The 57671-nt window shown below is 59.8% G+C and carries 47 protein-coding genes and 1 tRNA gene (2 of these 48 cut by a window edge); 21 read left to right on the plus strand and 27 right to left on the minus strand.

Annotated elements, in window-relative coordinates:
- From pqqB to ACIQY3_RS26585, 6 genes are all read right to left on the minus strand, one after another.
- On the minus strand, positions 1-317 hold the 5' portion of the coding sequence (gene pqqB, locus ACIQY3_RS26560) for a pyrroloquinoline quinone biosynthesis protein PqqB (RefSeq protein ID WP_403025771.1). It extends 595 nt beyond the left edge of the window; 317 of the gene's 912 nt are visible here — the first part of the coding sequence; the start codon lies at positions 315-317; the stop codon falls past the left edge of the window.
- A 73-nt stretch (positions 318-390) separates the two neighbouring features.
- Entirely contained in the window at positions 391-465 is a 75-nt protein-coding gene (gene pqqA / locus ACIQY3_RS26565; protein WP_009045898.1) for a pyrroloquinoline quinone precursor peptide PqqA, read from the minus strand.
- Positions 466-622: 157 nt separating this feature from the next.
- On the minus strand, positions 623-3055 hold the full coding sequence (pqqF, locus tag ACIQY3_RS26570) for a pyrroloquinoline quinone biosynthesis protein PqqF (RefSeq protein WP_403025773.1): 2433 nt from the start codon (positions 3053-3055) through the stop codon (positions 623-625).
- Between the two features lie 48 nt (positions 3056-3103).
- Positions 3104-3898, minus strand: coding sequence for a carbon-nitrogen hydrolase family protein (locus ACIQY3_RS26575; protein WP_403025775.1), 795 nt, complete (start codon positions 3896-3898; stop codon positions 3104-3106).
- A 12-nt stretch (positions 3899-3910) separates the two neighbouring features.
- Positions 3911-5593 (minus strand): flavin monoamine oxidase family protein, encoded by a 1683-nt coding sequence (locus ACIQY3_RS26580; protein WP_403025777.1) that lies wholly within the window; start codon positions 5591-5593, stop codon positions 3911-3913.
- Positions 5594-5852: 259 nt separating this feature from the next.
- On the minus strand, positions 5853-6314 hold the full coding sequence (locus ACIQY3_RS26585) for an Lrp/AsnC family transcriptional regulator (protein WP_403025779.1): 462 nt from the start codon (positions 6312-6314) through the stop codon (positions 5853-5855).
- 182 nt (positions 6315-6496) lie between these two features.
- Between ACIQY3_RS26585 and ACIQY3_RS26590 the strand changes: the two genes are divergently transcribed.
- Positions 6497-8848: a glucose/quinate/shikimate family membrane-bound PQQ-dependent dehydrogenase gene (locus tag ACIQY3_RS26590; RefSeq protein ID WP_403025781.1), complete on the plus strand. Its 2352-nt coding sequence runs from the start codon at positions 6497-6499 to the stop codon at positions 8846-8848.
- Between the two features lie 64 nt (positions 8849-8912).
- Here the strand turns inward: ACIQY3_RS26590 and ACIQY3_RS26595 are convergent, their stop codons facing one another.
- The 7 genes from ACIQY3_RS26595 to rpsU all read right to left on the minus strand — a co-directional run bounded on the left by ACIQY3_RS26595 (position 8913) and on the right by rpsU (position 18441).
- A complete protein-coding gene (locus tag ACIQY3_RS26595; RefSeq protein WP_054617223.1) occupies positions 8913-9344 on the minus strand; it encodes a DNA-binding transcriptional regulator in 432 nt (143 codons plus the stop codon).
- 5 nt (positions 9345-9349) lie between these two features.
- A complete protein-coding gene (locus tag ACIQY3_RS26600; protein WP_403025783.1) occupies positions 9350-9673 on the minus strand; it encodes a DUF4258 domain-containing protein in 324 nt (107 codons plus the stop codon).
- Positions 9674-9882: 209 nt separating this feature from the next.
- Positions 9883-9959: transfer RNA gene (locus tag ACIQY3_RS26605), tRNA-Ile, on the minus strand.
- 15 nt (positions 9960-9974) lie between these two features.
- On the minus strand, positions 9975-13721 hold the full coding sequence (locus ACIQY3_RS26610; protein ID WP_403025785.1) for a bifunctional diguanylate cyclase/phosphodiesterase: 3747 nt from the start codon (positions 13719-13721) through the stop codon (positions 9975-9977).
- Between the two features lie 123 nt (positions 13722-13844).
- Positions 13845-15695, minus strand: coding sequence for an RNA polymerase sigma factor RpoD (gene rpoD / locus ACIQY3_RS26615; RefSeq protein WP_123410550.1), 1851 nt, complete (start codon positions 15693-15695; stop codon positions 13845-13847).
- Positions 15696-15762: 67 nt separating this feature from the next.
- The gene (dnaG, locus tag ACIQY3_RS26620) at positions 15763-17742 is read right to left on the minus strand and encodes a DNA primase (protein WP_403025787.1); all 1980 of its coding nucleotides are present in this window, start codon (positions 17740-17742) and stop codon (positions 15763-15765) included.
- Positions 17743-18225: 483 nt separating this feature from the next.
- Positions 18226-18441: a 30S ribosomal protein S21 gene (gene rpsU / locus ACIQY3_RS26625; protein ID WP_002551877.1), complete on the minus strand. Its 216-nt coding sequence runs from the start codon at positions 18439-18441 to the stop codon at positions 18226-18228.
- Between the two features lie 199 nt (positions 18442-18640).
- Here rpsU and tsaD point away from each other — a divergent pair, with 199 nt between their 5' ends.
- Positions 18641-19666 (plus strand): tRNA (adenosine(37)-N6)-threonylcarbamoyltransferase complex transferase subunit TsaD, encoded by a 1026-nt coding sequence (tsaD, locus tag ACIQY3_RS26630; RefSeq protein WP_054044149.1) that lies wholly within the window; start codon positions 18641-18643, stop codon positions 19664-19666.
- A gap of 35 nt (positions 19667-19701) precedes the next feature.
- Here the strand turns inward: tsaD and plsY are convergent, their stop codons facing one another.
- Positions 19702-20271, minus strand: a complete 570-nt coding sequence (gene plsY, locus ACIQY3_RS26635; protein ID WP_403025790.1) for a glycerol-3-phosphate 1-O-acyltransferase PlsY — start codon at positions 20269-20271, stop codon at positions 19702-19704.
- 74 nt (positions 20272-20345) lie between these two features.
- Here plsY and folB point away from each other — a divergent pair, with 74 nt between their 5' ends.
- Both folB and folK read left to right on the plus strand, forming a co-directional pair.
- The gene (folB, locus tag ACIQY3_RS26640; protein ID WP_403025792.1) at positions 20346-20702 is read left to right on the plus strand and encodes a dihydroneopterin aldolase; all 357 of its coding nucleotides are present in this window, start codon (positions 20346-20348) and stop codon (positions 20700-20702) included.
- On the plus strand, positions 20693-21220 hold the full coding sequence (gene folK / locus ACIQY3_RS26645; protein WP_403025794.1) for a 2-amino-4-hydroxy-6-hydroxymethyldihydropteridine diphosphokinase: 528 nt from the start codon (positions 20693-20695) through the stop codon (positions 21218-21220). The genes folB and folK overlap by 10 nt, the downstream gene beginning before the upstream one ends.
- A gap of 73 nt (positions 21221-21293) precedes the next feature.
- Here folK and ACIQY3_RS26650 read toward each other — a convergent pair whose 3' ends face one another.
- The 11 genes from ACIQY3_RS26650 to ACIQY3_RS26700 form a co-directional block, all read right to left on the minus strand.
- Positions 21294-22523 carry a multifunctional CCA addition/repair protein gene (locus ACIQY3_RS26650; RefSeq protein WP_403025796.1) on the minus strand — a complete coding sequence of 410 codons (1230 nt, stop codon included), beginning with the start codon at positions 22521-22523 and terminating at the stop codon, positions 21294-21296.
- 63 nt (positions 22524-22586) lie between these two features.
- The gene (locus ACIQY3_RS26655) at positions 22587-24149 is read right to left on the minus strand and encodes a SpoVR family protein (RefSeq protein ID WP_054044145.1); all 1563 of its coding nucleotides are present in this window, start codon (positions 24147-24149) and stop codon (positions 22587-22589) included.
- The gene (locus ACIQY3_RS26660) at positions 24146-25417 is read right to left on the minus strand and encodes a YeaH/YhbH family protein (RefSeq protein WP_054616829.1); all 1272 of its coding nucleotides are present in this window, start codon (positions 25415-25417) and stop codon (positions 24146-24148) included. Before ACIQY3_RS26660 ends, ACIQY3_RS26655 begins: the two co-directional genes overlap by 4 nt.
- Positions 25418-25621: 204 nt before the next feature.
- Positions 25622-27544 (minus strand): PrkA family serine protein kinase, encoded by a 1923-nt coding sequence (locus tag ACIQY3_RS26665; RefSeq protein WP_054044143.1) that lies wholly within the window; start codon positions 27542-27544, stop codon positions 25622-25624.
- A 296-nt stretch (positions 27545-27840) separates the two neighbouring features.
- Positions 27841-28170: a thiosulfate sulfurtransferase GlpE gene (glpE, locus tag ACIQY3_RS26670; RefSeq protein ID WP_054044142.1), complete on the minus strand. Its 330-nt coding sequence runs from the start codon at positions 28168-28170 to the stop codon at positions 27841-27843.
- Between the two features lie 33 nt (positions 28171-28203).
- Complete coding sequence (locus ACIQY3_RS26675) at positions 28204-29085, minus strand: symmetrical bis(5'-nucleosyl)-tetraphosphatase (protein ID WP_403025799.1); 882 nt, start codon at positions 29083-29085, stop codon at positions 28204-28206.
- Positions 29085-29465: a Co2+/Mg2+ efflux protein ApaG gene (apaG, locus tag ACIQY3_RS26680; protein WP_054044140.1), complete on the minus strand. Its 381-nt coding sequence runs from the start codon at positions 29463-29465 to the stop codon at positions 29085-29087. The genes ACIQY3_RS26675 and apaG overlap by 1 nt, the downstream gene beginning before the upstream one ends.
- Before the next feature lie 123 nt (positions 29466-29588).
- Positions 29589-30407 (minus strand): 16S rRNA (adenine(1518)-N(6)/adenine(1519)-N(6))-dimethyltransferase RsmA, encoded by an 819-nt coding sequence (gene rsmA, locus ACIQY3_RS26685; RefSeq protein WP_123513043.1) that lies wholly within the window; start codon positions 30405-30407, stop codon positions 29589-29591.
- On the minus strand, positions 30404-31393 hold the full coding sequence (pdxA, locus tag ACIQY3_RS26690) for a 4-hydroxythreonine-4-phosphate dehydrogenase PdxA (protein WP_403025803.1): 990 nt from the start codon (positions 31391-31393) through the stop codon (positions 30404-30406). The genes rsmA and pdxA overlap by 4 nt, the downstream gene beginning before the upstream one ends.
- A complete protein-coding gene (gene surA, locus ACIQY3_RS26695) occupies positions 31390-32712 on the minus strand; it encodes a peptidylprolyl isomerase SurA (protein ID WP_403025804.1) in 1323 nt (440 codons plus the stop codon). Before surA ends, pdxA begins: the two co-directional genes overlap by 4 nt.
- Positions 32687-35488, minus strand: a complete 2802-nt coding sequence (locus ACIQY3_RS26700; RefSeq protein ID WP_403025807.1) for an LPS-assembly protein LptD — start codon at positions 35486-35488, stop codon at positions 32687-32689. The genes surA and ACIQY3_RS26700 overlap by 26 nt, the downstream gene beginning before the upstream one ends.
- 130 nt (positions 35489-35618) lie before the next feature.
- Between ACIQY3_RS26700 and ACIQY3_RS26705 the strand changes: the two genes are divergently transcribed.
- From ACIQY3_RS26705 to ACIQY3_RS26715, 3 genes are read left to right on the plus strand one after another with little or no spacing between them, the layout of a single operon-like run.
- Complete coding sequence (locus ACIQY3_RS26705; protein ID WP_403025809.1) at positions 35619-36638, plus strand: aminoglycoside phosphotransferase family protein; 1020 nt, start codon at positions 35619-35621, stop codon at positions 36636-36638.
- On the plus strand, positions 36635-37306 hold the full coding sequence (gene murU / locus ACIQY3_RS26710) for an N-acetylmuramate alpha-1-phosphate uridylyltransferase MurU (RefSeq protein WP_403025810.1): 672 nt from the start codon (positions 36635-36637) through the stop codon (positions 37304-37306). Before ACIQY3_RS26705 ends, murU begins: the two co-directional genes overlap by 4 nt.
- Before the next feature lies 1 nt (position 37307).
- On the plus strand, positions 37308-38075 hold the full coding sequence (locus ACIQY3_RS26715) for a TerB family tellurite resistance protein (RefSeq protein ID WP_403025812.1): 768 nt from the start codon (positions 37308-37310) through the stop codon (positions 38073-38075).
- Between the two features lie 143 nt (positions 38076-38218).
- Here ACIQY3_RS26715 and ACIQY3_RS26720 read toward each other — a convergent pair whose 3' ends face one another.
- Entirely contained in the window at positions 38219-39211 is a 993-nt protein-coding gene (locus ACIQY3_RS26720) for an alpha/beta hydrolase family protein (protein WP_403025814.1), read from the minus strand.
- 73 nt (positions 39212-39284) lie between these two features.
- Between ACIQY3_RS26720 and ACIQY3_RS26725 the strand changes: the two genes are divergently transcribed.
- The 10 genes from ACIQY3_RS26725 to trpE all read left to right on the plus strand — a co-directional run bounded on the left by ACIQY3_RS26725 (position 39285) and on the right by trpE (position 51920).
- Positions 39285-41681 carry a PAS domain S-box protein gene (locus tag ACIQY3_RS26725; protein ID WP_403025816.1) on the plus strand — a complete coding sequence of 799 codons (2397 nt, stop codon included), beginning with the start codon at positions 39285-39287 and terminating at the stop codon, positions 41679-41681.
- A gap of 127 nt (positions 41682-41808) precedes the next feature.
- On the plus strand, positions 41809-42450 hold the full coding sequence (locus tag ACIQY3_RS26730; RefSeq protein ID WP_174160275.1) for a response regulator transcription factor: 642 nt from the start codon (positions 41809-41811) through the stop codon (positions 42448-42450).
- Positions 42451-42806: 356 nt separating this feature from the next.
- Positions 42807-43931 carry an ABC transporter ATP-binding protein gene (locus ACIQY3_RS26735; protein ID WP_403025819.1) on the plus strand — a complete coding sequence of 375 codons (1125 nt, stop codon included), beginning with the start codon at positions 42807-42809 and terminating at the stop codon, positions 43929-43931.
- Between the two features lie 48 nt (positions 43932-43979).
- Entirely contained in the window at positions 43980-45023 is a 1044-nt protein-coding gene (locus ACIQY3_RS26740; RefSeq protein ID WP_403025821.1) for an ABC transporter substrate-binding protein, read from the plus strand.
- A 172-nt stretch (positions 45024-45195) separates the two neighbouring features.
- Positions 45196-46443 (plus strand): ABC transporter permease, encoded by a 1248-nt coding sequence (locus ACIQY3_RS26745; protein ID WP_403025823.1) that lies wholly within the window; start codon positions 45196-45198, stop codon positions 46441-46443.
- Between the two features lie 12 nt (positions 46444-46455).
- Entirely contained in the window at positions 46456-47280 is an 825-nt protein-coding gene (locus ACIQY3_RS26750) for an ABC transporter permease (RefSeq protein ID WP_133835769.1), read from the plus strand.
- Positions 47281-47612: 332 nt separating this feature from the next.
- On the plus strand, positions 47613-48761 hold the full coding sequence (locus ACIQY3_RS26755; RefSeq protein WP_403025825.1) for an iron-containing alcohol dehydrogenase: 1149 nt from the start codon (positions 47613-47615) through the stop codon (positions 48759-48761).
- A gap of 116 nt (positions 48762-48877) precedes the next feature.
- Positions 48878-49552, plus strand: coding sequence for a ribulose-phosphate 3-epimerase (gene rpe, locus ACIQY3_RS26760; protein ID WP_054044125.1), 675 nt, complete (start codon positions 48878-48880; stop codon positions 49550-49552).
- Entirely contained in the window at positions 49549-50367 is an 819-nt protein-coding gene (locus ACIQY3_RS26765; protein ID WP_054044124.1) for a phosphoglycolate phosphatase, read from the plus strand. Before rpe ends, ACIQY3_RS26765 begins: the two co-directional genes overlap by 4 nt.
- Positions 50368-50438: 71 nt before the next feature.
- Positions 50439-51920: an anthranilate synthase component I gene (gene trpE, locus ACIQY3_RS26770; RefSeq protein ID WP_403025828.1), complete on the plus strand. Its 1482-nt coding sequence runs from the start codon at positions 50439-50441 to the stop codon at positions 51918-51920.
- A gap of 174 nt (positions 51921-52094) precedes the next feature.
- On the opposite strand, the gene estP is transcribed toward trpE, so the two are convergent.
- The gene (gene estP / locus ACIQY3_RS26775; protein ID WP_403025830.1) at positions 52095-54005 is read right to left on the minus strand and encodes an esterase EstP; all 1911 of its coding nucleotides are present in this window, start codon (positions 54003-54005) and stop codon (positions 52095-52097) included.
- Positions 54006-54411: 406 nt separating this feature from the next.
- Here estP and ACIQY3_RS26780 point away from each other — a divergent pair, with 406 nt between their 5' ends.
- The 4 genes from ACIQY3_RS26780 to ACIQY3_RS26795 all read left to right on the plus strand — a co-directional run.
- A complete protein-coding gene (locus tag ACIQY3_RS26780) occupies positions 54412-55005 on the plus strand; it encodes an aminodeoxychorismate/anthranilate synthase component II (RefSeq protein ID WP_007906885.1) in 594 nt (197 codons plus the stop codon).
- 9 nt (positions 55006-55014) lie between these two features.
- Entirely contained in the window at positions 55015-56064 is a 1050-nt protein-coding gene (gene trpD / locus ACIQY3_RS26785) for an anthranilate phosphoribosyltransferase (RefSeq protein WP_403025833.1), read from the plus strand.
- A complete protein-coding gene (trpC, locus tag ACIQY3_RS26790; protein ID WP_403025835.1) occupies positions 56061-56897 on the plus strand; it encodes an indole-3-glycerol phosphate synthase TrpC in 837 nt (278 codons plus the stop codon). Before trpD ends, trpC begins: the two co-directional genes overlap by 4 nt.
- 139 nt (positions 56898-57036) lie before the next feature.
- Positions 57037-57671 carry the 5' portion of a biotin/lipoate A/B protein ligase family protein gene (locus ACIQY3_RS26795; RefSeq protein WP_403025837.1) on the plus strand. 67 nt of this gene lie beyond the right edge of the window, so the window shows 635 of its 702 coding nt (coding positions 1-635); the start codon lies at positions 57037-57039; its stop codon lies off the right edge, out of view.

Below are 57671 nucleotides of genomic sequence, written 5' to 3' on the forward strand. Positions count from 1 at the left end.
TGCGGGCAACCTTCACGCAGGCTGAGCAGACCGGTGGTGTGGTCGATCTGGCTGTCCATCAGGATGATCGCACTGATCCCGGTGTCGCGCAGGGCGCGGCCCGGTTGCATCGGGGTAAAGCTCTGGAGTTGTGCGCGGATGTCCGGCGAAGCGTTGCACAGCACCCAGTTCACGCCGTCATCGGAAATCGCGATGGACGACTGGGTACGCGCCTTGGCATTCAGGCTGCCGTCGCGAAAGCCCGCGCAGTTCACGCAGTTGCAATTCCACTGCGGGAAACCACCGCCGGCGGCGGAACCTAGAATCTGGACAAACATGGCCGCTCCATCATTGTGAACACTGAAAATAAAAACGCCCCGGCAGACCGAGGCGCTGTGCTGCAAGACAAACTTAGCGGCTTGCGAAGTACATGGTGACTTCAAAGCCGATACGCAGGTCGGTGTAAGCAGGTTTGGACCAGGACATAAGAGTGCTCCTTTCAGGTGGATGGGACAGTTGAGACCTATACATATAGTCCACCTCCAGCCGGAGATGTTCAGATAGTTAGGTGGCTATGTTACTCAAAATTACAGCGCCCTTGCCCGTGAAACTTTGAGAAAGCTAATTGCAGCCTCGGTAATGATCATTTTGCCGCTTGCCAAGGCGCCCCCGGGCAAGCCTCGCTGGCCAGACAGCGCCAGCCACCTTCGGCAGTGTTCAGCCGTTGCACGGCGGCGAGTAGAGCTTGTCGGTCGATCTTTAAAATTGCTTCAGGAAGTTGCGTCAAGTAATCCGACGAGTGGCCGGCGAGTTTGGCCTGCCAAAGCAATTCAGCGGCTTGGACGTTAGGCAGGGCTTTGTTGTCGAATTGATCGGCGAGGGCTTGGCGTTGCGCGAGGTAAGTAGCGTCGTCGATGCTTTGAATCAGATCGCCCTGTTCTTTCAGGAAGTGCTGGATGTGTTCCAGCAAATCCGCAGCGGCAACGCTCGGTGACTGCACGCCAAACAGCAAACCGGTCTGGCCGTTTATCTGGCGTAGTCCGCTGAATACCGCATAACCCAGTTGCAGCTCGACCCGCATGCGTTGGTAGAACGATGTCTGGAGCAGATGTGCGAGCAAGCGCCAGTCAGCCTCGTCGGAGATGTCCTGGGTGGCGGTCGGACAGAACAGCAGCAGCGCGTGTTCATTGGAATTGGTGTCGACTGTGTTCCACACATGCTGTGAGTTTATTGAGGGCGGCGGTGTCAGTTGATTGTCCGCAACACCGGGGATACGACTCAGTGCAACCCCCATGGCCGCTTGGGTCTGGGCGGACAGACCGACGGCCAGACCATCCCATCGGGCACTCGACCAGAGTTGTGGCAGGTCGGCTGAGGTGGCGGTGTGTCCAAGGCAATGCTCGGGCAGCGCTTTGAGCAACTGCCGAATCGGCATCAACGCAGGACTTGTCTGTTCTGTTTGTGGGAAATCCGCATCGGGTTTTGTCAGAGCGGTCAGCGCGTGTTCGAGGACGGTTGGCATTGGCTCTTGCAGACCGGTCATCTTCAGCAGCCATTCATTGCCCGCTGCGCTGAAGGAAAAATCCACGCCGGCCTGACGAGCATCTTCGCGCAATGGCTGGAGGTGGTTTTCCAGGCTCGATTGCAGCCGGCTATCCGGCGTCGAATCCAGGCGCCAACGCAGGTAAATCGCGCCTTCATCGGTGTTGCCCGGCAACGCGCTGCTGAATTGCATTGACGAGCGTTCACGACGACCCCGCGAGCGATCCTGGGCAAACGTGCGCAGGCCACGGTGGGCGCTGGTCTGGCCGCGGATCAGCCCGGCATTGGCGATGGGGGCTTCGGAGCGCAAAAACGGGTTGGGCGCAGGGAGTTGCCATTGGCCGCTGAAGTTATCCACAGCGCCGATTTTTTTCAGGATGTCCTTGAGGGCTGCGACACCTTGTTCGGATAACCCGGTTTCAAGTTGTTCAGTGTCTCGCTGGGCCAATTGCAAAGCGTTGCTGACTTGCTGCTGACGTTGCAGCAGGGCGGCGTACTCGTCGCGTAATGCGCCCCAGTTTTGTTGGGCGGCAAAGAACCCCAACCAATCCATCAGTTGTTCACGAATGGCTGCGGGCGCTGCGTGGGTGAGCAGTTTGAATTCGATGTGCAACAGGGCTTGGCCAGAGAACTGATACAGGGGCGCGGCTTTAAGACCGTCTGCCAATCCGCGTTTTTGCAGCTCATCCAACAAACCACCGGGTTTCGCGGCGTTCAACCAATGGCACAAGAATGCCAACGCTTCGGGAGAGGACTCTGGGAGTGCTTCGAACGTGAACAGCAGATCCAGGCGCGATTCGCTGACCTGTTGATAACTCTTGTCGGAAGAATCCATTAACGCTGTGGGCATTGCCTGAGGGGCTTTTTCGGCGATGGCGATGGCGGCGGAAAACGCCTCAGCCATCGCCCTGAGTTCATCAATCGTCTGCGGCCCCGCCAGGCTCAAGGTCATTTGCCCGATCTGATAAAACCGCTGATAGAAGTCTTTCAACGCCTGCTGAAACTCAGGCTGCGGCACCGGCAGACTGTCGCGATTGCCGGCGTGAAACGCTCGTAACGGATGCGCCGCCGCTAATCCATTGAACAGCGCCAGTTGCTGTTGCGCTGCCGCATCCTGGGACCAGGCCACAAATTCGGCCTGCAAAACCTCCCGTTCCCGCAATTGATCGTCCAGATTCATACGCGGGTGAGCGAGCATGTCTGACAGACGCTCCAACCCACCGGCCAATGTCTGCGGCGGCAACTCAAAAAAGAAATCTGTGGTGCGCTCGCTGGTGCGTGCATTCACCTGACCACCGTGTCCTTGGACATAGGCCATCAGCCCTTGGCCGGTAGGAAAACGTTCAGTACCTAAAAAAAACAGATGCTCAAGAAAATGCGCCAATCCGGGCCACGCCAGAGGCACGTCATGACTGCCGGCAGCCACCCGTAACGCCGCAGCACTGCGCTTTAAATCGGGGGCATGACGCAGCGTCACCCGCAGGCCGTTGGCCAGGGTTTCAGTGTGAGGGCGGGGATGATTCAACGCAGGCATGAGCACTTCCAGAGCAGGGAAGCGCTAATGCTAGCGGATAACAGGTGCTCAGCGCTTGTTCAGCGCTCCATACAACTCGGGGCGACGATCAATCAGGTAGCGATTGGCCGCACGGGAATCGACCATCAACTGCCGATCCAGCTCACCGACAATCAGCGCTTCATCCAGACCCGCCTGGGCGATGCGGCTGCCATCCGGCGCTGCGATGCTGCTTTGGCCGCAATACTGGATATCTCCTTCGTGGCCGCAATAGTTGGCGTAAGCCACATAACACTGGTTTTCGAAAGCCCGGGCGCGGACGGTGACATCGGCGACGAAGTCGAAGGGAATCATGTTCGCGGTCGGCACCAGGATCAGCTCGGCGCCGGCCATGGCCAGGCGACGGGCGTTCTCCGGGAATTCCATGTCGTAGCAGATCAGGAAACCAAGCTTCCAGCCATTGAGCTCAACCAGCGGGAAATCGTCCCCGCCGGCGCTGAACATTGAGTGATCAAGATCGCCGAACAGGTGCGTCTTGCGGTAGTTGCACAGGCGTTCGCCATGCGCGTCGATTAACTGCACCGAGTTGTAGATCTGACCGTCTTCGGTGCGCTCAGGGTAGCCATACAGAATGGCGATCCCGGCCGACTTCGCGATGCGCGCAATCTGTTGCGCCGATTCACCGTTGTGCACCTCGGCGAGGACACTGACTGCATCGACGCCGATGTTGTAGCCGGTCAGGAACATCTCCGGCACCACCAGCAAGTCGGCGCCTTTGGCCTCCAGCGCCAGTTGATGCAGGCGTTGCAGATTGCCGGCGACGTCAAGGGGCAGCGGTGGACATTGGTAAAGGGCTACGCGCATTTCGGATTCCTCTTACTCGGGCAGGGCGATCGGACCGATCTCGTTGAACACATCTCCTGGACCCGGGTTCTCGGCGTGAGTTTCACCGCCGAAGTGTTTCATGATGCCCCACACCGCATTGAGCGAGGTCTGAACCGCGCCTTCAACCCAGGCTGGCGTCCACGAAACATCGTCGCCGGCGATGAAAATCCCGCGTTGCTCGGCCGGCATATCGTCCTGCATGAAGTGCGCGTACATGCGCTGGTTGTAGCGGTAATGGCCGGGCAGGGCGCCTTTGAAGGCACCGAGAAAGTGCGGGTCGGCTTCCCAGGACACGGTGATCGGATCGCCGATGATCCGCGCGGCGATATCGACTTTCGGGTAGATCTTCTTCAACGCATCCAGCGCCAGCTTCACGCGTTTTTCCACCGGGTGCGGGAGCATTTTCAACGCGTCGCTCATCCACGAATACGACAGGCAAATCACGCCCGGCTTGTCGTCGCCGTTGTCGAACAGGTAAGTGCCACGGGTCAGGCGATCGGTGAGGGTCATGCTCATCAGGTCGCGGCCGGTTTCCGGGTCCTTGTCCTTCCAGAACGGGCGGTCGACCATCACGAAGGTTTTCGACGATTGCATGTAGCGAGTGCGATCGAGGGCCATCCACATCTTTTGCGAGAACAGGGTTTCGTCGCATTCGATCTGGGTGGTCAGCAGCCAGCTCTGGCAGGTGGTCAGTACGGCGGCGTATTCGCGGGTGTCGCCGTTGTTGTCGGTGACCGCAAAACGGCCGTCAGCGGCGTGGGCGATTTTTTTAACCCCGGAGCGTGGCGCGCCTCGGTGCAAAGACTTGAGACTGGTGCCTTCGGGCCAGTGCACGCAGCGTTCTGGCACATGGCGCCAGATGCCTTGCGGGACTTGTTCGACACCGCCGACGACCAGGTGCTGGTGATCGTCGCAGTTGGTCATCACCACCCGGAAGATTTCCAGCATCGAGTTCGGGAAGTCCGAATCCCAACCGCCGGTGCCGAAGCCGACCTGACCGAACACCTCGCGGTGATGGAACGAGAGCTTGGCGAAGGCTTTGGACGTCGCGACAAAGTCGTAGAAGGTGCGGTCGTCCCACAGCGGAACCAGGGTGTTCCACAATTCTTTGAGGCGCGGCACGTCACGGTCACGGATCGCTTGCTGGATATCGGCGAACTGCGACCCGGCTTCCAGTGCATCCGCCCAGGCGTCAGCCACTTCCTGGAACAGTGCAGGAAGGTCTGCCAGTTTCTGTGCGTAATGGGTTTTGCCTTCGATGTCGATCACCGTGCTGCCCGACGCGGGCGTCAGCGGGTTCGGAAAAGGCTTGGTCTGCAGGCCGAGTTTGTCGACGTAGTGATAGAACGCGGTAGACGATACCGGGAAACGCATCCCGCCCAATTCGGCGACGATGCCATCGGTCCCGTTGAATGCCTGGGAGCGCAGACGACCGCCCATCTTCGAGGCTTCGTAGACGACGGGTTTAAGGCCCAGCTTCATCAACTCGTAAGCCGCCACCAGCCCGGCGATGCCCGCGCCGACGATCGCCACTTCGGCACCGTGGTGGTGCTCAGGAATGCTGCCGAGGCCAGCCGGGTGTTCGATCCAGTCGTCGAAGGCGAAAGGAAAGTCCGGGCCAAAAATGGTGACTGGTTTTTTACCGTCTGCAGGATGGCGATTGTTCTTGTTCATGGCTGACCTTGCTGGCGACCCGACGCGGGATGCGCGTCTGAGTATAGGAAAAGATGGCAGCCATTCTAGAGAGCGTAGAACACGTTAATAAGACGCAATGTGTCGTCGTTTTGCCAGTTATTTGATCAATATGACGATCTACTGCTACACACTGCTCATTGTGGGAGCGGGCTTGCTCGCGAAAGCGGTGGGTCAGCCAACTGCAATGGTTACTGATGCACCCTCTTCGCGAGCAAGCCCGCTCCCACATGGACAGTGTCTAGACCGGCTGTCCCCGGTCAATCTTGCTGCTCAAGATGATCGAAGTGGTGGTCTTCTCCACCCCGTCCACACTGCCAATCTGATCCAGCAATTGATCCAACTGCTCCGGCGAGTCCGTGCGCAACCACGCCACATAATCAAATTCGCCACTCACCGCACACAACTGCTGAACCTGAGCCATCGCGCTAAGTCGGCGCAACACTTCCTTGCCGGATCGCGGCTGCACCGTGATCCCGACATATGCCTGCAAACCACCATCGACCACACGCTGACCCAAGCGCACGCCGTAACCCGTGATCACCTTGGCTTTTTCCAGGCGCGACAACCGCGAAGTCACCGTGGTGCGCGCGATGCCCAGCTGCCGCGCGAGCATGGCCACGCTTTCACGGGCGTTGATTTGCAAGGCCGCGATCAATTGGCGGTCGATTTCGTCAAGAGCGGGCGGGCGGGTGTCAGGCAAGGGGCGTCTCCGGCGGAATGCATCGATAGGCAGCATGTTACAGACACATCCCACACAGCGCTCGCAGCGGTTATTTGAGGTTGATTTTGTACCGTTCAGAACATTTTGCCTGCGACAAATTGCCATAAGTAACTAGGTAGTACATCATTTCACCCTTGTCACAAATGGGGAAAACTTCCGACATGAATAATTCTGGGGCTGCCGCCGGCAGCAAATGGTTGCTGGTGGGGCTGGGTCTCCTGATCGCGTTGATCGGGCTCGGCCTGGCGGGCGGCGGTGCTTACCTGGTGACATTGGGTGGGAGTTGGTACTTCCTGCTGATGGGCCTGGCGATGCTGGTTTCCGGACTGATGATCGCCCGGCTCAAGCCGCAAGGTGCGTGGCTGTATGGCGTGGCGCTGATCCTGACGGCGATCTGGGCGGTGTGGGACAGCGGTTTCGATTACTGGCCGCTGGTTTCGCGGGTGCTGACGTTCGCCGTGATCGGCCTGGTTGTCGCGCTGATTTATCCGACGCTGATGCGCGCTTCCGGCGCGACGGCGGGGCGTGGCGCTTACGGCTTGGCCGGTATTCTTGCCATTGGCGTCGTCGCGACGCTGGCCTACATGTTCGTGCCGACCCATGTGGTCAAAGCCAGCAGTGAACCCGCAGTCACGCCGGTCGCGCCGGGAACCGAACAGAAGAACTGGGCCCACTGGGGCAACACCACCGCCGGCAATCGTTTCGCCGCGCTGGACCAGATCAACAAAGCCAACATCGACAAGTTGCAGGTGGCCTGGACTTTCCACACCGGCGACATCCCGCAAAGTACCGGCGCTGGCGCTGAAGACCAGAACACGCCACTGCAAATCGGTGACACGGTCTACACCTGCACCGCCTATGGCAAAGTCTTCGCCCTGGACGCCGACACCGGCACCCAGCGCTGGAAGTTCGACCCCCAAGGCACCGCGCCGAACTGGCAGCGTTGCCGTGGCCTGGGTTATTCCGAAACGCCAGTGTCTTCGGACAGCCCGCCCACAGCCTGTGCGAAACGTCTGTTTCTGCCGACGGGCGATGCGCGTCTGATCGCCATTAATGCCGACACCGGCAAGCCCTGCGAGGACTTCGGCGACAAAGGCACCGTCGACCTGAAAACCGACATGGGTGAAGTCAAACCGGGTTACTACCAACAAACCTCGACGCCGCTGGTTGCCGGCAATGTGGTGATCGTCGGTGGTCGTGTGGCGGATAACTACTCCACCGGCGAACCGCCAGGCGTGGTCCGCGCCTATGACGTGCGCAGCGGAGAACTGGCCTGGGCGTGGGATCCGGGTAACCCGAATACCACCAAACGCCCGCCGGCCGGTGAGACGTATACCCGTGGCACACCGAACGTCTGGTCGGCCATGTCCTACGACGCCAAACTCGGTCTGGTCTACCTGCCGACCGGCAACGCGACCCCTGACTTCTTCGGCGGCCAACGCACGGCCCTGGATGACAAGTGGAACTCGTCCATCGTCGCCATCGACGTGAAAACCGGTCAGGTGCGCTGGCACTTCCAGACCACCCACCACGACCTTTGGGACTTCGACCTGCCGGCGCAACCGTTGCTCTACGACGTGCCGGACGACAAGGGCGGCACCCAGCCAGCCCTGGCGCAAGTCACCAAACAGGGCGAGATCTTTCTGCTCAACCGCGAAACCGGCGTGCCCATCGCCCGCGTCGAAGAGCGCCCGGTGCCACAAGGCAACGTGCCCGGCGAACGCTACTCGCCGACCCAGCCGTTCTCGGTGGACATGCCGTCAATCGGCAACCAGACCCTGACCGAATCCGACATGTGGGGCGCCACGCCGTTTGATCAGTTGATGTGCCGCATCCAATTCAAAGGCATGCGTCACGAGGGCGTCTATACGCCGCCGGGCCTTGATCGCGCGCTGCAATTCCCGGGCTCCCTGGGCGGCATGAACTGGGGCAGCGTCTCGGTCGATCCGAACACCAACTACATGTTCGTCAACGACATGCGCCTGGGCCTGGCCAACTACATGATCCCGCGCAACAAGATTGCCGCTGGAGCCAGCGGCATCGAAATGGGCGTCGTGCCGCAAGAGGGCACACCGTTCGGTGCCATGCGCGAACGCTTCCTCTCGGCCGCCGGGATTCCGTGCCAGAAACCACCGTTCGGCACCATGTCCGCCATCGACCTCAAGACCCACAAGTTGATGTGGCAGGTTCCGGTTGGCACCGTACAAGACACCGGGCCGCTGGGCATCCGCATGCACTTGCAGATTCCGATCGGCATGCCGACCTTGGGCGCTTCGCTGGCGACTCAGTCGGGGCTGCTGTTCTTCGCCGGGACGCAGGATTTCTACCTGCGTGCTTTCGATACCGGCAATGGTAATGAGATCTGGAAGTCGCGCTTGCCGGTGGGCAGTCAGTCGGGGCCGATGACTTACGTTTCGCCGAAAACCGGCAAGCAATACATTTTGCTGACGGTGGGTGGCGCGCGACAGTCTTCGGATCGGGGGGATTATGTGATTGCTTATGCGTTGCCCTGAGTAAGGGGTGAATTGCAGCTAAGGAAAAGCCGCGTTTATACGCGGCTTTTTTACGTGTCCAGGTTCATGCGCATGCTTTGTGCCATTCACCTTCAAACTCCAGATTCAGCTTGTAAAGTTCGTGGTCCAGTTTGTTGATGGTGTTGATAGCCGACATCAGATCGGCTTCGCCAGTTTTGGCCTCAAGATAAAGCCCCCGCAAATACCGATCGTTCACCATCGGGATTTTGTCGGTTTTTTCCCAGATCGCTACGGCCTGGCTCGTCAGGCCAACAATTTCGGCGAGGCTTTCTTGAGATAACCCAAGCTCCTTTCTCAAAAATCTAAACTCAGCGCCTGTCAGCACTGAAGGCTTCCCAGCAATAGCCTTGCCTATTACATCATGTAGGCCTTTCACATCTGTGATGGCAACAGACTCGCCATACGCGGTCTCTTTCACCACGAAGCCGTTGCTAAGCCATACGTTCGGTAGGCCGCTTTCTACGTAGTGGTACATAAAAATCATCCCTTCTTTTGAATCGCGGTCACTATGACGAGAAATGTCCCGTCGTCATCGATGTCGATCGCGCCGACAATCTGGAGAGGTGAGCCAGCTCTGAACCAGGAAATGGTAAATCTCCAATCACCACCAGGCTGCTGAAACGGCCCCTCGGTAATTTGCCCTTTACTTAGACACTCCATCACATCCGGCATGCTCACGCCCCGCTCAATCATCCGCACCTTGGCGTGCGGAGAGTAGAAGATACGTTCCGATACCTGCGAAAGCTCACGGATGATTTCAAGAGCTTTGTTTTTGGGCAGTGGAAAGGGAAGAAGAGGGCTCATTAATTTTCTATAGTATTTATAGGTTGAGCCATCCTAAAGTTCAAGGTTGGTTTGTCAATTTCGCGTGTGTGTCTGCGGATGACATCGGCTCATTGGAAATTCAATGTGGACACTTTCTGGACACTTCGCTCGATTTTAAGAAAAAAGTGCTTGGAGAAAACTGGAACTCCAGACACGAAAAAGCCGCGTAAATACGCGGCTTTTTTGTTTGGTGGGCCCACACGGACTTGAACCGTGGACCAAAGGATTATGAGTCCTCTGCTCTAACCAACTGAGCTATAGGCCCTCAGTAGGCCGCGGATTATAGCGACGGTTTCTCGGCTGTGCTATCCGAAAAATCCGATACGGCTATACGAAGAAACGTCGCCGCAAATTCCTCGGGCGGTAATGGCAGGCTGACGATGTAGCCCTGAATCTGTTCGCAGCCTTCGGCGGCGAGGAATTCCTGTTGGGCCTGGGTTTCGACGCCCTCGGCGATGATGGTGAATTGCATGCTGCGGCCCAAGGCAATGATGGCGCGGACAATGGCCGCGTCGTGGGGATCATCCGGCAGCCCGCGGACGAAGGACTGGTCGATTTTGAGGATGTCCAGCGGCAGGCGTTTAAGGTAGCTCAGGGACGAATAACCGGTGCCGAAGTCGTCGATCGCCAGTTGCACGCCCAGGCGTTTGAGTTGGTGCAACACCGCCAGCGCTTCTTCGGCCTGGCTCATGATGAAGTTCTCGGTAATTTCCAGTTGCAGAAAACCGGGCCTGAGACGGTTGTCCTTGAGCAGTTGTTCGATGCGACCGAGCAGGTTCGGTTGGCGCAGTTGTGCGCCGGCGAGGTTGACCGACAGCGGGCCGAGGCATTCGTAGAGCTGATTCCATTCGAACATCTGCCGGCACGCGGTCTCGAGCACCCAATCGCCGATCTGCAGGATCATGCCGTTTTCTTCGGCCAGAGGAATGAAGTGTTCTGGCGGGACATCACCAAAGGTCGGGTGACGCCAGCGGATGAGCGCTTCGGCGCCGACCAGGCGATGATCGTCGAGGCTGACTTTCGGTTGGTAGCAGAGGTGCAATTCATTGCGCTCGATGGCGCGGCGCAGTTCGTGTTCCAGCGCCACCCGTTCGCTGGCCTGGGCGGTGAGGTCGCGGGTGTAGCTTTCGACCCGGTTGCGACCTTTGGCCTTGGAGCGGTACATCGCCGCATCGGCGTTCTTGACCAGCGTGGCAACGTCGCAGCCGTCCTTGGGATACAGGCTGGAGCCGATACTGGCGCTGATAAAAAACTCGTGCTCGCCTGCCTGGAACGGCGCGGCGAAGCAATTGAGCAATTTGGTGGCGATGTGGTCGGCATCGGTGGCTTGTTGCAGGCCTGGCAGCAGGATGATGAACTCGTCGCCGCCCAGGCGCGCCACGGTGTCGATGTCCCGCAGTTGCTCTTTGAGGCGTACGGCGATGCCCTTGAGCAGCAGGTCGCCGACCGGGTGACCGAGGCTGTCATTGATGTGCTTGAAACGGTCCAGATCGAGGAACAGCACCGCGCCTTGGCCGCCGTTTTCCTGCTGGTTGTTGAGTGCGGTCAGCAGTCGGCTTTCGAACAGTGTGCGGTTCGGCAGGCCGGTGAGCGGGTCGTGGTGGGCCTGGTAATCGAGCTTGGCCTGGGCGTGCTTGAGGCTGGAGATGTCCGCGAACACCGCGACAAAGTGCGTGATGAACTTGTCGCGGTTGCGCACGGCGCTGATGGTCAGCCAGCTCGGGTACAGTTCACCGTTTTTGCGCCGGTTGGAGATCTCGCCTTGCCAATGGCCTTCATCGGTCAATTGGTGCCACATCGCCGCATAGAACGCGCTGTCGTGCAGGCCCGAGGCGAGCAGGCGAGGGGTGTGGCCCAGTGCTTCGCTCTCGCTGTAACCGGTGATTTCAGTGAACGCGCGATTGACCGCGCTGATGTGCTGTTGGGTATCGGTGATCAATACACCTTCGGCGGTGCTCTCGAACACGGTGGCGGCCTGTTGCAGTTTTTCCTGCATCAAGTGCCGCTCGGTGATGTCCCGGGCGATGGTCAGCATGCAGTCTTCGTCACCGATCGGCAGCGGACGGCTGGACACCTCACAGAGGCGGATCTGTCCGTCGTTGCGGCGAATGTGGCAGGTGAAGTCCCGGACGAAACCGTCCCGATGCAGCAGGTCGAGCATTTGTTTGCGCTCGTTCAGATTGACCCAGATGCCCAGGTCCAGCGCCGAGCGATCCACCGACATCGCGCTGTTGAAGCCTGTAATGCGGCTGAAGCCCTCGTTGACCTCCAGCAGCAGGCCATCGCTCTGCCGGGACAGCAGCAAGCCGTCAGGCGACGCGTGGAAGGCCTTGGCGAACTTCTCTTCGGAGGTTTGCAGCTGTTGCTGGGTTTCTTTGAGCTGACTGATATCGCGCACCACCACCACCAGCGCTGGCGTGGTGTCGAGATCGAAGGGTTCGGCGGAAATCAGGCCGGTGAACACCTGGCCGTTGTTGCGGCGAAAGGGCATTTCCAAATTGCGGATGCTGCCGGCCTGCAAGCGCTGCAACAAGCCTGGCCCCACACCCGGAATGCCCCAGATATTCAAATCGGTGGCGGTCTGACCGATGACGTCCACGGCTTTGAGCCCGATCTGTTCTTCAAACGCTTCGTTGACCTCCAGCAGGCAACCATCGGAAAGCCGCGCAATCACCAAGATGTCCGGGCATTGCTGGAACACTGAGGCGAACTTCTGTTCCGACAGGCGCAGCGCCTCTTCGGTGCGCTTGGCGTCGCTGATGTCGATCATCAAACCGCGCAACACCGGTTCATGCCCGTGTTCGATCAGGCTGACGATATCGCGCACCCACAAGCAGCGCCCATCGGCGGTGATGACCCGGTAATCGACGCTGTGATCGCGACCGGCCAGCACTTCGTGATCGCAAAAGGTCTGGGCGCGGGTCAGGTCCGCCGGGTGGATGATGTTGCGCCAGAACCCCGGAATCAGCCAATGGGACAGGGGATAGCCGAGCAGGTCTTCGGCGTGGGGCGACACGTAGCTGTAGGTGAAATCGCTGATTCGCGCTTCCCAGGCAATGGCCGACAGACTCTCGACCAGCCCGCGATAGTGGTATTCGCTGCTGCGCAGTTCCTGCTCCAGATCGATCCGCCGGGCAATTTCCGAACTCAGTCGGCGGTTGATCCGGATTACCACCGCCAGCACGATCATCAGCAGCAACAGGCCCGGCAAGCCATAAACAAGCAAGTCCGACCAAAAAGTCCGGTGATCGAGGACGTTACCGACCCAATGCTCTTGAATGGTGCTGATTTCGCTCGAACTCATGTCCGCGAGGACTTTGTCGATGATGCCGACGAGCATTTTGTTTTTTGGTGGCACTGCCATCGCCAATTGATAGCGATAGGGCGTCTCGCCGCTGACATAGAGCCCGTCTAGCTTGAGCTGACGCAGGCTCCAGACGCTGGAGGCCAGATCGCCGACCACGGCGTCCACTTCATCGGTGGCCAGCGCCTGCAGCGCTGAGCTGACGTTGGGCATCGCCACCAGGTTCAGGTCGGGGTGGTGGGTGCGCAGCAGTTCATGGGGGGCGTAATTTTCCACCACGGCGATTTTCAGGCCGTACAGGTCCTCGATCTTGCGCGGCTGGGCACCGCCGACATGGGCGAGGATGACAATCGGAAAATCCAGGTAGGGGCGGGTGAATGACAGGTACGTCTGGCGTTCCGGTGTCGACATGATGCCCGGTAGCAAGTCCAGCTTGCCTTGCTTGACCTGTTCCAGGACGACCGTCCAGCTCACCGGTTCGATGGGGGTGAGCTTGATGTCCAGGCGTTGGCGGATCACATTTATATAATCCGCTGCCAGGCCCTGGTAACGGTTCTGCTCGTCGCGGAACTCGAAGGGCGGCCAAGACGCATCGACGCCCAGACGCAAGTCCGGGTGAGCCGCCAGCCAGCTACGTTCTTCGTCGGTCAGAGTCAGCGCGCCAGCCGTTGCGGTCCAGGTCATCAGCGACAGCAAAAAAAGCACGGTCGGCAATCTGGGCATAACGGTCTCGTTATGGCTCGGGGGGAATGTTTCGAGTGTAGACGGGCAATTCGGTGGGGGGGTAGTGCGGGGGATTTAATCTGCATAAAGCAAAACCCCCGGCCTGGGCCGGGGGTTTTGTGATCACTCGTCGAGGAAGGAGCGCAAATGCTCGCTTCTCGTCGGGTGGCGCAGCTTGCGCAGCGCCTTGGCTTCGATCTGACGAATCCGTTCACGGGTCACGTCGAACTGCTTACCAACCTCCTCGAGGGTGTGGTCGGTATTCATGTCGATACCGAAGCGCATGCGCAGAACCTTGGCTTCACGGGCAGTGAGGCCGGAGAGAACTTCGCGAGTCGCTTCTTTAAGGCTCTCAACGGTAGCAACATCGATTGGCGACTGCATGGTCGAGTCTTCGATGAAGTCACCCAAATGGGAGTCTTCGTCATCACCGATCGGGGTTTCCATGGAGATCGGCTCTTTAGCGATCTTCAATACCTTGCGGATCTTGTCCTCAGGCATTTCCATGCGTTCGCCCAGCTCTTCCGGGGTCGGTTCGCGACCCATTTCCTGCAACATCTGCCGGGAAATGCGGTTGAGCTTGTTGATCGTCTCGATCATGTGCACCGGAATACGGATGGTGCGGGCCTGGTCGGCGATCGAGCGAGTGATCGCCTGACGGATCCACCAAGTGGCATAAGTCGAGAATTTGTAGCCGCGGCGGTATTCAAACTTGTCTACCGCTTTCATCAAACCGATGTTGCCTTCCTGGATCAGATCGAGGAATTGCAGGCCACGGTTGGTGTACTTCTTGGCGATGGAGATCACCAGACGCAAGTTCGCTTCAACCATCTCTTTCTTCGCGCGGCGGGCCTTGGCCTCACCGATCGACATGCGACGGTTGATGTCCTTGATCTCGGCAATCGTCAAACCGGTTTCGGTTTGCAGCGCGATCAGCTTTTGCTGGCAACGAATGATGTCCGGTTGCAGGCGACCAATGGCTTCGGCGTATTTGCCTTTGCCTTTGGCCAGGCCATCGGACCAGCTTTCGTCGACTTCATTGCCCGGGAACTGGCGCAGGAAGTCGGCACGCGGCATGCGCGCATCCCGAACGCAGAGCTGCATGATCGCGCGCTCTTGCTGACGCAGACGATCCAGGGCACTGCGAACACGCTCGACCAGGCCTTCGAATTGCTTCGGCACCAGTTTGATCGGCATGAACAGCTCAGCCAGCAGCACCAGTTCGGCAATTGCCGCCTTGTTGCCACGACCGTGCTTCTTCAGCGCCTTGCGGGTGATTTCCATCTGGTCGGAGACAGCGCCAAAACGCTGTGCCGCGATGACCGGATCCGGACCGCTTTCGGCTTCTTCTTCGTCGTCGGTGCTGGCTTCAGCTTCGTCGTCGTCGGTGTCGTCATCCGCTTTCACGGCTTTCGGATCGACAGGCGGCGGCACTTCTGCAGCAGGCGGCGCAATGCCGTCGTCCGGGTCGATATAACCGCTCAGGACGTCGGACAGGCGGCCACCTTCGGTGGTGACGCGAGTGTATTCGGACAGAATGTGGTCAACCGTGCCAGGGAAGTGCGCAATTGCGCCCATCACTTCACGGATGCCCTCTTCAATACGCTTGGCGATTTCAATTTCGCCTTCACGAGTGAGGAGCTCTACCGTACCCATTTCACGCATGTACATGCGCACTGGGTCGGTGGTGCGACCAATGTCGGTCTCGACCGCTGCCAACGCTGCTGCTGCCTCTTCGGCCGCGGCTTCGTCGGTATCGGCGTCGGCCAGCATAAGGGAATCCTTATCTGGCGCAACCTCGAATACGTTGATCCCCATGTCGTTGATCATGCGGATGATGTCTTCCACCTGTTCCGGATCTGAAATATCCTCCGGCAGGTGGTCGTTGACCTCCGCGTAAGTCAGGTAACCCTGCTCACGACCAAGTGTGATCAACTCTTTGATACGAGACTGCTGTTGCGCTTTTCCGGACATAACACCCTATCCACTGAAGGTCTTGGCGGGCAAAAAACAAGCCGAGGATTATACCTGAGCTATGACCTCACGCGCCAGTTGAGGTCGGGGTTGATACAGCCATATTGCGTTTTAATAGGTCGCGCATCTGATTTGCGATCTGATTTGCTTCCTCCGCGGTCAGTCCTGGCTGCCTTGCTTTTCTGATTAGTACTTCCAGGCTATCCGTGTGTTGAGTTGCCGATAACCTAGTAATGGTGTCTAAAAACTGTTGTTCAAGGTTGTCACCGTCAATCAGCCATTCCTTTTCCGCCAGCGCCTTGAGTAAACGACCCTGTTCGGTCCCGTGCCAACGGGCCATTAGCTGAATTGAGTTTAGCTTAGGATTTTTTTGCACCGCCTCGATCAGGGCTACCAGCAACTGAGCGTAGGTGTTGCTCTCATTGGCGAAGTGGTCGGCGGTTTCTACCTTGCCGGCCAGATCCGGGTGATGGATGAGCGTGCGCAATGCGATCAGCGTTGGTGCTTCGACGGCAATCGGCGTGCGCGGGGCACTCGGTTGATCGCGATCGCCGCCACGCTTGCCATTCTTGTCCCAGGGTTTCTTGTCCCATTTCTTGCCGCCGGCGCCGGGCTTCTTCGGCGTCCATTCCGGCTGCGGCGCATACATGTCTTGCGCTTGAGGCTGATGGTAGTCGCTGTAATCCGGCATGGCGTCGTAATCCATGCCCGGATCGTAGGCCGGCGGGGCGTCCTGAGGAGCACTGTGCACCAGTTGACTGACGGCTTCGCCAGTCAGGCCGGTGATTTCAGTCAATCGTTGACGCATCAGAATGCGCAGGTTGGCGCCCGGGACTTTATCGATCAGCGGTGCAGCGAGGGTGGCCATGTGGGCCTTGCCTTCGAGCGAGCGCGGGTCGGATTCTGCGGTTAGCTGTTCAAAGAAATAATCCGCCAGCGGTTGCGCGTGCTGATTGATCCGCGCGCGGAAGGCGTCGGTGCCCTCGGAGCGGACCAGCGTATCCGGGTCTTCGCCCTCGGGCAGGAACAGGAAGCGCGCGCGCCGCCCGTCCTGCAGGCATGGCAGCGCTGCTTCCAGTGCTCGCCACGCGGCGTTGCGGCCAGCCTGGTCGCCGTCGAAACAGAACAAAACGTTGGGCACGACGCGAAACAGTCGCTTCAAGTGCTCTTCGCTGGTGGCGGTGCCCAGGGTCGCGACAGCGTTGCGCAGGCCTTGCTGGGCGAGAGCTATGACGTCCATGTAGCCTTCGACGACGATGATTTCGTCGAGGTTGCGGTTGTTCTTGCGTGCTTCATAGAGGCCGTAGAGTTCCTGGCCTTTATGGAATACCGGGGTTTCCGGTGAGTTCAGGTATTTCGGCTTGTCATCGCCCAATACGCGGCCACCGAAGGCAATGATGCGCCCGCGGCTGTCGCGGATCGGGAACATCACGCGATCGCGGAAGCGGTCATAGCGTTTGCCGGTTTCGGCGTTCTCGATCAGCAGGCCGGCATCGACCATGGCTTTCTGTTGCAGGGTGTCGCTGCTCAAGTGCTTGAACAGATTGTCCCAGCCCGGCGGGGCGAAGCCGAGGCCGAAGTCCCGGGCGATTTCGCCGGTCAGGCCGCGGCCTTTCAAATAATCCACTGCGGCTTTGCGCGATGGGTGGCTTTTCAGCGCCTGCCGGTAAAAATCAGCGGCGGCGGTGAGCAGCGGGTACAGCGGCGAATCGGTCGGCTGCCGCGGTTTGTGCGGGCGGCCGCTTTCTTCGCGGGGGATTTCCATGCCGGCGGCTTTAGCCAGTTCTTCGACAGCCTGGACGAAATCCAGGTTGTCGTGGTCCATCATGAAGCCGAGGGCGTTACCGCCAGCGCCGCAGCCGAAGCAGTAATAGAACTGTTTGTCGGGGCTGACGCTGAAGGACGGGGTTTTCTCTTTGTGGAACGGGCAGCAGGCGGTGTAGTTCTTGCCGGCTTTTTTCATTTGCAGGCGCGAGCTGACCACGTCGACGATGTCGGTGCGGTTCAGAAGGTCGTCAATGAAGCTCTGGGGAATTAGCCCGGCCATGGCGTTCTCGTCATCTGCGCTGAAACGGATCCAAAACGAACGGCGAACGTGCGCGGGTCGTTGCTTGAGGCACACGTAGATGTGGCTCGACCGTTGTCGTCTGCATAATCGCTGTCGGGAAGTGTATCTGCCGAAAATCCACTGACGTTAGTACCATTCAGTATTCGACTATTTGAAAGTGTTGCGCTGAAAATCCGCTACGGCCAATCGATGGCCTCGGATAGCTCAATAAGCGGGCACGCAAGCAGGTGCCTTGGGCTGATCGTCGTAAGAGGAATCAGTGGGTGTGCTCGTCAGTAGCCTTGGAAGGCTCGTCAGAAAAGACGTGCACCGCTGGCAAAAGAGCCAGGTCTGACGCTGTGAAGCAGGTTTGTCCGAGTCGCATCTGCGGCGTAGACGGTGAAGCATCAAGCGTTTTACGCAAATGCCATAAGCCCGGCTGAGGGCCGGGCTTGGCAGAAGCTTGCTACGAACGTCTGTGTATTAGTACAGACGAACGGCGCGGCGCTGTTCGCGCTGTACTTTCTTGGCGTGACGCTTAACAGCGGCTGCTGCTTTGCGCTTACGCTCAGAGGTTGGCTTCTCGTAAAATTCGCGGCTACGAACTTCAGCCAGTACACCGGCTTTTTCGCAGGAGCGCTTGAAACGACGCAGAGCTACGTCGAAGGGTTCGTTCTCTTTTACTTTGACGGCTGGCATCCAGAGCTACCTTCATTCATTACCGGGGTCAACATCCTCGCGGCAAAAGAGCACTTGAAGACGTCGGTTTTTAAGGGTTGCGGATGTTAACTCCTCATCGACCGGAATGCAAAGCCTCTGATCGAAAACCGCTAGTCGGGGCATCCCATGGCGACTATTATGCGCGCCTTCGAATTCAGCCTAAACAAGGCGCAAACCCATGCTAGTACTGGGATTAGAAACCTCCTGCGACGAAACCGGTGTCGCATTATATGACAGTGAACGCGGCCTGCTGGCCGACGCGCTGTTCAGCCAGATCGACCTGCACCGCGCCTATGGCGGTGTGGTGCCGGAGCTGGCCTCCCGTGACCACGTCAAACGCATGCTGCCCTTGATTCGTCAGGTGTTGGCCGAAGCCGGCTGCGTGCCGACCGAGATCGACGCCATCGCGTATACCGCGGGCCCCGGCCTGGTCGGCGCGTTGTTGGTGGGGGCTTCCTGCGCCCAGGCGCTGGCCTTTGCCTGGGGCATTCCGGCCCTCGGCGTGCACCACATGGAAGGTCATTTGCTGGCGCCGATGCTGGAGCCGCAACCGCCCGAATTCCCGTTCGTCGCTTTGTTGGTGTCGGGCGGTCATACGCAACTGGTTCAGGTCGATGGAATCGGCCAATACACGTTGTTGGGCGAAACCCTCGACGATGCCGCCGGCGAAGCGTTCGACAAGACTGCGAAGATGATGGGCCTCAATTATCCGGGTGGTCCGGAAATCGCGCGCCTGGCGGAGCAGGGGGTGGCAGGGCGTTTCACGTTCCCGCGTCCGATGTGCGATCGTCCGGGCCTGGCCTTCAGCTTCAGCGGCTTGAAAACCTTCGCCCTGAACACTTGGCAGCAATGCGTCAGCGCCGGGGACGACAGCGAGCAAGCCCGTTGCGACATCTCGCTGGCGTTCCAGCAAGCCGTGGTGGAGACTTTGACCATCAAGTGCAAGCGCGCCCTGAAAGCGGCTGGGATGAAGCGTCTGGTGATCGCTGGAGGCGTCAGCGCCAACAAGGCACTGCGTACTTCACTGGAAAAAATGCTCGGCGACATGAAGGGCGACGTGTTTTATGCGCGTCCCGAGTTCTGCACCGATAACGGCGCGATGATTGCGTTTGCCGGTTGCCAGCGTTTGCAGGCGGGTCAGCACGAAAGCCTGGCGATCAGCGTGCAGGCACGCTGGCCGATGGAGCAGTTGTCGGCCCTTTGATGACGTGAACGATGAGCGGCGCTCATGTGCGGTATTTAAAAATGCCGTTCGCGCCCTGCAAACAGGTCGCGTAGATTGCCGCGATGCCGCCAGACAATCAGCACCGTGAGTGCGCTCATGGGCAGCAATGCCGCCGGCTCTTGCCAGGCGAGCAGTGGCAGGGTCAGCGGTGTGGCGATCAGCGCCGCCAGTGAGCTGGTGCGGGTCAGGTAGAACGTCAGCAGCCAGGCGCAGACCGCCAGCAGAGCCGCTGGCGGGTAAAGGCCCAGCAACATGCCGGCGGCGGTGGCGACACCTTTGCCGCCGCGAAAGCGGAAGTACAGCGGGAACAGGTGACCGATCACGGCACACACACCGATCCAGGCCTGTTCTTGCAGCGAAAGGCCGGCAACAGCGGCGATCAGCACGGGCAACAGGCCTTTGCACAGGTCGCCGAGCAACGTCAGGATGGCGAGTTTCTTGCCGACCAGGCGCAACATGTTGGTGGCGCCGGCATTGCCCGAGCCACTCATTCGCGGATCCGGGTTTCCGGTCAGGCGGCTGAGCAAAATGGCGAAGGACAGAGAGCCGAGCAGGTAGGCGAGGGTCGCCAATAACCAAAACATGCTAACTATTCCGGGCGAGGACGCCCTGATTCTAACGGCGCATTGCGCCCTTGTCGTGCAGCGGAGAAAAGTGCTTGGACAGAGTGTTTATCGAGGGCCTGGAAGTCGACACCGTGATTGGTGCCTACGACTGGGAGCGAGGCATCCGCCAGTGTCTGCGACTTGACCTGAGCTTCGCCTGGGACAATCGCCCGGCAGCGGCTGGCGACGACCTGACCTTGGCGCTCGACTACGCGAGCGTTTCGGCGCGTATCCAGGCGTTCGCCGAGCAGGCGCAGTTCCAATTGGTCGAGACTTTTGCAGAGCGCTTGGTCGAAGTCCTGATGAGCGAATTCAAGATCACCTGGGTGCGCCTCAAACTGACCAAGCCGGGCGCCGTTCCGGCAGCCACCGGTGGCGTGGGCGTGGAGATCGAGCGCGGATGTCGCTGACTCAGGTGTACCTCGGGCTCGGTAGCAATATCGAGCGCGAAGCCCATTTGCAGGCTGGCCTGGAAGCCCTGGCGGGTTTTCTGGTGGATATCCGCTGCTCGGCGGTGTTCGAAAGCCAGCCGGTGGGGATCAAGAGTGGTCCGTTTTTCAATTTCGTGGTGTCGGCGTTCACTGACCTGCCTCTGATGGAGTTGGATCGCCGATTGAAATTCATCGAGGCGGACAACGGTCGTTATGCGCCGGATCGCAAGGGCTTGCCCCTGGATATCGACGTGCTGTTGTTCGGTGATCTGGTGGGCAACTTCGATGGCTTGATCCTGCCCCGGGCAGAGATCCTGAAAAATGCCTTCGTGTTGTGGCCGTTGTCGCTGATTGCGCCGGATCGGGTTCATCCGGGTGTAGGCAAAAGCTTTGCGACCTTGTGGGGCGAAGCGCAGATTGATCAGGTGTTGGCGCCGGTGGCGTTTGAGTGGCGCGGGGAGTCGTTGACCCCGTCGAATTTGTTGCGGCCCTGCTGACGCTTTCGCGGGCAAGCCCGCTCCCGCAGGTATTGCGAACCTCTTGTGGGAGCGGGCTTGCCCGCGAAGCTTTTCAGCTAGACGCCGCTTCTGTGTAGGCTTTCAACGCTTTAAGTCGCTCGCGCTTGATCGCCTCACCCAGCTCCGGGCCCTTGAATCCTTTCTCCAGCAACGGCTGCACCGCCACGCTCCGCGCCGCATTCGCCGCCCCGCGCAAATAATCCGCCTGTGGATAACTTCTCTGCTCCAGGCCCTTGCGCCCGCGGGCATCCATCTCGCACGCCGCAATAAACTCCTCAAACCGCTGCGGCCGCCGATAGACGTCAAAACTCTGCAGTAACTCCAGCAACGTCGAGGGCTTCAGCTCCAGGGCGCGATGCCCGTGGGTGTGATATTGGCCCACCAGCAGTGCCAGTTCCTGGCAATCCTTCGGTGCCTTGAAGCGTTCGTTGACCGCTTTGATCAGCTTAAGCCCCGTGTGCTCATGGGCGATGTGTCGCGGCCATTCCGCTTCCGGAGTCAGGCCTTTGCCCAAATCATGTAGCAAGCACGCCCAGCGCACTGTCAGCGGTTGTTTGTGCAGCGCCGATTGTTCCAGCACGCTCAAGGTGTGCACGCCGGTATCGATTTCCGGGTGATGGGCTTCCGTTTGTGGGACGCCGAACAGCGCGTCGAGCTCCGGCATCAGCACTTTGAGTGCGCCGCACGCGCGCAGGACTTCGATGAACACCTGCGGTTGATCTTCCATCAGGGCGCGGGAGATTTCCTTCCAGCTACGTTCCGCGGTCAATGCCTCCAGTTCGCCGGAATCGCTGAGCTGGCGCATCAACTCCAGAGTCTCTGGCGCGACGCTGAAACCCAGCGTTGCATAGCGCGCGGCGAAGCGGGCAACGCGCAAGACCCTGAGTGGATCTTCGGCGAATGCGGGGGAAACGTGGCGAAGCAGGCGCGCTTCAAGATCGCGCTGGCCGTGGTAAGGGTCGGTCAGATTCTGCTGATCGTCCTCGGCCATGGCATTGATCGTCAGGTCGCGGCGGATCAGGTCTTCTTCGAGGGTGACTTCGGGGCTGGCGTGGAACGTGAAACCGCCGTAACCGCGTCCGCTTTTGCGTTCGGTCCGGGCGAGGGCGTATTCCTCACCGCTTTTTGGGTGAAGAAACACCGGGAAGTCCGAGCCCGCCGGGCGAAAACCCTTGGCGAGCATTTCTTCGGTGGTGGCGCCTACCACGACCCAGTCGATATCGGTGACAGGCTTGCCCAGCAGGCGATCGCGTACGGCGCCGCCAACTTTATAAATCTGCATAAAAAACCTCCGTTAGCTCGACAGAATAACCGTTGCGTCGAACTTCCGGAGGCAGAAACCAAATCAAAGGTGAATGACAGCCAGGTCCAGCCGACCGTAATCCCCCTCGGCGTGTTCACTTCTGGGCGGCACGTGATGGACTTTCATTACCTGGTCGCCTTGCAGGGTTTCCAGGTGAATGTCGAAGCCCCAGAGCCGATGCAGGTGTTTGAGCACTTCCTCGGTGGATTCGCCCAGCGGTTTTCGGTCGTGTTGCTGGTGACGCAAGGTCAATGAACGGTCGCCGCGTCGATCAATGCTGTAGATCTGCACGTTGGGTTCGCGGTTGCCCAGGTTGTACTGGGCCGCCAGGGTTTCGCGGATGGTCCGGTAGCCGGGTTCATCGTGAATGGCGGGGACCAGCAAGTCGTCCTTCTGATCGTCATCCAGGATGCTGAACAGCTTCAGGTCACGGATTACCTGGGGCGACAGGTATTGCAGGATGAAACTCTCATCCTTGAAGCTGCTCATCGCGAATTTGATGGTCGACAGCCAATCGGTGCCGGCGATTTCCGGGAACCAGCGGTAATCCTCTTCGGTTGGGTGCTCGCACATGCGCCGGATGTCCCGGTACATGGCAAAACCCAAGGCGTAGGGGTTGATGCCGCTGTAGTAAGGGCTGTCGAAGCCCGGCTGCATGACCACGCTGGTGTGGGACGTCAGGAACTCCATCATGAAACCGTCGGTGACCAGGCCTTCGTCGTACAGGTCGTTCATCAGCGTGTAGTGCCAGAACGTGGCCCAGCCTTCGTTCATCACCTGGGTCTGGCGTTGCGGGTAGAAATACTGGGCGATCTTACGCACGATCCGCACGATTTCCCGTTGCCACGGTTCCAGCAGCGGCGCGTGTTTTTCGATGAAGTACAGGATGTTTTCCTGAGGTTCGGCGGGGAAGCGTGCGTTGTCCTTGTCGCTGTACTTGTCCGCGCCTTTTGGAATGGTGCGCCACAAATCGTTGATCTGTTTCTGCAGATGTTCTTCACGATCCTTCTGCCGACGACGTTCTTCTTCGGCGGAAATCGGATACGGGCGTTTGTAACGGTCAACGCCGTAGTTCATCAGGGCGTGGCAGGAGTCGAGCAGGTCTTCCACCGCGTCGATGCCGTGGCGCTCCTCGCATTGCATGATGTACTGCTTGGCGAACACCAGGTAATCGATGATCGAACTGGCGTCGGTCCAGGTGCGGAACAGGTAATTGCCCTTGAAGAAGCTGTTGTGGCCATAGCAGGCATGCGCCACTACCAGCGCCTGCATGCAGATGGTGTTTTCTTCCATCAGGTAGGCGATGCACGGGTCCGAGTTGATCACGATCTCGTAGGCCAGGCCCATCTGACCGCGGGTGTAGGATTTCTCGGTGCTCAGGAAGTGTTTGCCGTAGGACCAATGGTGATAACCCAAGGGCATGCCGACGGAGGCGTAGGCGTCCATCATCTGCTCGGCGGTGATCACTTCGATCTGGTTGGGGTACGTATCCAGGGCATAACGGGCCGCCAGGCGACTGATTTCCTTGTCATAGGCCTGGATCAGCTCGAATGTCCATTCGGAGCCGGTGGAAATGGGTTGGCGCTTCTGCTCTTTGGCGGTCATGTCACTAACCTGCGCTGGAAGAGTTCACGGAAGACCGGGTAGATATCCCCGGCCGAGACCAGTTGCTGCTGGGCAAAAGTGTCAGAGAAGGCTTCGGCGATGCGTTCGTATTCGAACCACAGGGCCTGGTGTTCGCGTGGGGTGATCTCAACGTAAGTGTAGTACTGCACAAACGGCATGATCTGGTTGATCAGGATGTCACGGCAGATCGGCGAGTCGTCGTTCCAGTTGTCACCGTCGGAAGCCTGGGCCGCGTAGATGTTCCACTCGTTGCTCGGATAACGCTCGGCCATGATCTCCTGCATCAGTTTCAAGGCGCTGGAAACGATGGTGCCGCCGGTTTCCCGTGAATAGAAAAACTCTTCCTCGTCCACTTCGCGGGCACTGGTGTGGTGGCGGATGAACACGACGTCGATCTTGTCGTAGTTACGCTTGAGAAACAGGTAAAGCAGGATGAAAAAGCGCTTGGCGATGTCCTTGGTCGCCTGGGTCATCGAGCCGGACACGTCCATCAGGCAGAACATCACCGCTTTGGAGCTGGGGTTGGGCTGCTTGATGAGCAAGTTGTACTTGAGGTCGAAAGTATCAAGGAACGGCACCCGGTGAATCCGCGCGCTGAGTTTTTCGATTTCCGCTTCGATTTCCTGGATATCGCCGAAGTTGTCCGGCTCTTCCCGTTTAAGTCGGGCCAGTTCCTCTTTGGCGTCCCGTAGCCGCGCACGGCTGCTGCCGGACAGGGCGATGCGCCGGGCGTGTGCCGAGCGCAGAGTACGGATGATGTTGATCCGCGACGGGTTGCCCTCGTTGCTGATGCCGGCGCGAACGGTCTTGAAGGTGTCGGTGCCGGTCAGGTTGCGCTTGACCAGGTTCGGCAGTTCGAGGTCCTCGAACATGAATTCGAGGAATTCCTCCTGGGTGATCTGGAAGACGAATTCATCCATGCCTTCGCCAGAGTTGCCGGCCTTGCCTGGGCCTCTGCCGCCGCCACCTCCGGGTGGACGGGCAATGTGCTCGCCGCTGGTGAATTCCTTGTTGCCCGGATGCACAACGGTCTGCTTGCCGCCGCGGCCGTGGTGAAGCACCGGCTCGTCAATGTCGCGGCCGGGAATGCTGATTTGTTCGCCATGTTCCATATCCGTAATGGAACGCCGGCTGACCGCCTCTTCGACGGCCTTCTTGATGTGATCACGGTAACGCCGCAGGAACCGCTGGCGGTTCACCGTGCTCTTGTTCTTGCCATTGAGACGTCGGTCGATCACATAGCTCATGACTGCTCCTTAGAAGCTGTCCTGAAAGGGGCGAGCGGTTATGCAGCATCGGACCGGTGCCAAGGGATGATCACGCTCCCCCAAGCGCTGTTGGATACTGCTTGAACCTCGTTACCGACTTTCGAACACCTTCCAGAGGTCTGTGTAACAGAAAAACCGTGCACAGGCCTCTGGCTGACGACAACCGGTCTGACCGGCAGCGGGTTACTGTGATTTTCTGACCCGCAGATACCACTCGGACAGCAGTCGTACCTGTTTGTCGGTGTAGCCGCGCTCGACCATCCTTGTGACGAAGTCGTTGTGCTTCTGCTGATCCTCTTTGCTGGCCTTGGCATTGAAGCTGATGACCGGCAGCAGGTCCTCGGTGTTGGAGAACATTTTCTTCTCGATAACCACCCGCAGTTTTTCGTAGCTGAGCCAGGTCGGGTTCTTGCCGTTGTTGTTGGCGCGGGCACGCAGCACGAAGTTGACGATTTCGTTGCGGAAATCCTTCGGATTGCTGATGCCGGCCGGTTTTTCGATTTTCTCCAGCTCTTCGTTCAGGGCTACGCGGTTGAGGATTTCGCCGGTTTCCGGGTCGCGGTATTCCTGGTCCTGGATCCAGAAGTCGGCGTACAGCACGTAGCGATCGAAGATGTTCTGGCCGTACTCGCTGTAAGACTCGAGGTAGGCGGTCTGGATCTCCTTGCCGATGAATTCGATATAACGCGGCGCCAGGTATTCCTTGAGGAAGCGAAGGTAGCGCTCGCGGGTCTCGGCCTGGAATTGTTCCTGTTCGATCTGTTGTTCCAGCACGTAGAGCAGGTGCACCGGGTTGGCGGCGATTTCGTGCGGATCGAAGTTGAAGACCTTCGACAGGATCTTGAACGCGAACCGGGTCGACAGGCCGTTCATGCCTTCATCCACACCAGCGTTATCGCGGTACTCCTGGATCGACTTGGCTTTCGGATCGGTGTCCTTGAGGTTCTCGCCGTCATACACGCGCATCTTGGAGTAGATGTTCGAGTTTTCCGGTTCTTTAAGACGCGAGAGCACGGTGAACTGGGCGAGCATTTTCAGGGTGTCGGGCGCGCAATGGGCCTTGGCCAGCGAGCTGTTGAACAGCAGCTTGTCGTAGATCTTCACTTCGTCGCTGACCCGCAGGCAGTACGGCACTTTGACGATGTAGATCCGGTCGATGAACGCTTCGTTGTTCTTGTTGTTACGGAAGGTGTGCCACTCCGATTCGTTGGAGTGAGCCAGCAGGATTCCGGTGAACGGAATCGCGCCCAGGCCTTCGGTACTGTTGTAGTTGCCTTCCTGGGTGGCGGTCAGCAGTGGGTGCAGCACCTTGATCGGTGCCTTGAACATTTCGACGAATTCCATCAGACCCTGGTTGGCCCGGCACAGCGCACCCGAGTAGCTGTAGGCGTCTGCGTCGTTTTGCGGGAATTCTTCCAGTTTACGGATATCGACCTTGCCCACCAGCGCCGAGATGTCCTGGTTGTTTTCATCCCCAGGCTCGGTCTTGGCCACGGCGATCTGGTTGAGGATCGACGGATAGAGTTTCACCACCCGGAACTGGCTGATGTCGCCGCCGAATTCGGCCAGGCGTTTGGTCGCCCAAGGCGACATGATGGTGTTGACGTAGCGCCGTGGAATGCCGAAGTCTTCCTCGAGGATCGCGCCATCTTCAGTGGCGTTGAACAGACCCAGGGGCGACTCGAATACCGGGGAGCCCTTGATCGCGTAGAAGGGCACTTTCTCGATCAGCTGTTTGAGCTTCTCGGCCAGGGACGATTTACCGCCGCCGACGGGACCGAGCAGGTAGAGAATTTGTTTCTTCTCTTCCAGGCCTTGGGCCGCATGGCGGAAATACGACACGATCTGGTCGATGCATTCTTCCATCCCGTGGAAGTCTTCAAAGGCCGGATAGCGGCGGATCACCTTGTTGGAAAAGATTCGCGACAGTCTCGAGTTGGCCGAGGTGTCGAGCAGCTCCGGTTCTCCGATGGCCAGCAGCAAACGCTCGGCGGCGGAAACGTAGGCGCTGCGGTCCTTTTTACACAGCTCCAGATACTCTTGCAGCGAGAGTTCTTCCTGGCGTGTGGACTCGAAGCGTTGTTGGAAGTGGCTAAAGATACTCATGACGTCACCTCGCTCGATACGTGGAGCCGACGCCGGATCACTCAGTCGATGCTGGCAGCAACCGAATAGTCAGTTGCTGTTTACCCCCCAGAACTCTTTCGAAGCTGACTACCCCGAAAGCTACTCCCGATGATCCGCGCGCCGGTGTACCGGCTCTCCCCTGTTTTGGATGGCCTGCGCTTAAGGATAGTTGCTTATTCGGGAGGTAAAGGCGAGATACGTAATTAGTTGTGGCAGACCGTTCGTCTGCCACCGCGCGAGCCCACGGGGGCCGGGGCTTGCGCGTTACAAAAATATTATTCGGAAGTGCCTTGCGCCGTTTCCGCGGGATAAGTCGTGCGCCACAGCTCAAAACCGCCATCCATGCTGTAGACGTCGGAGAAGCCCTGGCTGATCAGGTACGCCGCCGCGCTCTGGCTTGAATTGCCGTGATAGCAGACTACGACCGTCGGTGCATCCAGGTCGGCGGCGCGGATGAAATCCGAGATGGACACGTTATCCAGATGCTTCGAGCCTGCGATGTGCAGCGCGGCGTACGTTTGCGGATCGCGGACATCGACCACCACTGCGCCTTGTTCGCGCAGGGCCTGGGCCTGTTCTGGGGGGATACGTTTGAATTCGCTCATGGCGGGCTCCTGTGGCTCGGCTGAAAGCGCAGTCTAGCGCTGGGCGCTGGCTGACGTTTGTTCGGGAATAAGTGGGGCGACTGACGGCTGGGCGTGGCCTTGCTCGTCGCATTTGCAACTCAGGCGCTCAAGGGTGTCGACATTCATCAGGGTCATCGCGCCGCCCCAGACACAACCGGTGTCGAGGGCGAAGATGCCGGGCTCGTCACACTTGCCTTCAAGGGCTGCCCAATGACCGAAGATGATCTTCAGGCCTTTGGTCTTGCGTTCCTTGTACTTGAACCACGGGGCGTAACCCGGTGGCGCGGTGTCGACGCCTTCCTTGCCCTTGAGGTCGAGCTTGCCTTCGCTGGTGCAGAAGCGCATGCGGGTGAAATAGTTGGTGATCACCCGCAAGCGATCCACGCCGGTGAGGTCACTGCTCCATTTGGTCGGCTCGTTGCCGTACATACCATCCAGATACGGCGGGAACAGGTTGTCGTCACGCAGGGCGGCTTCGACTTCACCGGCGCATTTCAAGGCTTTGCGCAGCGACCATTGTGGCGGTATGCCGGCATGGACGAGGGCGATGTCGCGCTGTTCGTCGTAGTGCATGAGTTTTTGCTGACGCAGCCACTCCAGCAGTTCCGCGCGATCAGGCGCTTCAAGGATTTCGCGCAGGGTGTCGTTTTTCTTCAAGCGTTCGATGTTATGCCCGGCAGCCAGCAAGTGCAGATCGTGGTTGCCGAGCACGCACACCAGCGATTCGCGGAGGCTATAGAGGAAGCGCAGGGTTTCCAGCGACTGCGGCCCGCGGTTGACCAGATCGCCCACCAGCCACAGTTTGTCCTGGGCAGGGTCGAAGGCCACTTGCTTGAGCAGGCATTGCAGCGGTTCGAGGCAGCCTTGCAGGTCGCCGACGGCATACGTTGCCATCAGTGCAGGGCTCCGGGCACCGCCAGGCGGAATGGCGCGATCACGGCATCGAAGTGCTTGCCGTCATCGGCGATCATTTCGTAGGTACCCTGCATGGTGCCGACCCGGGTGGTCATTACCGTGCCGCTGCTGTAGGTGTGATTTTCACCGGCCTGGATCAGTGGCTGCAAGCCCACCACGCCAGCACCGCGAACCTCTTCCACATGCCCGTCGCCGTCGGTGATGACCCAGTGCCGCGACAACAGCTTGGCCGGTAGCTCGCCATTGTTGTGCACGGTGATGGTGTAGGCGAAGGCAAAGCGGTTGTGCTCGGGTTGCGATTGTTCTGCCAGATAGCGAGTGACGACGCTGACGTCGACCTGATAACGAGGATCGGACATGCAAGAGGCCTTAAAAACGAAGCGGGACGCGGGGCGTAGCTGATGTGATTCAGTCTAGGCCAAGTATCGGGTAGTAAACCAGACATCGCGTCTGGCGTCCTACCCGATCACGCTCATCGGCTATCAGTCGGCGGCGGGCGCCTGCAGGACTTGCTCGCTGAGCTTGTCGGCCAGGCGCACGAAAGCGGCCAGGTCGAGCTGCTCGGGGCGCAGGCTGCCATCGACGCCGGCGGCTTCGATTTCATCGTTGCTCAGCAGCAACTTGAGGGTATTGCGCAGGGTCTTGCGGCGCTGGTTGAAGGCTTCGCGCACTACGCGCTCCAGCAACTTGTGATCCTTGGCCGGGTGCGGCAGTACGTCGTGAGGCACCAGGCGCACGATGGCCGAATCGACTTTCGGCGGCGGATTGAACGCGCCCGGGCCGACGTTGAACAGATGCTCGACCCGGCAATGGTACTGAACCATGATCGACAGGCGACCCCAGTCACCACCGCCAGGACCCGCCGCCAGACGCTCGACCACTTCCTTTTGCAGCATGAAGTGCATGTCGCGAATGATGCCGGCGTTGTTCAGCAGGTGAAAAATCAGCGGCGTGGAGATGTTGTACGGCAGGTTACCGACCACACGCAGGCTGTTCGGCGCGGCGTTCAGGCTGTTGAAGTCGAACTTCAACGCGTCGCCCTGATGCAGGTTGAAGTTGTCCTTGCCGGCGAATTGCTGGTTGAGGATCGGGATCAGGTCTTTATCCAGCTCCACCACGTCCAGTTGTGCGCCGCTGTTGAGCAGGCCTTGGGTCAGTGCACCCTGGCCCGGGCCGATTTCCAGCAGGCGGTCTTCGGGCTTGGCGCGGATGGCGCGCAGGATGCGGTCGATAACGCCGGCATCGTGCAGGAAGTTCTGGCCAAAGCGTTTGCGCGCCTTGTGTTGGTAGTGCTCGGTCATAAACGGGTCTCGGCCATCTGGTAGGCGGTTTCCAGGGCGACTTGCAGGCTGCCGGTGTCGATTTTGCCGCTACCGGCCAGGTCCAGGGCTGTGCCGTGGTCCACCGATGTGCGGATGATCGGCAAGCCGAGGGTCACGTTGACTGCCGCGCCGAAGCCTTTGTACTTCAGCACCGGCAGGCCCTGGTCGTGGTACATCGCCAGCACCGCGTCGCAGTGCTCCAGATATTTGGGGGTAAACAGAGTGTCGGCGGGCAGGGGGCCCCGAAGGTCCATGCCTTCGCCGCGCAGACGCTCTAAGGTGGGTTCGATGATGTCGATTTCTTCATGGCCCAGGTGTCCGCCTTCACCGGCGTGGGGGTTGAGCCCGCAAACCAGGATGCGAGGCTGGGCAATGCCGAATTTTTCTTGCAGGTCGCTGTGCAGAATCCGCGTGACCCGTTCCAGACGCTCCGGGGTGATCGCGTCGGCAATCTCCCGAAGGGGCAGGTGAGTGGTGACCAGTGCCACGCGCAATCCGCGGGTGGCGAGCATCATCACCACTTGTGCGGTATGGGTCAGGTCGGCGAGAAATTCCGTGTGCCCGGAAAAGGCGATCCCGGATTCATTGATTACGCCTTTGTGCACCGGCGCAGTGATCATTCCGGCGAAATCCCCGTCCATGCAGCCTTGGCCGGCACGGGTCAGGGTTTCCAGGACGAACGCCGCATTGGCCTTGTCCAGTTGCCCGGCGGTGACCTTGGCGTTGAGCGGGGTATCCCAGACATAAAGGCTGTCGGCCGGTGCAGGAGCGTCCGGCCAGTTGTCCGGGGTGACCGGCAACAGGTCGACGACCACACCCAGCTGCGCGGCCCGCTCGATGAGCAGGTCGCGGCTGGTAATGGCTATCAGGGGATGTGGCTGGGCTTGCGAGGCGAGCAGCAGGCACAGGTCAGGACCTATGCCGGCCGGTTCGCCGGGTGTCAGCGCGAAACGCTTGGGTTTCACTGCGCTGCCTGGTCTGCACCAGGGAGTTTGATCTCTACGTACGCTTCGTCACGGATCTGACGCAGCCAGGTTTGCAGCTCTTCGTCGTATTTGCGGTTACGCAGTACGGTCATCGCTTGCTGCTCACGGGCCTGGGTGGTGCTGTCAGTGGCGCGACGGCCAAGGACTTCCAGAACGTGCCAGCCATATTGGGTCTTGAACGGCCTGGACAGCTGACCTTGCGGGGTCTTGGCCATCACTTCGCGGAACTCAGGCACCAGGGCGTTCGGGTCGATCCAGTTCAGGTCGCCGCCGTTGAGGGCAGAACCCGGATCTTCCGAGAAGTTTTTCGCCAGCTCGCCAAAGTCTTCGCCCGCTTCGATACGGGTGTAGAGCGATTGGGCCAGGGCCTTGGTTTTTTCTTCGTCGCGAATCGGGCTTGGTTTGACCAGGATGTGACGGACATGCACTTCGTCACGCATCTGGGTCTCGCCACCACGTTTCTCGAGGATCTTCAGAATAATGAAGCCGCCCGGGGTGCGCATTGGCTGGGTGATGTCGCCAACTGCCATGGTGCTCAGCATGCGATCGAATGGAGGTGGCAATTGAGCCGCTTTGCGGAAGCCCATGTCGCCGCCTTCCAGTGCGGTTTCGCTGGCGGATTTGGCGATAGCCAACTGACCGAAGTCAGCGCCTTGCTTGAGTTGCTGGTAAACCGCGTCCGCTTGTTTGGATGCAGCCTGAATCGCGTCGGAGTTGGCGCTTTCCGGCGTAGGGATCAGGATGTTGGCCAGGCGAAACTCTTCGGACAGCTGCATTTTGCCCAGGTCGGAAGCGAGGAAGTTCTTCACTTCCTGCTCGGACACCTGGATGCGCTCGGCCACACGACGTTGACGCACACGGCTGATGATCATTTCGCGACGAATCTGGTCACGGGCGTCGTCATAAGACAGACCGTCGTGGGCCAGGGCGGCGCGGAATTGATCAATCGACATGTTATTGCGCTGGGCAATGGTGCCGACGGCCTGGTTCAGTTCTTCATCAGTAATGCGGATGCCTGAGCGTTCGCCGATCTGCAATTGCAGGTTTTCGACGATCAGGCGTTCCAGTACCTGCTGATCCAGCACGCTGGTCGGCGGCACGGCGGCGCCGCGCTTGGCGATGGTTTGCTGGACTTCGTGGACCCGTTGATCCAGTTGGCTTTGCATGACCACGTCGTTATCGACGATGGCCACCACCTTATCGATGGACTGTACCGCGGCGTTAGCCGCAGTACCCAGGAACAGCGCGCCCAGCACTAGCGGGCGCAGACAATCAGAAAGCTTGGTCTTCACGTTCACGATAACCTTGAATGCCTTTGTCGAGGAAGCTCTCTACTTTGGCGCCGGTGAGGCCGCCGAGTCCCTTCAGAACAATTTGGAGGAATATGCCGCGGTCGCCTTTTTCGTTTTGCGGGGCCTCTTGACTGAATTCGTCATAGGAAACCCAGTAACGGTTAATCAGGCGCATTTTCCAGCAGCAGTTGTCGTACTCGAAACCACCGAAGGCTTCCAGGGTACGGTTGCGGTTGTAGTCATACTGCCAGCGGCTGATCACGCTCCATTGCGGCACGATCGGCCAGATTACCGAGAAGTCGTGCTGTTGGATCTTGTAGTAGTCCTTCACGAAGCCTGGTTGGCCTTCGACGCCATAGTCGCCGCCGCCCACGGTCCATTTACCGGTGTTCTGGTCGTAACGAACCTGGTCGTTGCGATAGCGATAACCGGCGTTGATAACCTTGTTCGGGTTGTCTTCAGGCTGGTAGTGGAACATCGCGCTACCCGAACGCGGGCTGCGGCTGTCCGGGTCCCAGTTGTAGTCGGCGGTGGTGCGCCAATCGCGGTTCCAGCGATATTCGTATTCCAGTGCGTAAGGCGAAACGTTGGCGTGTGCATCGTCGCGGGTTTTTGCTTCAATACCCGGCAACTGGACTTCGCGGTCTTTGAAGTACATGGCCTGGCCGACGCTGATGCGCTGACGCTCGAAACCATCTTCTTCAATCCAGCGGTTGGTAATGCCCAGGGACAGTTTGTTTTCGTCGCCTACACGGTCGGTACCGGAGAAACGATTGTCGCGGAACAGAGACGCATAGTTGAAGGTGTACTCGCCAGTGTCGAACACTGGGATGTCTTCCTGGTCAACTTCTGGAACATAGAGATAGAACAGGCGTGGCTCAAGAGTCTGGCGGTAGTTCTTGCCGAACCATTGGGTATTGCGGTCGAAGTACAGGCCGCTGTCGATGCTGGCAATCGGTACGCCACGGTTCTGATTGCTGTCGAAGGTGCCGTTGATCTTATCCTGTTCCGCGCTCTGCGCCGCAATGTCGCTTTTGCCCTTGCCATCAAGATCGAGTTGGTACTGGGTGTATTGATACTTGAGCGTTGGTTTAAGGAAACCATACGACCAGTTCAGCGGCAGGCTGACTGCCGGCGCCAGGTTCAGGCGATCACCGGTGGCACGCGCGAGACCGGCAACGTGGGTATCCAGGCGGTCCGACACATTGCCGTCTTCATCTGTGTAGGTGCCGTTCTTGAGATCCCGATCAAACCGGACGATTTCGGTGTTGTATTCGAAATTCAATCCACCCGGATGATCCGGCAATGCACCATTGAAGGTGATTTGCGGCAAGCGATCGTATGGCGTAATGGCCGAAACCGTCGCCAGTTGATAGGCCGTGGCGCTTAGCGTCGCGGCGTAGTTATCGCCACGATAGATGACGGCACCCTGCTGGGTGACATAGTCCTGGCTTTTAATGCCAATCTGATCGGTCTGCAGATCCTGGAAGTAGTAAGGATCGCTGATCTTGGTGTAATCGACTTGCGTATAGATACGCGAATCCAGGCCACCCTTGTGCTGCCAGTTGTACATGTAGCGAGTTTTTGCCGAATCGGTCTGCTTGTCACGATCACTGCTTTCGTCGTTCAGATAGGCAGCACCGAACTGACCTTCGCTGGACTTGGTCAGGTAGCGGAACTCGCCTTCCATCAACAGGCCGTGCTTGCTCATGTAACGCGGATACAACGTGGCATCGTAGTTCGGTGCCAGGTTGAAGTAGTACGGCGTGACCAGCAACAGGCCGGTATCGCTGCCGGCGCCGATGGTCGGCGGCAGGAAACCTGACTGGCGACGATCGTCGATCGGGAAGTAGATGTACGGCGTGTACAGGACCGGAATGTCCTTGACCCGCAGCGTTACGTTGGTCGCGGTACCGAAACCGGTCGCCGGGTTCAAGGTGATGTTGTTGCCCTTGAGCTGCCAGGCGTTACTGTTCGGCTCGCACGTGGTGTACGTACCATCCTTGAGGCGGATGATCGCGTTCTCGGCACGTTTGGCGTACAGCGCGTTACCGCGGATACGGGATTTGTGCATCACGTATTCGGCGTTATCGACCTTGGCTTCACCGGTGTCGAGCTGCACGTCGGCGTGGTCGCCCACGAGCAGTGCGCCGTTGTCGCGAATACGCACGTTGCCGCTCAGTTCGCCGCGGCTCTCGGCCTGGTACAGGCTGGCCTCATCGGCCTCGGCCTGCATGCTGCCCTGACGCAAGACCACGTCACCCGCGAGGGTGCCGATCTGATCTTCGGTGTTATAGCGGGAAGCTTTGGCGCCGATAAAGGTCGGAGCGTCACTTTTATTCGTCTTGTCATTCATGCCAGGACGAATTGGTTCGATATAGGAACCAGAGCAGTAAGGACCGGTTTCGGCCAACTGCGCAGCAGTGAGCTTCTCGCGCGGAACCCAGTCGAGGTGACTGTAGTCTGCGCTACGGGACTTCAGGCCGCGGCCCTTGGACTCGGTGACTAGCACAGGCTTGGCGCCAGCGTCTTCGCTGGAGCCGTTCTGGGCCGGAGCTTCACCGTTCGCGGTGACTGCTGCGCTGCCGTCATGGACGGGCCGCGGCGGCAATGCAGCTGCCGGCGACTTGGGCGCACAGTCCCAGGCACCCGAAGCAGAGACTGAGCAGTCATACTGTTCCGCGGCGACCACGTAGGAAGTGGCTAGGGGTTGCAGGGCCAGCAGACTGCCGGTAACCAACAACGGAAATTTTTTACGAAACGCGGGGGATTTCAATGCCATCTTATTAGTCCGGGCTTCCTGCGTGCCATCTGCCCGCGGTGTGGGCCGCACGCCTCTCGATGGTCTGAAAAAGATGCTGGATAATAAAGCATGACCCGCTTGACGGCTAGCGCCGTCGGAGACCCTTGTAATGCCTGACCAAGATGTACGCTTGCAACACCTGAAAGTTTGGCTCGACGAGCAGTTGGCGACCCTCTTTGCCGAGCAAGGCTGGGGCGCCGTACCCCCGGCCACGTTGATCGCGGCCAGTAGCGACGCGAGTTTCCGGCGCTATTTCCGCTGGGAAGGCGAGGGCAAAAGTTTTGTCGTGATGGACGCTCCGCCGCCCCAGGAAAACTGCAAACCCTTCGTGGATATCGCTTTTTTGCTGGCGAAATCCGGAATAAATGTTCCGAAAATTTATGCCGAAGACCTCGAACGCGGTTTTCTTTTGCTCAATGACCTGGGCAACAAGACTTATCTGGACGTGATCGACAGCGAAAACGCCGACGATTTGTTCAAGGATGCCCTACAGGCGTTGTTGGCTTTTCAGCAATTGCCGATGGTGGCGCCGCTGCCAAGTTATGACGTGGCACTGCTGCGTCGCGAGCTGGAACTGTTCCCCGAGTGGTACGTGAAGCATGAACTGGGCATCGAGTTTGACGCCGCTCAGCAAATGCTCTGGCAGCAAGTCAGCGAGTTGTTGATCGACAGCGCCCTGGCCCAGCCAAAAGTCTTGGTGCACCGCGACTACATGCCGCGCAACCTGATGCTCAGCGAACCGAATCCCGGCGTGCTGGATTTCCAGGATGCGGTCTATGGCCCGGTCACGTACGACGTGACCTGCCTGTTCAAGGACGCATTCCTTAGCTGGCCGGAAGAACGCGTGTACGCCTGGCTGCAGGATTACTGGCAACAGGCCGGCGCACTGGGCATCCCGGTGCAGCCTGACTTCGAAGAGTTCCACCGTGCCAGCGACCTGATGGGGGTGCAGCGTCACTTGAAAGTGATCGGCATCTTCGCGCGCATCTGTCACCGCGACGGCAAGCCGCGCTACCTCGCCGACGTGCCGCGCTTCTTTGCTTATATAGATGCGGTGATTGCCCGTCGTCCCGAGTTGGCGGAGCTGGATGTGTTGCTGCTGAGTCTGCGTGCTGGAGCCAATGCATGAAGGCAATGATTCTGGCGGCGGGCAAGGGCGAACGCATGCGCCCGCTGACCCTGACCACGCCCAAACCGTTGGTGCCTGCCGGCGGCGTGCCGTTGATCGAGTACCACCTGCGCGCCCTGGCGGCGGCCGGGTTTACCGAGATCGTGATCAATCACGCCTGGCTCGGTCAGCAGATCGAAGATTACCTGGGCGATGGCTCGCGTTACGGCGTCAGCATTCAGTATTCGCCGGAAGGTGAACCGCTTGAAACCGGTGGCGGGATTTTCCGTGCCTTGCCGTTGCTGGGCGACGAAGCGTTTGTGGTGGTCAACGGTGATATCTGGACCGATTACGACTTCAACGCCCTGCGCCAACCGATTGCAGGGCTGGCTCACCTGGTGCTGGCCGACAACCCGGCGCATCACCCGAACGGGGATTTCATTCTGGTCGATGGCCAGGTGCGCGACGGCGAACCCGATGCCAAGACCCTGACCTACAGCGGTATCGCCGTGCTGCACCCGAACCTGTTCGAGGGCTGTTCGGCCGAGGCTTTCAAGCTCGCGCCGCTGTTCCGCAAGGCCATGGCCGCCGGGCAGGTTTCCGGTGAACGCCTGAATGGGCACTGGGTGGATGTGGGCACTTACGAGCGCCTGGCCGAAGCCGAAACTCTGATAGAAGCGAGCCGCTGACATGTTGTGGCCAGGGACTCTGATCGGAGCCGGAGCAGGCTTTGCCATAGCCAGCATTCCGGGGGCCATGCTCGGCGCTTTGTTGGGACAGGCGCTGGACCGGCGCCTGCACTTGCAGAGCTGGGGGCATTTGCGGGAAAAACTCGGTGGGCGACCGGTGTTGCGCAACGATGAACTGTTGTTCGTGTTGCTGGGCCGCTTGGCCAAGTGCGATGGGCGCGTGGTGGATGGTCACATTCAGCAGGCCCGTCAGGAGATGCGCTCGCTGGAAATGACCGAATCGGCACAACGCCGCGCCATTACCGCGTTCAATCGTGGCAAGACCGGGCACGACCGCTTGCGTGGCTATTTGCGGCGCCTGAGTGCCCAGCCCCATGCGGCCGAAGGCGTGCTGCGTGCCTGTTGGCGGATGGTCTGGGCCGACGGTCGCGCGGGCGCCAGCGAACGAGAACTGCTGGCGCAATGGGGCAAATGGCTGGGTTGGACACCCCATCAGGTACAGGCGTTAGCCCACGACTATGAACCGCAGAAACGTCCGCAGGTCAGCAGCGCCGTGACTTACCAGGACGCCATGCGGTTATTGGGTGTGTCGGCCACCAGTGAGCCGGCGCAGATTAAACGGGCTTATCGGCGTCTGCTCAGTCGTCATCATCCGGACAAGATTGCCGGTTCCGGGGCGACGGCGATGCAGGTGCGGGAGGCGACGGACAAGACCCGCGAATTGCACAACGCGTATACGTTGATCAAGGAACGGCGGGATTTTCGCTAGCAACCAGTATTTGTGTTGTCAGTGATGACCATTCGCGAACAAGCCCGCTCCCACAGTGGTTCTTTGGTGTTCACACAATGTGTGGCACACAGAAGATCCCCTGTGGGAGCGGGCTTGCTCGCGAATGAGGGCGACTCGGTCTATCACTCCGCCACAGGCTGCGGATTCAACCACCCACGCACCCGGCGAAACAGCTGCTCTTGCTCAGCCTGGGCATTGCCCGGCAACGCCTTGAGCGATACCTGGCTGAACGCAGACGTCTTCAAGCGTTTGCTCGCCTGCAACCTTTCCAGCGCAGCGTTGCGATCCAGCGGCTTGTCCATATAGAAGAGGTCGGCGGTCGGCAGCTTCAAGGTCGGGGTCAGTTCGGCCAGCGCGGGTTTGCCCGTCACCGGCGTCTGCGCCGCGACCATCACGAATTTCTCCACTTGCGACGGCTGCTTCTCGCTCAGATAGCGCGCGGCCCAGTAAGCCCCGGTGCCATGCCCCAACACCACGATGCGGCGCGCACTTTGCTGTTCGGCATAGGCGATGGCGGCATCGATGCGGGCGAAGATTCGCTCGGCGTCGGCCTTGGACTGTTCTTCGGTGGTTTCCACGACCGCTTTATCGGCGACGTCCGATTCACCGCTGGCCGCCTGCTCGATGGGCTTCGCGGTGGTCGAGTCTTTGCTGCCGGTGTCCGGGGCTTTGATCGTCGGCGGGACTTCGGCGACGCGTGGCGCAATGGCATCGCTTTGCAGGTCCGGCAAGGTGATACTCAGGCTGCTCCACTCGGCGTCCGGCAATTTGTTGCGCAAAGGGCCGATTGCTTGCGGCCAGTCAACGGTCTCGCCGGCGCCGGGGATGATAATCACCGCGCCCCTCGGGTCTGCGGTGTTGGCAGGTTTCCACAAGGCGAGAAACGTATCGGCCCCGGCCTGAAGCTGCTGCTGTTCCTGGGCGGGGATTTTTCGCTCAAGTGCTGTCGCTTCTTCCTGACTACGCTCAAGCAGCGGCTGACGCTCCACCGGTTTTGTTTCTGCGGCTTTTTCGGTAGAAGCAGGTGCAGGGTCGGCGGCCTCGACGGAAAAGGCGCAAGGCAGGATCAGCGACAGGCACAATGCTGGCAGTGCCAGGCGGGAAACAGGGGGCATCGGATATTCCAGGCCAGAAGTTATTCCGGCAGCCTAATGGGTTGGTCAGTATTTGTCAGTGTGTGAGACTTCAATGATGCGTTTTCGCTGCCTGTGGGTTATCGGCTGTTTGTGGTTTCCCTTGATGGGCTGGGCGGCGTCCGCGCCTCCGGTGCACGTTGCGCAATTGTCGGCGGCCCAGCAGCAATGGCTGGCGGAGCATGGCGAATTGCGTGTCGGCCTGGTGTTGCAGGCGCCGTATGCGCAATACGATCGCCGCTTGCAGCGTTTGTCCGGGGTCAACGTCGACCTGATGAAATGGCTGGCCAAGGCCCTCAAGGTCGAGCTCAGTTGGCGCAACTTTCCCGACGTGGAACAACTGGAAGCGGCGGTGCGCGAAGGCGAAATCGATGTCGCCCCTGGACTGACGCAAACCCCCGGCGGGCTGCGGCTTTGGCAGTTCTCCGATCCGTATATGCGCGTGCCGCAACTGGTGGTCAGCGACCAGAAGGGTGCCGGTGTGGTCGAGCTGGAAAAACTCGACAGCCAGACCCGCGTCGCCGTGCGCATGCCCAGCGTCACCGCCGATTACCTGCGCAGCAACTTTCCACACCTGAACCTGCAAGGCGTGCCGATCGAGCGCCAGGCGTTGCAGTTGCTGTTGAGTCAGCAGGCCGGTTACGCGGTGGTCGACGAGGCGCAACTGGGGCGTTTATCCGCCGAGCCCGAGTTTGCCGGGCTGGTGGTCGTGGGCGACATCGGCTTGCCGCAATTGCTGCGGGTGGCCACTCGCCGGGACTGGCCGGAACTGGCCGGTATTATCGAAACTGCGCTGCGAGCGATCCCGGCCAAGGATCTGGAACAACTGCACAGCCAATGGCTGCAACCCAAATACCCACGGCTGTCCGAATCGCCGGGGTTCTGGCAAAACCTTTGCCTGCTGCTGGCGGTGCTGTTGCTGAGCAGCATGGCCATCGTGTTCTGGCAGCGGCGTCAGCAACACAGCCTGGAGCAGCGGTTGCTGGCGGCGCGGGAAGACATCGCCCTGCGCGAAGCGAGTGAAGAAGCTTTGCGCCTGACCCAGTTTTCCATCGATCAAAGCACCGTCGGCATCCTTTGGGTTAACTGGGACAGCCACGTGCGCTACGCCAACCGCGCCGCCGAAACCATGCTCGGCTATCCGTCCGGCGGGATCATCGATCGCCCGTTGATCGACTTCGAACCCGGCCTGCACATGGACCGCTGGCTGAACCTGTGGAAACGCGCCCGGGCCAGCGAAGAGGGGCCGCAAAGTTTCGAAACCAATTGTGTGCGGGCCGACGGCAGCATTCTGCCAGCGGATGTGTCGTTGAGCTTCCTGCGCTTTCGCGACGGCGAATACCTGGTGGTGTACCTCAATGACGTCACCGAACGCCGCCGCGCCCTGGCCGCGTTGCAGGAAAGCGAGGCGCGGCTGCAAGGGATCGCCGCCAACGTGCCCGGATTGGTCTTTCGCCTGGAGCGGGCGCCGGTGACCGGGCAGATCGACTTTGCCTACATCAGTGAGGGCAGCGAGAGCCTGGTCGGTTACTCGCCAGCGACTTTGGCCCATCGGGACAAAGGCCTGCGCAGCCTGGTGCATCCGGACGACAAGGCCAGTTATCACCAGACCCAGGATCATGCGCTGGACACTGACAGCGACTGGTCGTGGCAAGGGCGAATTCTCACGCGTTCAGGCGAGCAGCGCTGGGCCGAGATCAAGGCTATTACCCGGCGGCTGGAGGATGGCGCGTATGTCTGGGACGGGATCGTCTGGGATATCAGCGAGAGCAAGCGCATCGAACTGGAGCTGGCCAGCTCGCGGGAGCAATTGCGCGAGTTGTCGGCCCACTTGGAAAGCGTGCGGGAAGAGGAAAAGGCCCGCATCGCCCGGGAAGTCCACGATGAACTGGGGCAGATGTTGACTGTGCTGAAACTGGAAACCTCCATGTGCGAATTGGCCTACGCCCAGCTGGATCCAGGGCTGAACGAGCGCTTGAACAGCATGAAGCGCCTGATCGCTCAGTTATTCCAATTGGTGCGGGATGTGGCCACGGCGTTGCGGCCACCGATTCTCGATGCCGGGATCGCTTCCGCCATCGAATGGCAGGCCCGGCGTTTCGAGGCGCGCACGCAGATTCCCTGTCTGGTGCAGGTGCCGGAGAACCTGCCGGTGCTCAGCGATGCCAAGGCGATTGGCTTGTTCCGCATCCTTCAGGAAGCGCTGACCAATGTCATGCGCCATGCCCAGGCGCATACTGTCGAACTGACACTGGCGCTGGAAGGCGACGAGTTGTGTCTGACCGTCAGTGACGATGGCGTAGGATTTGTCGCCGCTACCGGTCGGCCGACATCGTTTGGCGTGGTGGGCATGCGCGAGCGGGTGTTGATCATGGGCGGGCAGTTGTCGCTTGAGAGTGAGCCGGGGGAGGGCACGACGTTGAGTGTGCGAGTGCCTGTGGATGAGGTCTGATGGTTTTGTGGTGTTTAGGCTTGCCTCTTCGCGAGCAAGCCCGCTCCCACAGGGGATTTGTGAACGACACTGATCAAATGTGGGAGCGGGCTTGCTCGCGAATGATCTTGGCTCTGAAATAAGAAGAATGGAGAAAAACGTGATCCGTGTACTGGTAGCCGAAGACCACACCATCGTCCGTGAAGGCATAAAGCAGTTGATTGGCCTGGCCAAGGACTTGCTGGTGGTGGGGGAGGCGAGCAATGGCGAGCAGTTGCTCGAAACCTTGCGTCATGTGCCCTGCGAAGTGGTGCTGCTGGACATCTCCATGCCCGGCGTCAACGGCCTGGAGGCGATTCCACGGATTCGCGCGTTGAACAATCCGCCAGCGATCCTGGTGCTGTCGATGCACGACGAAGCGCAAATGGCCGCCCGCGCACTAAAGGTTGGCGCTGCTGGCTATGCCACCAAGGACAGCGATCCGGCGTTGCTGCTGACGGCAATTCGCAAAGTCGCGGCGGGCGGGCGTTATATCGATCCGGACCTGGCTGACCGCATGGTCTTCGAAGTTGGCCTGACCGATTCGCGGCCGTTGCACTCATTGCTCTCGGAGCGTGAATTCTCAGTGTTCGAGCGCCTGGCCCAGGGCGCCAACGTCAACGACATCGCCCAGCAACTGGCCCTGAGCAGCAAAACCATCAGCACCCACAAGGCGCGGCTGATGCAGAAGCTCAACATCACCTCTTTGGCGGAATTGGTGAAGTACGCGATGGAACACAAACTCCTCTGAACACGCCGAATGTCACTGACTCACTGCAATCCCCTGTGGGCTTGCTCGCGAAGAGGCCATGTCAGTCGACATCAATGTTGCCTGACACACCGCTTTCGCGAGCAAGCCCGCTCCCACAGGGAACTCGTCGGCATGTCCATTTGCGACATGCCAGCAACGCCGCTTTTGCTTGTTCTTGCGGCTTGTAGCTTGCCGCTAACCGCTGCGTTTGCCCAAACGCGCCATCCTTGTAGGGCAATCCCTACCCCCAACCTTCCATCCGGCTGAGGCGATTCTCTCCTGCGCCCCGATTTGCGTGGTCCCCAGCGTCCACTAGGCTTAGTCCACAAGCAGTCATCAACAACAAAGGTGTGGGTATGAGCCAGGTCGATTCAAGTGCAGGGGCCAATGACATTCTGGTCAGCTTTCGTGGAGTGCAAAAAAGCTACGACGGCGAGAACCTGATCGTCAAAGACCTCAACCTGGACATTCGCAAAGGCGAATTCCTCACCTTGCTCGGGCCGTCCGGCTCCGGCAAGACCACCAGCCTGATGATGCTCGCCGGTTTCGAAACCCCGACCGCCGGGGAAATCCTGCTGGCCGGGCGTTCCATCAACAACGTGCCGCCGCACAAGCGTGACATCGGCATGGTGTTCCAGAACTACGCGCTGTTCCCGCACATGACCGTGGCCGAGAACCTCGCGTTCCCGTTGACCGTGCGCGGCTTGAACAAGAGCGATGTCAGCGACAAGGTCAAAAAAGTCCTGAGCATGGTCCAGCTCGACACCTTCGCCCAACGCTACCCGGCGCAACTGTCCGGTGGCCAGCAGCAGCGTGTGGCATTGGCCCGTGCCTTGGTGTTCGAACCGCAACTGGTGCTGATGGACGAACCCCTCGGCGCGCTGGATAAACAACTGCGCGAACACATGCAGATGGAAATCAAACACCTGCACCAGCGCCTCGGCGTGACCGTGGTCTACGTGACCCACGACCAGGGCGAAGCCCTGACCATGTCCGACCGTGTGGCGGTGTTCCACCAGGGCGAAATCCAGCAGATCGCCCCGCCGCGCACCCTCTACGAAGAACCCAAGAACACCTTCGTCGCCAACTTCATCGGCGAGAACAACCGTCTCAACGGCCGTTTGCACAGCCACACCGGCGACCGCTGCATTGTCGAGTTGGGGCGCGGGGAAAAGGTTGAAGCCCTGGCGGTCAACGTCGGCAAGACCGGCGAACCGGTCACGCTGTCGATTCGCCCGGAACGCGTGAGCCTCAACGGTTCGAGCGAGTCCTGCGTCAACCGCTTCTCAGGAAGGGTGGCGGAATTCATCTATCTGGGCGACCACGTCCGGGTTCGCCTGGAAGTCTGCGGCAAGACCGACTTCTTCGTGAAACAACCGATTGCCGAGCTCGATCCCGAGCTGGCGGTGGGCGACGTGGTTCCGCTTGGCTGGCAGGTTGAGCACGTTCGCGCGCTTGACCCACTTCTAGAGGCGCATTGATCGCCCCGGCTACACCAACACCAACCCTGCACGTGGAGAGAACAATAAATGTTGAGATCCCTGAAATTAACCGCTTTGGTCATGGGCATGATCGGTGCGGCACACGCGATGGCGGCGGGTCCGGACCTGACCGTGGTGTCCTTTGGCGGGGCGAACAAGGCAGCGCAAGTCAAAGCCTTCTACGCGCCGTGGGAAGCGGCGGGCAACGGCAAGATCGTCGCGGGCGAATACAACGGTGAGATGGCTAAGGTCAAAGCCATGGTCGACACCAAGAGCGTGTCCTGGGACCTGGTAGAAGTTGAATCCCCAGAGCTGTCCCGTGGCTGCGACGAAGACATGTTCGAGCAACTCGATCCGAAGTTGTTCGGCAAAACCGAAGACTACGTCAAAGGCGCGATCCAGCCGTGCGGCGTGGGCTTCTTCGTGTGGTCGACCGTGTTGGCCTACAACGCCGACAAACTGGCTTCCGCGCCGACTAGCTGGGTCGATTTCTGGGACACCAAGAAATTCCCGGGCAAGCGCGGCCTGCGTAAAGGCGCCAAGTACACCCTGGAATTCGCTCTGATGGCCGACGGTGTTGCGCCGAAAGACGTCTACAAAGTGCTGGCCGGCAAGGATGGCCAGGACCGCGCGTTCAAGAAACTCGATGAACTCAAGCCGAACATCCAGTGGTGGGAGGCCGGCGCACAACCGCCGCAATACCTCGCTTCCGGTGACGTGGTCATGAGCTCGGCCTACAACGGCCGGATCGCTGCCGTGCAGAAAGAAAGCAACCTGAAAGTGGTGTGGAACGGCGGGATCTACGACTTCGACGCGTGGGCAATTCCAAAAGGCCTGGATAAAACCCGTGCCGAAGCGGCGAAGAAATTCATCGCTTACTCGGTCATGCCGCAGCAGCAGAAGACCTACTCGGAAAACATCGCCTACGGCCCGGCCAACACCCAAGCCGTACCGCTGCTGGCCAAGGACGTGTTGAAAGACATGCCGACCACCCCGGAAAACATCGCCAACCAGGTGCAAATCGACGTCAGCTTCTGGGCTGACAACGGCGAGCAACTGGAACAGCGCTTCAATTCCTGGGCTGCGAAGTAACTACAACCCACTGTGGGAGCGAGCCTGCTCGCGAAGAGGGCATCACATTCAACATCTATGTTGATTGATCCATCGCTTTCGCGAGCAGGCTCGCTCCCACAGGTGCGGTGTTTCAACACAACAGAGGCGGCCTGGCCGCCTCTGTAACGATCAAAGATTTCCGGAGTACGCCATGGCCACCGCCATTCCCCTGAACGCGGGCACTGACCCCACCTTGAAGCAGCGGCTCAAGCACGCCGAGCGGATCAACCGCTGGAAAGCACAAGCCTTGATCGCGCCCCTGGTGCTGTTTCTGTTGCTGGTGTTCCTGGTGCCGATCGTGGCGCTGCTCTACAAAAGCGTCGGTAACCCGGAAGTGGTCGGCGGTATGCCGCGCACCGTGACGGCTATCGCCAGTTGGGACGGCCGAGGCCTGCCCGCTGAACCGGTTTACAAGGCCGCCAGCGAAGACCTCGCTGAAGCGCGCAAAAACCAGACCTTGGGCGACCTGTCCAAGCGCTTGAACATGGAGTTGGCCGGCTACCGCAGCCTGCTGACCAAAACGGCCCGCGCCTTGCCGTTCGCCACCGAGCCGACCTCTTATAAAGAAGCGCTGGAAGGCCTCGACGAACGCTGGGGCGATCCAGCCTATTGGCAAGCCGTGCGTCGTAACACCAGCAGCATCACGCCGTACTACTTGCTGGCGGCGGTCGATCATCGGATCGACGACCTCGGCGAAGTGGCCCCGGCCACCCCGGATCAAGCGATCTACCTCGACATCTTCGCCCGCACGTTCTGGATGGGCCTGGTCATCACCGTGATCTGCTTGTTCCTGGCGTATCCATTGGCTTATCTGCTGGCAAACCTGCCATCGCGCCAAAGCAACCTGCTGATGATTCTGGTGCTGCTGCCGTTCTGGACCTCGATCCTGGTGCGGGTCGCCGCATGGATCGTGTTGCTGCAATCCGGCGGATTGATCAACAGCGGCCTGATGGCCATGGGCATTATCGATAAGCCGCTGGAACTGGTGTTCAACCGCACCGGGGTCTACATCTCGATGGTGCACATCCTGCTGCCGTTCATGATCCTGCCGATCTACAGCGTAATGAAAGGCATCTCACCGACTTACATGCGCGCCGCGATTTCCCTCGGCTGCCACCCGTTCGCCAGTTTCTGGCGGGTGTATTTCCCGCAGACCTATGCCGGTGTCGGCGCCGGTTGCCTGTTGGTGTTCATCCTCGCCATCGGCTACTACATCACCCCGGCGTTGCTGGGCAGCCCGAACGATCAGATGGTCAGTTACTTCGTCGCCTTCTACACCAACACCAGCATCAACTGGGGCATGGCGACCGCACTCGGTGGGCTGCTGCTGTTGGCGACCGTGGTGCTTTATCTGATTTACAGCTGGCTGGTGGGCGCCAGTCGCCTGCGCCTGAGCTAAGGGGAGAATGAAATGCTGAGTCCTTATATGTCGCCCATTGAACGGGTGTGGTTCTACAGCTTGCGGATTCTCTGCGGCCTGGTTTTGTTGTTCCTGATCCTGCCGGTACTGGTGATCATTCCGCTGTCGTTCAACTCCGGCAGTTTCCTGGTGTACCCGTTGCAAGGTTTTTCGCTGCACTGGTATCAGGACTTCTTCGCCTCGGCGGAATGGATGCGTTCGTTAAAGAACAGCATCATCGTCGCCCCGGCGGCCACGGTGCTGGCGATGGTCTTCGGCACGCTGGCGGCGATTGGCCTGACCCGTGGTGACTTCCCGGGCAAGGCACTGGTGATGGCGCTGGTGATTTCGCCGATGGTGGTGCCGGTGGTGATCATTGGTGTGGCGAGTTATCTGTTCTTCGCGCCGCTGGGGCTGGGCAACAGCTTCTTCTCGCTGATCGTGGTGCACGCGGTGTTGGGCGTGCCGTTTGTGATCATTACGGTGTCGGCGACGTTGCAGGGCTTCAACCATAACCTGGTGCGCGCCGCTGCCAGCCTCGGAGCTTCGCCGCTGACTGCGTTCCGGCGGGTGACTTTGCCGTTGATTGCACCAGGTGTGATTTCCGGGGCGCTGTTTGCCTTCGCCACCTCGTTCGATGAAGTGGTGGTGACGCTGTTCCTCGCAGGTCCCGAACAAGCGACGTTGCCACGGCAGATGTTCAGCGGCATCCGCGAAAATCTCAGCCCGACGATTGCGGCCGCCGCGACGTTGCTGATTGCGTTCTCGGTGATCCTGTTGCTGACCCTGGAATGGTTGCGCGGCCGTAGCGAGAAACTGCGTACCGCTCAGGTCTGACGTTTGCCGATGATCGTTCCCACGCTCTGCGTGGGAATGCCTCACCGGACGCTCCGCGTCCGCTCTTGGGACGCAGAGCGTCCCTGGCCGCATTCCCACGCGGAGCGTGGGAACAATCGGCACAGTAAATTGTGGGAGCGGGCTTGCTCGCGAAAGCGTCAGCACAGTCAACATCCATGTGACTGAAAGATTGCCTTCGCGAGCAAGCCCGCTCCCACATTGGTTTTGTGTGGTAGTCGAGATCTCTGGTCATTCGCGCCGTGAATAAACGACAAACCCCAATCCCCAGCTACTATTGTGCCCAGCTCCCCAAACGATAAGAGGCTGCGCACATGAGTCTTTCCTCTTTCAAAATTGCCCACAAACTGATCACCGGCGCCGGTGCCATCGAGCAACTGGCCGCCGAGTTGACACGCCTGGATGTAGATAACCCGCTGATCGTCACCGATGCCGCCCTGGTCAAGTCCGGCACGGTCGAGCTGGCGCTGGCACACCTGGGCGATCGCACCTACGAGATTTTCGACCGCGTATTGCCCGACCCGGAAATCGCCATCGTCGAAGACTGCATGCGCGTCTACCGCGAAGGCGGGCATGACGGCTTGATCGGCCTCGGCGGCGGCAGTGCCATCGACATCGCCAAAAGCGTGGCAGCCTACGCCGGTTATCACGGCGCGCTAGAAGATCTGTTCGGTGTCGATCAGGTGCCGCGCAAAGGCCCGCCGCTGATCGCCATCCCGACCACCGCCGGCACTGGCTCCGAAGTCACCAACGTGGCGATCCTCTCCGACAAGCTCGCGCAGTTGAAGAAAGGCATCGTCAGCGACTATCTATTGCCGGACGTTGCACTGGTCAGCCCGCAAATGACCCTGACCTGCCCGCGCAGTGTCACCGCCGCCAGTGGCGTCGATGCGTTGGTGCATGCGGTCGAGTCCTACCTGTCGCTGAATGCCTCGGCGATTACCGATGCCCTGGCGATTGGCGCGATCAAGCTGATCACCCAGGCGCTGCCCAAGGCCTACGCCAACCCGGCCAACCTGCAAGCCCGCGAAGACATGGCCACCGCCAGCCTGATGGCCGGCATGGCGTTCGGCAATGCCGGGGTCGGCGCGGTGCATGCGTTGGCGTATCCGCTGGGCGGGCGCTACAACATTGCCCACGGCGTCAGCAACGCGTTGCTGCTGCCGTATGTCATGACCTGGAACAAATTGGCCTGCGTCGAGCGCATGCAGGATATTGCCGAGGCGATGGGTGTAAAAACCGCGCACCTGAGCGCTACCGATGCGGCGGACAAAGCCGTGGAGGCGATGACCGCGTTGTGCCTGGCAGTGGAAATCCCCCTCGGCCTGCGCAGCTTCGGCGTGCCCGAGGACGCGATCCCGGCCATGGCCGTGGAAGCGGCGGGGATTGAGCGCCTGATGCGCAACAATCCGCGCAAGTTGAGTGCCGTCGATATCGAGAAGATCTACCGGGCGGCGTACTAGAGCCCGTCGGCACTTAATGATTGAAGGCAGGCCCAATCATCGCGGTCACAGTGCGCGCGCCAAAGCATGAGGTATACAATGCGCGCCATCGTGATTCTGCTCAAAAAAGGTGCGTCATGCAGCCCTTCGTAATTGCTCCGTCGATTCTCTCCGCCGACTTCGCCCGCCTGGGCGAAGAAGTGGACAACGTCCTGGCCGCTGGCGCCGACTTCGTGCACTTCGATGTCATGGACAACCACTACGTGCCCAACCTGACCATCGGCCCGATGGTCTGCGCGGCACTGCGCAAGTACGGCGTGACCGCGCCGATCGACGCACACTTGATGGTCAGCCCGGTGGACCGCATCGTCGGTGACTTCATCGAGGCCGGCGCGACCTACATCACCTTCCACCCGGAAGCCACGCAACACGTCGACCGTTCCCTGCAACTGATCCGCGAAGGCGGCTGCAAGTCGGGCCTGGTGTTCAACCCGGCGACTCCGCTGAGCGTGTTGGAATACGTGATGGACAAGGTCGACATGATCTTGCTGATGAGCGTCAACCCGGGCTTCGGCGGGCAGAAGTTCATCCCGGGCACCCTCGACAAACTGCGCCAGGCTCGCGCGTTGATTGATGCGTCCGGTCGCGACATTCGCCTGGAAATCGACGGTGGCGTGAATGTGAACAACATCCGCGAAATCGCCGCTGCGGGCGCTGACACCTTCGTGGCCGGCTCGGCGATCTTCAATGCGCCGAACTACCAGGAAGTGATCGAGAAGATGCGTTCCGAACTGGCGCTGGCTCGTCCATGAGTGGCTTTGAGCAGCTGTTCCCGGGGCGTCTGCCGCGGCTGGTGATGTTCGATCTGGATGGCACGCTGATCGATTCGGTCCCCGACCTCGCGGTTGCCGTGGATAACATGCTGCTCAAGATGGGGCGCGAACCCGCCGGCCTCGAGTCGGTGCGCGAGTGGGTCGGTAACGGCGCGCCGGTGCTGGTTCGTCGTGCGTTGGCGGGCGGTATCGACCATTCGACGGTCGATGACGGCGAGGCCGAAGGCGCGCTGGAGATTTTCATGGAGGCTTATAGCGAAAGCCATGAGCTGACCGTGGTTTACCCCGGCGTGCGCGACACCCTGAAATGGCTGCACAAGCAGGGCGTCGAGATGGCGCTGATCACCAACAAGCCGGAGCGCTTTGTCGCGCCGCTGCTGGATCAGATGAAGATCGGGCGCTACTTCAAGTGGATCATCGGCGGCGACACCCTGCCGCAGAAGAAACCCGACCCTGCGGCGCTGTTTTTTGTAATGAAAATGGCCAATATTCCGGCCTCGCAATCGTTGTTTGTCGGCGATTCGCGCAGTGATGTGCTGGCGGCGAAAGCGGCGGGGGTCAAGTGCGTGGCCCTGAGTTATGGCTACAACCATGGCCGGCCGATTGCCGAAGAATCTCCGGCGCTGGTGATCGACGATCTGCGCAAGCTAATTCCCGGTTGCCTGGACCCGGCCGCTGAGATAACGTTGCCCGACGCTGTTCAATCCCCTGCTGGAAATCCCATCGTGGTGGTCACTCGCAAACTCTGGATGAAAGTCATCAAGGCCCTGGCCCGCTGGCGTTGGCGCGCCTGACTTGTTCCTGGCCGGTATCCCGGCGCGTTTGCATACCTGACTGTTAGACCCTCAAGCCACGAGGCTACCCCATGATCCGCGAAGAATTCCTGCGTTTGGCCGCTGCCGGCTACAACCGTATCCCGATGGCCTGTGAAACCCTGGCCGACTTCGACACGCCGCTGTCGATCTACCTGAAACTGGCTGACCAGCCCAACTCCTATTTGCTGGAGTCGGTGCAGGGCGGCGAGAAGTGGGGGCGTTACTCGATCATCGGCCTGCCGTGCCGCACGGTGCTGCGGGTTCACGATCACCACGTCAGCGTGACCCACGACGGCGTCGAGATCGAAAGCCACGAAGCCGAAGATCCGCTGGCCTTCGTTGAAGAGTTCAAGGCTCGCTACAACGTTCCGACCATCCCTGGCCTGCCGCGCTTCAACGGTGGCCTCGTGGGTTATTTCGGTTATGACTGCGTGCGTTATGTGGAAAAGCGTCTGGGCAAGTGCCCGAACCCGGATCCACTGGGCGTGCCGGACATTCTGCTGATGGTCTCCGATGCGGTGGTGGTGTTCGATAACCTCGCCGGCAAGATGCACGCGATTGTCCTCGCCGATCCGGCGCAGGCCGATGCCTTCGAGCAAGGTCACGCACGCCTGGAAGCCCTGCTGGAGCAACTGCGCCAGCCGATCACGCCGCGTCGCGGCCTGGATTTCAGCAAGCAACAATCCGCTGATCCGGTGTTCCGCTCCAGTTTCACCCAGGGCGACTACGAAAAAGCCGTCGACACCATCAAGGAATACATCCTGGCCGGTGACTGCATGCAGGTCGTGCCGTCCCAGCGCATGTCGATCGACTTCAAGGCTGCGCCGATCGATCTGTACCGGGCGCTGCGCTGCTTCAACCCGACGCCTTACATGTACTTCTTCAACTTCGGCGACTTCCACGTGGTCGGCAGTTCGCCGGAAGTGCTGGTGCGGGTCGAAGACAACCTGATCACCGTGCGCCCGATCGCCGGCACCCGCCCACGCGGGGCCAACGAAGAAGCGGATCTGGCGCTGGAAAAAGACCTGCTGTCGGACGACAAGGAAATCGCCGAGCACTTGATGCTGATTGATCTGGGTCGTAACGACACCGGTCGCGTTTCGGAAATCGGTTCGGTGAAACTCACCGAGAAGATGGTCATCGAGCGTTATTCCAACGTGATGCACATCGTGTCCAACGTCACCGGGCAATTGAAGGCCGGGCTGACGGCGATGGATGCACTGCGGGCAATCCTGCCGGCGGGCACGTTGTCCGGCGCACCGAAGATTCGCGCGATGGAAATCATCGACGAACTGGAACCGGTCAAGCGTGGCGTCTACGGCGGCGCGGTTGGTTACTTTGCCTGGAACGGCAACATGGACACCGCGATTGCGATCCGCACCGCAGTGATCAAGGACGGCGAACTGCACGTGCAGGCCGGTGGCGGCATCGTTGCGGATTCGGTGCCGGCGCTGGAATGGGAAGAAACCCTGAACAAGCGCCGCGCGATGTTCCGTGCGGTGGCGTTGGCCGAGCAGACCCCGGACGCTTGAGTCGCGGGACTGCACAGCACCTGTGGGAGCGAGCTTGCTCGCGAAGGCGGTGTGTCATTCAACATTGATGTCGACTGACAGGCCTCTTCGCGAGCAAGCCCGCTCCCACAGGGATTTCACCCGCACAAAAAACGCGGCGCCTGTGAGGGCGCCGCGTTTTTTATTGCCTGATGTTTAGAAGTCCAACGCCACCCCAACGTTAATGCCTTGCTGGGTAAAGTCATCATCCTTGCGAATGTCGTAGCTGGCGCGCAACGACAGGTCCTTGGTGAGGTTGTGGCTCACGCCCAGGTTCAGGCGGTTCAGGTTGGTCTGTGGGGTGTAGCCGGCCAGGGTGTAGCGGTTGCCCGGCAGGCTGTTGAGGTTCATGGTCACGTCCTGGGTGTCGTCGTTGTACTCGCGCTCGTGGGCCAGTTCGCCAAACACTTGGGTTTGCGAAGTGATCTGGTACTTGCCCTGGATCCCGAGGCCAAGACGCCGGGAGATGCGTGACTGGTCGTCGAACGTCAGCGCGGTGGAGTCCGCGCCGTCTTCCGAATAACCGTCGACTTCAACCTTGGCGAAATCAGCGCTGACGAACGGCGACAGGTGCCACGGGCTGCTCGCCTCTGGCGCGATGTCGTAGCCCAGGCGGCCACTGATGGCGACCAGGTAACCGTCGGTGTCGCCTTTCTCCCCGCGTTCGTTGACCCCCAACTGAAATTTACGTTTGAGGCTGTCGTAGTCCAGATGCCCGGCGGTGACTGCCGCGTCACCCCACCAGCGATTCTGCTGGTACTGGGCGAACGCCGTGCCCATGTACGTGTTGAGTTTGTAATCGGAGTCGTTGTCGCCGGCTTCGAGTTTCTGATTATAGAAACCCGCCGCCAGACCAATGCGCCATGCGTCATTCAGCCGATAGCTACCACCGATGTTCAGGTTGGCGCCATTGCCGTCAGCACTGGCGCCACTGCGCTGGCTGTCGAAATCCTGGTGTTGGCCGCCGGCGGCGACAATCGCCCGCCATTGACCCACGCCTTGCCAGTTTTCCCAATCCGCCAGCCACTGATTGCGCAGTTCATCCTGATGGGAGCGCAAAGTCCCTTGGGCCATTTGCGGCAACAGGGTCGCTTCCCATGGCGCGGACAGCAGCGAGTAGGCGTAATCGGCAATCAGGCGTTGCCCGGCTTCGGTCGGGTGCACCGAGTCGTTGTAGATCAACTTGGTCGGGGCCGGCGTAGCGCTGTTGATCCCGTAGCGAGCGTTCTCGGTGCAACTGTTGCCGCTGAAGCAGGTGGCGCTCAGGTTCTGGTCGGTGGCTAGGCCGAATTGCCCAGGGTTGGCGAACGTTTCCTTGAGCAGCACCGGAATGTTCAGCGGGATGATGTTGGCATTGATGCCCTGCAGTTGGCTGACCAGTTCGGTGTTGAACTGCGCGCTGAGCTGGGACGTAAAGGCTTGCAGCGGCGTGCCATTGAAAGCCGGGGTAAAGCCGATGTCCGGCAGCAGCCAGACCATGACGTATCGGGCGCCGGCCTGTTGCAGGGTTTGTACGCTGCTGGCCAGGCGATCAGCGGCGGCGCTGGCCTGGGGCAGGCTGGTGACGCGACCCTGAAGGAAATCGTTACCACCGCCCGAGAGGTAATACAGTGCGTTCGGGTCGGCGCGGAAGTTGTTCGATGGCAGATAGCCCGCGCGGGTGCGTTCGCCGGTGGCGGAGGTGCCGGTGATCGAATCGAGAATCTGGTCGGTGCGATAACCGCCGACCGCCCAGTTGTTTCCATCGGGCAAGCCTTCGTTGGCGCGTACCGCCGAAGACGAGGACGCTGTCTGGTCCGCTGAGTACCCCAGTTTTCCCCCAAGGATTTGCGTGGCGTTGAGCGAACGCTCTTCACCGCTGCCATCCAGATAGACCGGGCCGGTTCGGTTGGTGAAGCGTTGGGTGGACCCGGCAGGCCCGCCGGTGTCGGCAAACGTCCCGGCGTCGTTGAGGCTGTCGCCGAAGACGACGAAGTTCGTGTAAGGATTGGGCGCCGCGTTCGCCTGGGCGCAGGCCATGGCGAGCAGGCAACTGGCGAGCGGTACAAACAACGTCTGTTTGATCATGTGCAAGTCCGTTTATTTATTGTTGTAGTGAACGAAACGACAGTACCAAAAACTTCCGGCCTTTTGCCATCTGTCGCGAACCCTTCATTTGTTTCGCAGCCCTTCGCGTGCGCCATATTGCACGCTCTGCCCAGCTAAGTTACTGTGCCAAGACGTATGAATGAGACCTTTCCCGTGTTGATCATCAGCAAACTCCTGGATCAAGTCATCAAGGCACACGCCCGCTGGCGTTGGCGCGCCTGAATTCTTTTGCCGGCCCCGCCGGACCTGTACCGCTTCGCCTTCTTTACCTGTTTGAAATGCCGCTTTGCTGGGTCACTCCAGCACCTGCCAAAGCGCAGCACACTGCGGGTATTCATTCGAAGGCAGTCTTAAAAGTCAGTGAATTCAAGAGGTTTCCATCGCCATGCTGCTGATGATCGATAACTACGACTCTTTTACCTACAACGTTGTGCAGTACCTTGGTGAGCTCGGCTCCCAGGTTAAAGTCGTGCGCAACGATGAACTCACCATTGCTGAAATCGAAGCCCTCAACCCTGAGCGCATCGTTGTATCCCCCGGTCCTTGCACGCCGACCGAAGCCGGCATCTCCATCGAAGCGATCAAGCACTTCGCCGGCAAACTGCCGATCCTCGGCGTCTGTCTCGGCCACCAGTCCATCGGCCAGGCCTTTGGCGGTGATGTGGTTCGCGCCCGTCAGGTCATGCACGGTAAGACTAGTCCGGTATTCCACGAGGACAAGGGTGTTTTCGAAGGCCTGAACCGGCCGCTGACGGTCACCCGCTACCACTCGCTGATCGTCAAGCGCGAAACCCTGCCTGACTGCCTGGAGCTGACTGCCTGGACCCAGCTCGAAGACGGCTCGGTCGACGAGATCATGGGCCTGCGCCACAAAACGTTGAACATCGAGGGGGTGCAATTCCACCCGGAATCGATCCTCACCGAGCAGGGCCACGAACTGTTCGCCAACTTCCTCAAACAAACCGGCGGCACGCGCTAAGGACTTTTCATGAACATCAAGACAGCCCTGGGCCGTATCGTCGATCACCTCGACCTCAGCACCGAAGAAATGCGCGATGTGATGCGCGAAATCATGACCGGGCAATGCTCGGATGCGCAGATTGGCGCGTTCATGATGGCCATGCGCATGAAGAGCGAAAGCATCGATGAAATCGTCGGCGCGGTGTCGGTCATGCGCGAGCTGGCGGACAAGGTCGAACTCAAGACCCTCGACGGCGTCGTCGATGTGGTCGGCACCGGCGGTGACGGCGCGAATATTTTCAACGTTTCCACCGCGTCTTCCTTCGTGGTCGCGGCGGCGGGTTGCACCGTGGCCAAGCACGGTAACCGTGCAGTCTCGGGCAAGAGCGGCAGTGCCGATCTGCTGGAGGCGGCCGGGATCTATCTGAATCTGACGCCGATCCAGGTGGCACGCTGCATCGACAATGTCGGCATTGGTTTCATGTTCGCCCAGACTCATCACAGCGCCATGAAATACGCCGCCGGCCCGCGCAAGGACCTTGGCCTGCGCACCCTGTTTAACATGCTCGGCCCGCTTACGAATCCGGCCGGCGTGAAACATCAGGTAGTGGGCGTGTTCACCCCGGCGCTGTGCCGGCCATTGGCCGAAGTCTTGCAACGTCTGGGCAGCAAGCATGTGCTGGTGGTGCACTCGAAGGATGGCCTGGACGAATTCAGCCTGGCCGCGCCGACGTTTGTCGCGGAACTGAAGAATGACCAGATCACCGAATATTGGGTCGAGCCGGAAGACCTGGGCATGAAGAGCCAGAGCCTGCACGGTCTGGCGGTTGACAGCCCGGCCGCTTCGCTTGAACTGATCCGCGATGCCTTGGGCAAGCGCAAGACTGAGAACGGCCAGAAAGCCGCCGAGATGATTGTGCTCAATGCCGGTGCCGCGCTGTATGCCGCTGACCACGCAACAAGTTTGAAAGAGGGCGTTGCCCTGGCGCACGACGCGCTGCACACCGGCCTCGCTCGGGAGAAACTCGAGGAGTTGGGTGCGTTTACCGCGGTATTTCGAGTGGAGAATGAGGGATGAGTGTACCGACGGTTCTGGAAAACATTCTGGCCCGCAAGGTCCAGGAAGTTGCCGAGCGTAGCGCCCGTGTCAGCCTGGCCGAGCTGGAAAGCCTGGCCAAGGCAGCCGATGCCCCCCGTGGTTTTGCCAAGGCACTGATCGCCCAGGCCAAGCTCAAGCAGCCGGCGGTGATTGCCGAAATCAAGAAAGCCTCGCCGAGCAAAGGCGTGATCCGCGAGAACTTCGTTCCCGCCGACATCGCCAAAAGCTACGAGAAGGGCGGTGCCACTTGCCTGTCAGTGCTTACCGATATCGATTTCTTCCAGGGCGCCGATGCGTATCTGCAACAGGCTCGCGCGGCGTGCAAGCTGCCGGTGATCCGCAAGGACTTCATGATCGATCCGTACCAGATCGTTGAAGCCCGTGCCTTGGGCGCTGACTGCGTGCTGTTGATCGTCTCCGCTTTGGACGACGTGAAAATGGCTGAGCTGGCGGCCGTGGCGAAAAGCGTCGGCCTCGATGTGTTGGTGGAAGTCCACGATGGCAATGAGCTGGATCGGGCCTTGAAAACCCTCGATACACCTTTGGTGGGCGTGAACAACCGTAACCTGCACACCTTTGAAGTCAGCCTGGAAAACACCCTCGACCTGTTGCCGCGCATTCCCCGTGATCGCCTGGTGATTACCGAGAGTGGCATTTTCAACCGGGCCGATGTCGAGTTGATGGAAATCAGCGACGTGTACGCGTTCCTGGTCGGCGAAGCGTTCATGCGCGCCGAAAGCCCTGGGACTGAACTGCAGCGTCTGTTCTTCCCTGAGCGTGGCTCGGCGGTGAGTGGTTCGACACTCGACTGAGTGCTGGCCGATTAACCGAGGTGCGCCCTTCGCGAGCAAGCCCGCTCCCACATTTGGAATGCGTTCCCCTGTGGGAGCGGGCTTGCTCGCGAAGAGGGCATGAGAATCGCCACAGACTTAACGTCTTAAGGAATACCTTTTGACCCTGATTACCTCCCTGACCACCGAAGCCGGCCTCCTCGCCGAACAGGATCTGCTGGCTTCCATCTGCACCGGCAACTCAGAATTCAGCCTGCTGTTCTGGCAACCCAATGACCGCGCACTGGTCATGCCGCGCCGCCTGAATCGTCTGCCACAATTCGAATCCGCCTGCGAAGTCTCCGCCGCCGCTGGCTGGCCAGTCCTGCTGCGCGAAACCGGCGGCGAACCCGTCCCGCAATCGGCCTCGACCATCAACATCGCACTGGTCTACGCGCCACCCCGCAGCGAAGGCGACCAGAACCGCATCGAAACCGCTTATCGCCGACTCTGCGATCCGATTTGCCAGTTGCTGGATGAGCTCGGCGGCACTTCGTCATTGGGCGAAGTCGAAGGCGCGTTCTGCGATGGCCGTTTCAACGTCAATCTCGACGGTCGCAAAATGGTCGGCACCGCCCAGCGCTGGCGCCAGAGCCAGGGCGGTACGCGTCCGGTCGGGCTGGTGCACGGGGCTTTGCTGCTGGATAACGAACGGGAGTCGATGGTCGCGGCGGTCAACCGCTTCAATGAGGCGTGCGGCCTGGAACAGCGGGTTCGCGCTGAAAGCCACATCGCCCTGCATGAAAAGTTCGCCGC

It is taken from the genome of Pseudomonas sp. NPDC096950 (assembly GCF_044762525.1).
Lineage (GTDB): Bacteria > Pseudomonadota > Gammaproteobacteria > Pseudomonadales > Pseudomonadaceae > Aquipseudomonas.

Coding starts and splice junctions, on each gene's coding strand:
- ACIQY3_RS26715 (WP_403025812.1), top strand. CDS start 37,308: ATGTTGTGGCCAGGGACTCTGATCGGAGCCGGAGCAGGCTTTGCCATA.
- glpE (WP_054044142.1), bottom strand. CDS start 28,170: ATGAGCGAATTCAAACGTATCCCCCCAGAACAGGCCCAGGCCCTGCGC.
- ACIQY3_RS26705 (WP_403025809.1), top strand. CDS start 35,619: ATGCCTGACCAAGATGTACGCTTGCAACACCTGAAAGTTTGGCTCGAC.
- dnaG (WP_403025787.1), bottom strand. CDS start 17,742: ATGGCCGGGCTAATTCCCCAGAGCTTCATTGACGACCTTCTGAACCGC.
- ACIQY3_RS26755 (WP_403025825.1), top strand. CDS start 47,613: ATGAGTCTTTCCTCTTTCAAAATTGCCCACAAACTGATCACCGGCGCC.
- ACIQY3_RS26780 (WP_007906885.1), top strand. CDS start 54,412: ATGCTGCTGATGATCGATAACTACGACTCTTTTACCTACAACGTTGTG.
- estP (WP_403025830.1), bottom strand. CDS start 54,005: ATGATCAAACAGACGTTGTTTGTACCGCTCGCCAGTTGCCTGCTCGCC.
- ACIQY3_RS26660 (WP_054616829.1), bottom strand. CDS start 25,417: ATGAGCTATGTGATCGACCGACGTCTCAATGGCAAGAACAAGAGCACG.
- ACIQY3_RS26735 (WP_403025819.1), top strand. CDS start 42,807: ATGAGCCAGGTCGATTCAAGTGCAGGGGCCAATGACATTCTGGTCAGC.
- ACIQY3_RS26765 (WP_054044124.1), top strand. CDS start 49,549: ATGAGTGGCTTTGAGCAGCTGTTCCCGGGGCGTCTGCCGCGGCTGGTG.
- trpD (WP_403025833.1), top strand. CDS start 55,015: ATGAACATCAAGACAGCCCTGGGCCGTATCGTCGATCACCTCGACCTC.
- ACIQY3_RS26580 (WP_403025777.1), bottom strand. CDS start 5,593: ATGAACAAGAACAATCGCCATCCTGCAGACGGTAAAAAACCAGTCACC.
- ACIQY3_RS26720 (WP_403025814.1), bottom strand. CDS start 39,211: ATGCCCCCTGTTTCCCGCCTGGCACTGCCAGCATTGTGCCTGTCGCTG.
- trpE (WP_403025828.1), top strand. CDS start 50,439: ATGATCCGCGAAGAATTCCTGCGTTTGGCCGCTGCCGGCTACAACCGT.
- ACIQY3_RS26595 (WP_054617223.1), bottom strand. CDS start 9,344: ATGTACCACTACGTAGAAAGCGGCCTACCGAACGTATGGCTTAGCAAC.
- pqqF (WP_403025773.1), bottom strand. CDS start 3,055: ATGCCTGCGTTGAATCATCCCCGCCCTCACACTGAAACCCTGGCCAAC.
- trpC (WP_403025835.1), top strand. CDS start 56,061: ATGAGTGTACCGACGGTTCTGGAAAACATTCTGGCCCGCAAGGTCCAG.
- rpsU (WP_002551877.1), bottom strand. CDS start 18,441: ATGCCAGCCGTCAAAGTAAAAGAGAACGAACCCTTCGACGTAGCTCTG.
- ACIQY3_RS26610 (WP_403025785.1), bottom strand. CDS start 13,721: ATGCCCAGATTGCCGACCGTGCTTTTTTTGCTGTCGCTGATGACCTGG.
- ACIQY3_RS26730 (WP_174160275.1), top strand. CDS start 41,809: ATGGAGAAAAACGTGATCCGTGTACTGGTAGCCGAAGACCACACCATC.
- ACIQY3_RS26650 (WP_403025796.1), bottom strand. CDS start 22,523: ATGCAGATTTATAAAGTTGGCGGCGCCGTACGCGATCGCCTGCTGGGC.
- plsY (WP_403025790.1), bottom strand. CDS start 20,271: ATGTTTTGGTTATTGGCGACCCTCGCCTACCTGCTCGGCTCTCTGTCC.
- ACIQY3_RS26590 (WP_403025781.1), top strand. CDS start 6,497: ATGAATAATTCTGGGGCTGCCGCCGGCAGCAAATGGTTGCTGGTGGGG.
- ACIQY3_RS26575 (WP_403025775.1), bottom strand. CDS start 3,898: ATGCGCGTAGCCCTTTACCAATGTCCACCGCTGCCCCTTGACGTCGCC.
- ACIQY3_RS26700 (WP_403025807.1), bottom strand. CDS start 35,488: ATGGCATTGAAATCCCCCGCGTTTCGTAAAAAATTTCCGTTGTTGGTT.
- ACIQY3_RS26655 (WP_054044145.1), bottom strand. CDS start 24,149: ATGACCGCCAAAGAGCAGAAGCGCCAACCCATTTCCACCGGCTCCGAA.
- rsmA (WP_123513043.1), bottom strand. CDS start 30,407: ATGACCGAGCACTACCAACACAAGGCGCGCAAACGCTTTGGCCAGAAC.
- ACIQY3_RS26745 (WP_403025823.1), top strand. CDS start 45,196: ATGGCCACCGCCATTCCCCTGAACGCGGGCACTGACCCCACCTTGAAG.
- ACIQY3_RS26740 (WP_403025821.1), top strand. CDS start 43,980: ATGTTGAGATCCCTGAAATTAACCGCTTTGGTCATGGGCATGATCGGT.
- rpoD (WP_123410550.1), bottom strand. CDS start 15,695: ATGTCCGGAAAAGCGCAACAGCAGTCTCGTATCAAAGAGTTGATCACA.
- ACIQY3_RS26600 (WP_403025783.1), bottom strand. CDS start 9,673: ATGAGCCCTCTTCTTCCCTTTCCACTGCCCAAAAACAAAGCTCTTGAA.
- ACIQY3_RS26665 (WP_054044143.1), bottom strand. CDS start 27,544: ATGAGTATCTTTAGCCACTTCCAACAACGCTTCGAGTCCACACGCCAG.
- tsaD (WP_054044149.1), top strand. CDS start 18,641: ATGCTAGTACTGGGATTAGAAACCTCCTGCGACGAAACCGGTGTCGCA.
- rpe (WP_054044125.1), top strand. CDS start 48,878: ATGCAGCCCTTCGTAATTGCTCCGTCGATTCTCTCCGCCGACTTCGCC.
- murU (WP_403025810.1), top strand. CDS start 36,635: ATGAAGGCAATGATTCTGGCGGCGGGCAAGGGCGAACGCATGCGCCCG.
- apaG (WP_054044140.1), bottom strand. CDS start 29,465: ATGTCCGATCCTCGTTATCAGGTCGACGTCAGCGTCGTCACTCGCTAT.
- ACIQY3_RS26675 (WP_403025799.1), bottom strand. CDS start 29,085: ATGGCAACGTATGCCGTCGGCGACCTGCAAGGCTGCCTCGAACCGCTG.
- folK (WP_403025794.1), top strand. CDS start 20,693: ATGTCGCTGACTCAGGTGTACCTCGGGCTCGGTAGCAATATCGAGCGC.
- ACIQY3_RS26725 (WP_403025816.1), top strand. CDS start 39,285: ATGATGCGTTTTCGCTGCCTGTGGGTTATCGGCTGTTTGTGGTTTCCC.
- ACIQY3_RS26750 (WP_133835769.1), top strand. CDS start 46,456: ATGCTGAGTCCTTATATGTCGCCCATTGAACGGGTGTGGTTCTACAGC.